Origin of the sequence: Streptomyces sp. NPDC059373 (genome assembly GCF_042751495.1) — a bacterium.
Taxonomy (GTDB): domain Bacteria; phylum Actinomycetota; class Actinomycetes; order Streptomycetales; family Streptomycetaceae; genus Actinacidiphila.
The window spans coordinates 1-54,091 of sequence record NZ_JBHYXC010000044.1 but is presented as its reverse complement, the minus strand read 5'-3'; the positions used below and the strand labels follow the sequence as shown (position 1 = coordinate 54,091).

The 54,091-nt window shown below is 71.1% G+C and carries 3 protein-coding genes; all 3 read right to left on the bottom strand.

Annotation, left to right across the window (positions count from 1 at the left end; translation table 11 throughout):
- Positions 1-13,685, bottom strand: a 13,685-nt coding sequence (locus tag ACFXJ5_RS35120) for an amino acid adenylation domain-containing protein (RefSeq protein WP_384640478.1), incomplete at its 3' end; no start/stop codon positions are given.
- 5 nt (positions 13,686-13,690) lie between these two features.
- A complete protein-coding gene (locus ACFXJ5_RS35115) occupies positions 13,691-37,024 on the bottom strand; it encodes a non-ribosomal peptide synthase/polyketide synthase (protein WP_384640476.1) in 23,334 nt (7,777 codons plus the stop codon).
- The gene (locus ACFXJ5_RS35110) at positions 37,021-54,042 is read right to left on the bottom strand and encodes an amino acid adenylation domain-containing protein (RefSeq protein WP_384640474.1); all 17,022 of its coding nucleotides are present in this window, start codon (positions 54,040-54,042) and stop codon (positions 37,021-37,023) included. Before ACFXJ5_RS35110 ends, ACFXJ5_RS35115 begins: the two co-directional genes overlap by 4 nt.
- Positions 54,043-54,091: the final 49 nt, after the last annotated feature.

Here is a 54,091-nt window from a genome sequence, read left to right as displayed (position 1 = left end):
TGGGCGTAGGCCGACAGATCGGTCTCCCGGACCCGGGCCAGCAACTCCGCAAACGTCGGGTCACCACTGACATCCGTCCGCAACACCAGAGTGTTGATGAAGAACCCGGCCAGGTCCTCCAGGGCGCTGTCAGGACGGCCCGCAATAGCGGTACCCACCGGGATGTCGGTGCCCGCGCCGAGCCGGGCCAGCAACATCGCCAGCGCCGCGTGAACCACCATGAACATCGTCGCCGAACCCTGCTGGGCCGCCTCGACCAGCCCGGCGTGGGCGGCGGGCTCGATCTCCACCCGGACCGAGGCACCTCGGTACGACGAGACCGCGGGCCTCGTCCGGTCCACCGGGAGGAGCAGTTCCTCGGGCAGCCCGGCCAGTGCTTCGCGCCAGTAGCCGACCTGGGCGCTGACCAGGCTGTCCGGGTCGTCCAGTTCGCCGAGTTCCTCGCGCTGCCAGAGCGCGTAGTCGGCGTACTGCACCGGCAACGGCGACCAGCCGACCTCCGCGCCGTGCAGGCGGGCCTCGTAAGCGACGCGCAGGTCTCGGGCCAGGACGCCCATCGACCAGCCGTCGACCGCGATGTGATGTGCCACCAGCACCAGTACGTGTTCGGTCTCCGACAGGACCAGCAGCTCGGTCCGCCACGGCAGATCGCGCGTCAGGTCAAAGCTCCGGCCCGCCACCTCGGCCAAGGCCGAGGGCAGGTCCGCCGGGGTGACGTGCCGGACGTGGAGGGCGGTCCGGCCGGCGGCGCCGTCCAGGACCTGCTGCCGGGGAACGCCCCCGGTCGCGGGAAACGTCGTACGCAGCGTCTCGTGCCGGTCTGCCACATCATGCAGAGCCGCCTCCAGCGCCACCACATTCAGCTCACCCGACAGCCGCAGCGCCAACGGCACGTTGTAACCCGCACCCGCCCCGGCCTCCTCCATCCGGTTCAGGAACCACATCCGCTGCTGACCGAACGACAACGGCAACACCTCAGGCCGCTCCCGCACCACCACACCAGCACGGACCCGACCGCCCTGACCGCTCTCCACCAACCGGGCCAACCCAGCTACCGTCGGCGCACCGAACAGTTCCCGGATGTTGATCTCGACGTCCAGCTCGGACCGGATCTGGGCGATCACCCGCATCGCGAGCAACGAGTCACCACCGAGCTCGAAGAACGAACCGTCGGCGCTCACCCGCTCCAGGCCCAGCACCTCGGCGAAGAGCCCGCACAGCGCCTCTTCCACCAGCGTCGCCGGCGCGCGGCCCTTGCCGCCACCGAGTTCCGGTGCGGGCAGCGCGGCCCGGTCAAGCTTCCCGTTGACGGTGACGGGCAGGGACTCCAGCACAACCACGGCCGAAGGAACCATGTAGTCCGGGAGCTTGTCCGCCGCGAACTCCCGCAGCGCGTCCAGGGCGTCCAGCGCCTCTGCGCCGAACTCCTCACCGGCCGGGACCACGTAGGCGACCAGCCGCTTCACGCCCGGTTGATCCTCACGGGCCACCACCGCGACCTGGCCGACGCTCTCGTGGCCGGCAAGCACCGTCTCGACCTCACCGGGTTCGATCCGGAACCCACGGATCTTCACCTGATCGTCGGCCCGGCCGGCGAAGGCCAGTTGCCCGTCCCTCGACCAGCGCGCCAGGTCACCCGTCCGGTACATCCGCTCCCCGGAGCCACCGAACGGGCACGGCACGAACCGCTCGCCCGTCAGCCCCGCCCGACCCGCGTAGCCACGGGCGAGCCCGGCACCGGCGACGTACAGGTCACCCGTGACTCCCGGTGCGACCGGGCGAAGGAACTCGTCGAGCACGAACACCCTGCTGTTCCATACCGGGCCGCCGATCGGCACGGTGGTCCGGCCCGGCTCGGGCGTCAGCGCGCCGGTCATCGTCGCGCAGATCGTCGTCTCGGTCGGCCCGTAGGCGTTGACCAGGTTCAGCCGTTCCGACCATTCGTCCACCAGGGACGGCGGGCAGGCCTCGCCCGCCACGACGACGGTCCGGACGGACGCGGGCAGGTGTCCGGCACTGGCCAGCACCGACGGCGGCAGTGTCACGTGCGTGACCTCGTAGTCGCCGAGGACTTCCTCCAGTGGCCGGTAGGGCGGCATCCGGTCCGCGGGTGCCGTGACAAGGGCGGCCCCGGACGTCAGCGCCATCACCAGTTCCCACACCGAGGCGTCGAAGCCCAGGGCCGCGAACTGCAGCACCCGCGACCCCGGACCCACCCCGAACCGTTCGATCTGGCAGCCGGACAGGCTGGCGAGACCCGCGTGGGTGACGACCACGCCCTTGGGCGTACCGGTCGACCCGGACGTGTAGATCACGTAGGCCGGGTTCTCAGGGCGCAGCGAAACCACCGGCGCGCTCACCGGACGATCCGCGATCTCCACCACCGTCGCGGGGTCGTCCCACACCACCCGCTCGACCCCGTCGGCGAGCAGCCCCTCGGTCCCGCTCGTGCACAGCACCAGGGCGGGCGCGGCGTCGGTGAGCACGAACCGGATGCGCTCGGACGGGTAGTTCGGGTCCACCGGGATGTAGGCCGCCCCGGCCTTCAGCACGCCGAGCAGGACCACGACCAGGTCGGCCGAGCGCTCCATCAGCACGCCGATCCGGTCCTCCGGGCCTATGCCCCGGCCGATCAGCCAGTGCGCCACACGGTTGGCACGCTGCTCCAGCTCCGCGTAGTCGTAGGACCGCTCGCCGATCACGGCCGGCTCGCCGGGGGTCCGCGCGACCTGTGCCTCAAACAGCTCCGGCAGGGTCGCGGCGGCCACCGGCCGGGCGGAGTCGTTCCATGCCGCCAGCACCGTCTGCCGCTCGGTCTCGTCGAGTACGTCGACGTGGCTGATCCGAACCTCCGGGTCCGCCGCAACCTGGTCCAGGACGCGGGCCAGCCGGACCGCCAGGGCCACGACGGTCGGCTCGTCGAACAGGTCGGTCGCGTACTGAAGGCTGCCGAGGATCCCGGCGGGGGTTCCCTGCTCGTCGCGTTGTTCGGAGAGGTTGACCGACAGGTCGAACCTGGCGGCCACGTTCTCGTCGACGGGCATCGGCTCGATGCTCAGGCCCGGTACGTCCCACGGGGTCTCCGTCTGGGTCCGGGGGAGGTTCTGCAGGACCAGCATGATCTGGAACAGCGGGTGCCGGGACAGCGAGCGCACCGGATTGAGCTCCTCCACCAGCCGCTCGAACGGCACGTCCTGGTGAGCGTAGGCGGACAGGTCCGTCTCCCGTACCCGGGCGAGAAGCTCGGCGAACGTCGGGTCGCCACCCGTGTCGGTGCGCAGGACAAGGGTGTTGATGAAGAAGCCGGCCAGCTCGTCGAGCGAGCTGTCGCCGCGGCCGGCGATCGCGGTGCCGATGGGTATGTCGGCGCCCGCGCCGAGCCGGCTCAGCAGCAGGGCCAGTGCCGCCTGGACGACCATGAACATGGTGGCCGAACTCCGCTCGGCAAGGTCCACCAGCCCGGCATGCGCTCCGGCGTCCACCTGGAGCCGGACCGACCGGCCCCGGAAGGAGGAGACCGCGGGCCGCGCCCGGTCCACCGGGAGCGCGAGTTCCTCGGTGAGGTCCGCCAGGGCGTTACGCCAGTAGCCGAGCTGACCGCTGATCAGGCTGTCGGGGTCGTCCGGGTCGCCGAGGACCTCGCGCTGCCAGAGTGCGTAGTCGGCGTACTGCACCGGTAGCGGCGTCCAGCCCGGGGCCTCTCCCGCGTGGCGGGCCTTGTAGGCGGCCCACAGGTCGCGGGCGAGGACGCCCATGGACCAGCCGTCCACCGCGATGTGATGCGCCACCAGAACCAGCACGTGTTCGGAGGGCGAGAGCGCCAGGAGCTCGACGCGCCACGGAAGGTCGGCGGACAGGTCGAACCCCTCGTCACCGGCGGCGGCCATCAGGCGCGGCAGCTCGGCGCGGGTCACCTCGCGGAGCCTCACGGCCGGACGGGACCCCGGGCCGTCCAGGATGCGCTGCTGGGGCACGCCGCCGGTCTCCGTGAAGACCGTACGGAGCGTCTCCTGCCGGTCGGCGACGTCGCCGAGCGCCGCTTCGAAAGCCACGACGTCCAGCTCACCGGTCAGCAGCACGGACAGGGACACGTTGTAGGCGGCGCCGACACCGGCCTCTTCGAGCCGGTTGAGGAACCACATCCGCTGCTGACCGAACGACAGCGGCAGCACCTCGGGCCGCTCCCGCACGACGATCCCGGCCCTGACGACGCCCTTGTCGTTCTCCACCAGCCGGGCCATTCCGGCGACGGTCGGCGCACCGAACAGCTCCCGGATACTGACCTCGGCGTTCAGCTCGGACCTGATCTTGGCGATCAGGCGCATGGCAAGGAGCGAGTCACCCCCCAACTCGAAGAACGAGCCGTCAGCGCTCACCCCCTCCAGCCCGAGCACCTCGCCGAACAGCGCGCCCAGCGCCTCCTCCACCGGCGTCGCCGGAGCCCGCCCCTCGCCGCCGCCGAACTCGGGGGCGGGCAGCGCCGCCCGATCCAGCTTCCCGTTCACCGTCACCGGCAGGGACCCGAGCGCGACCACGGCGGCCGGAACCAGGTACTCCGGCAGCTTGCCCGCGACATGCTCCCGCAGCAGCTCCGCGTCGAGGACGCCGTCAGCCGGGACGACGTAGGCGACCAGCCGCTTGGTCCCCGGCTGGTCCTCACGGACGATCACCGCGACCTGACCCACACTCTCGTGCGCGGCCAACACCGACTCGACCTCACCCGGCTCGATCCGGAAACCACGGATCTTCACCTGATCGTCAGCCCGCCCGGCGAAGAACAGCTGACCGTCCTCCGACCAACGCGCCAAGTCCCCGGTCCGATACATCCGGCCCCCGTACGGGCAGGCCACGAAACGCTCCGCCGTCAGACCAGGCCTGCCGTCATAACCCCGCGCAAGCCCCGATCCCGCGACATACAACTCCCCGATCACACCCGGCGCCACCGGACGCAGGAACTCATCCAGTACGTACGTCCGCGCGTTGTCCATCGGCGACCCGATCGGCACACTCGCCGGAACGACGTCACCAGCGGCGTACGGGATCTGCGTCGTGAACGCCGTCGTCTCGGTCGGACCGTACGTCGTACGGACGACCAGATCCGGGTGGGCGTCCAGCAACGCCCGGATCGCCGAAGCCGAGACCACGTCACCACCGGTCGACACCTCACGCACACCCGCAAAAATTTCCGGGGACTCCTCCGCCAGCACCCGGAACAGCCCAGCCGTGGCGTGCACATTGGTGATCCCGTGCTCGGCAATCAACCGACCGCGTCCGGCCGCGTCGACATCACCCGACGGCAACACGACCAGCCGACCACCACGCGTCAGCGGCACCCACAGCTCATACGTCGACGCGTCGAAAGCATGGTTCGCCTGGAACAACACCCGCTCGACCACGTCATCACGCCAACTACGGTCCGCGACAAAACTCGCAATGTTGCCATGCGTCACCGCCACGCCCTTGGGCGTACCGCTCGACCCCGACGTGTACATCACGTACGCGAGGCTGTCCGGAGAGAGGTCGGAGAGGTCGGCCAACGGCCCGGCCGCTTCGGCTTCGAACAGGTCGGCCACAGCGGTCGTCGCAACACCCTCGAGCTCACGGTCGGCGAGCACCAGTGAAACCCCGGCCTCATCCACCACCGCACGCAGCCGCTCCACCGGATGATCGGCATCCAACGGCACATACACCGCACCGGCCTTCACCACACCCAGCAACACCGCGACCAGATCAACCGACCGCTCCATCACGACACCGACGCGGCACTCCACACCCACACCCAGACCCACCAGCGCATGCGCCACCCGGTCCGAGCGCCCAGCCAACTCCGCATACGTCAGCGCCACATCACCACCCACCACCGCCACCGCACCCGGAGTCCGCACCACCTGAGCACCGAACAACCCCGGCAGTGTCCGCACGGGAAGCGGCCGGTCGGTGTCATTCCACCCCTCCACGACCTGTCGCTCCTCAACGGCATCCAGCACGTCGAGCCGGGAGACCCGAACCTGCGGGTCTGCGGCCACCTGCTCCAGGACCTGCCGGAGACGGTCTGCCAGGGCGTTGACGGTGTGCTGGTCGAACAGGTCGGCGGCGTACTGGATGGTGCCGCGGAGACCTGCGGGGACGCCCAGTTCGTCGCGGAGTTCGTTCAACCCGACGGACAGGTCGAAGCGGCTCACGACCGTCTCGTCCGCCGGCATCGGCCGCACGCGCAAACCGGGGAGCTCCCACGGGGCTTCCGTCTGGGCGTCGTTCTGCACCGCCAGCATGATCTGGAACAGCGGGTGCCGGGACAGCGAGCGGGCGGGGTTGAGGTCTTCCACGAGACGCTCGAACGGGACGTCCTGGTGGGCGTAGGCCGACAGGTCGGTCTCCCGGACCCGGGCCAGCAGTTCCGCGAACGTCGGGTCGCCGCTGACGTCGGTTCGCAGCACCAGGGTGTTGATGAAGAACCCGGCCAGGTCCTCCAGGGCGCTGTCAGGACGGCCCGCAATAGCGGTACCCACCGGGATGTCGGTGCCCGCGCCGAGCCGGGCCAGCAGCATCGCCAGCGCCGCCTGGACCACCATGAACATCGTCGCCGAACCCTGCTGGGCGGCTTCCACCAGTCCGGCGTGCGCGTCGGCGCCGACGTCGACCGGGACCTGCCCGCCGACGAACGAGGACACCGCGGGCCGCGTGCGGTCCATCGGCAGGACGAGCTCTTCGGGCAGCCCGGCCAGTGCCTCGCGCCAGTAGCCGACCTGGGCGCTGACCAGGCTGTCCGGGTCTGACAGCTCGCCGAGCACCTCGCGCTGCCAGAGCGCGTAGTCGGCGTACTGCACGGCCAACGGCGACCAGCCGACCTCCGCGCCCTGGAGACGGGCTCTGAAAGCATCCTGTACGTCCCGCGCCAGGACGCCCATCGACCAGCCGTCGACCGCGATGTGATGCGCCACCAGCACCAGTACGTGTTCGGTCTCCGACAGGACCAGCAACTCGGTCCGCCACGGCAGATCGCACGTCAGATCGAAGATCCTGCGCGCCACCTCGGCCAGAGTGGCGGGGAGATCGTCGTGTGCGATCTCGCGGATCCGCAGGGCGGTCCGGCCGGCGGCGCCGTCCAGGACCTGTTGCCGGGGAACGCCCCCGGTCGCGGGAAACGTCGTACGCAGCGTCTCATGCCGGTCCGCCACATCATGGAGAGCCGCCTCCAGCGCCACCACATTCAGCTCACCCGACAGCCGCAGCGCCAACGGCACGTTGTAACCCGCACCCGCCCCGGCCTCCTCCATCCGGTTCAGGAACCACATCCGCTGCTGACCGAACGACAACGGCAACACCTCAGGCCGCGCCGCCACCACCACACCAGCCCGGACCCGACCCCCCTGGCCGCTCTCCACCAGCCGGGCCAACCCGGCCACCGACGGCGCACCGAACAGCGCGGAGATGCTGATCTCCGCGTCGAGGGCCGAGCGGATCTGCGCGATCAGGCGCATCGCGAGCAGCGAGTCGCCGCCGAGGTCGAAGAAGGAGTCCTCCGCGCCCACCCGTTCCAGGCCGAGCAGCCGGCCGAACAGGCCGCACAGCGCTTCTTCCAGTGGTGTCGCCGGACCCCGGCTCACCACGTCGCCCAGTTCCGGTGCGGGCAGCGCGGCCCGGTCAAGCTTCCCGTTGACGGTGACGGGCAGGGACTCCAGCACAACCACGGCCGAAGGAACCATGTAGTCCGGGAGCTTGTCCGCCGCGAACTCCCGCAGAACCTCCCCGTCGACCTCCTGCTCAGCCGGGACGACATACGCCACCAGCCGCTTGGTCCCCGGCTGATCCTCCCGGACCACCACCGCGACCTGACCCACGCTCTCGTGCGCGGCCAACACCGACTCGACCTCACCGGGCTCGATCCGGAAACCACGGATCTTCACCTGATCATCCGCACGGCCCGCGAACAGCAACTGCCCGTCCTTCGACCAACGCGCCAGGTCACCCGTCCGGTACATCCGCTCCCCGGAGCCACCGAACGGGCATGCCACGAACCGCTCCGCCGTCAGCCCCGCCCGGCCCGCATAGCCACGGGCGAGCCCGGCACCGGCGACGTACAACTCCCCGACCACGCCGGGCGGCAGCGGACGCAGGAACTCGTCCAGCACGAACACCCGGCTGTTGTCCATCGGGTGCCCGATCGGCACGCTCGCCGGGACCGTGTCACCGGCGGTGTAGGAGATCTGTGTGGTGAAGGCCGTCGTCTCGGTCGGCCCATAGGTCGTACGGACCACGAGCCCCGGATGTGCCTCCAGCAACGCTGCGATCGCCGACGCCGACACCAGGTCGCCGCCGGTCGACACCTCGCGCACACCCGCGAAGGCCTCCGGTGACTCCTCCGCGAGCACCCGGAACAGACCGGCTGTCGCGTGCACGTTCGTCACCCCGTGCTCGGCGATCAACCGCCCGCGCTCGGCGAGGGTGACGTCACCCGGACGCAGGACGACGAGGCTGCCGCCCCGCACCAGGGGGACCCACAGCTCGTACGTCGAGGCGTCGAAGGCGTGGTTGGCCTGCAGGAGCACCCGCTCGGCCACCTCGTCACGCCAGGAGCGGTCCAGGACGAAGGCGACCACATTGGCGTGGGTCACCGCGACGCCCTTCGGGACACCGGTGGATCCCGAGGTGTACATCACGTACGCGAGGTTCTCCGGGGACGCCAGGTCCTGCGGATCCTGCTGGTCCTGCTGGTCCTGCTGGTCCTGCTGGTCCTGCCGTGCCTGCTGGGCCTCCGCGCCGGCCGGCGCCAGCAGGCCGTTCACCATGAACGCGCCGAGCTCGTCCATCGGACGGTCGGCAAGGACCACCGACAGCCCGGCCTCCTCGGCCACCGCGCGCAACCGCTCGACGGGATGGCCGGCGTCGAGCGGCACGTAGGCCGCCCCCGCCTTGACCACACCGAGCAGCACGGCGACCAGGTCGGCCGAGCGGTCCATCACCACGCCGACCCGTTCCTCCGGGCCCACGCCACGGCCGATCAGCCAGTGCGCGACGCGGTTCGCCCGCTCGTTCAACTCCGCGTAGGTCAGGGTGATGTCGTCGCTGACGACGGCGATCGCGTTGGGGGTCTCTTCGACCCACTTCCGGAACAACGCCGGCAGCGTCGTGCCGGGGATCGCCCGGCCGGTGTCGTTCCAGCCGTCGATGACGGCGTGCTCTTCCGTGCCGTCGAGTACGTCGAGCCGGCTGATCCGCAACTGGGGGTCGGCGGCCACCTGTTCCAGCACCCGTACCAGCCGACCGGCCAGCGCCTCGGCCGTGGCCTCGTCGAACAGGTCGGTCGCGTACTGCAGTTCGCCGCCCATACCGGCGGGAGCTCCCTGGTCGTCGCGGTGTTCGGCGAGGCTGACGGTCAGGTCGACGCGGGCCGCGACCGTCTCGCCGACCGGCATGGGCTCGACCCGCAGACCGGGCATCTCCCATCCGCTGCGGGCCCGGGGGATGTTCTGCAGGACCAGCATGATCTGGAAGAGCGGGTTCCGGGACAGCGAGCGCACCGGATTGAGCTCCTCCACCAGCCGCTCGAACGGCAGATCCTGGTGGGTGTAGGCGGCGAGGTCGGTCTCACGGACGCGGGCCAGCAGCTCGGCGAATGTGGGGTCGCCGCCGGCGTTCGTACGCAGGACCAGGGTGTTCACGAAGAACCCGGCCAGGTCCTCGAGGGCGCTGTCCCCTCGTCCGGCGACCGTGGTGCCCAGGGGGATGTCGGTGCCCGCGCCGAGCCGGGCCAGCAGCATCGCCAGCGCCGCCTGGACCACCATGAACATGGTCGCCGAGCCCTGCTGTGCCACATGCACCAGCTCGGCGTGCGTGTGCGCGCCGAGCCGTACCGGGAGCGAACCGCCCTGGAACGAGGAGGTGGCGGCCCGGGGCCGGTCCGCCGGGAGCGGCAGCTCCTCCGGGAGGTCGGCCAGTGCCTGCCGCCAGTAGCCGAGCTGGGCGCTGATCAGGCTGTCCGGGTCCGACAGTTCGCCGAGCACCTCGCGCTGCCAGAGCGCGTAGTCGGCGTACTGGACGGGCAGCGGCGACCAGCCCACCGCCGATCCCGCGCACCGTGCCGCGTACGCGGTCTGCAGGTCCCGGGCCAGAACCCCCATGGACCAGCCGTCGACCGCGATGTGATGCGCGACCAGCAGCATCGCGTGCTCGGTGGACGACAGGGCCAGCAGATCGATCCGCCACGGCAGGTCCGCCGCCAGGTCGAACCCCCGGGCGATGCCCTGGTCCACCACGCCGGGCAGGCTCTCGGCGGTGACGTCGCGGACCCGTACGGACGGATGCCCGGCCGGACCGTGCAGGATCTCCTGCCGGGGAACGCCCTCGGCCTCCGAGTAGACGGTACGCAGCGACTCGTGCCGGTCGGCGACGTCGGCGAGCGCCGCCTCCAGCGCGGGCAGGTTCAGTTCACCGGTCAGTCTCAGGGCCAGGGACACGTTGTAGCCGGCGCCCGATCCCTGTTCCTCGAGCCGGTTGAGGAACCACATCCGCTGCTGACCGTACGACAGTGGCAGCACCTCGGGGCGTTCCCGTGCGACGAGCCCGGCCCGGACATCGCCCTGATGGTGCGTCACAAGCCGGGCCATCGCGGCGGCGGACGGTGCGCCGAACAGCTCGCGGACGGTGACCTCGGCGTTCAGCACCGCCCGGATCCGGGCGATCAGGCGCATCGCGAGCAGCGAGTCACCACCGTGGTCGAAGAACGAGTCCTCGGCGCCGACCCAGTCCAGGCCCAGCACTTCGCCGAACAGCCCGCAGAGCACCTCCTCGAGCGGCGTCGCGGGCCCGCGCCCTACCGAGCCGCCGAGGTCCGGGGCGGGCAGCGCGGCCCGGTCCAGCTTTCCGTTGACGGTCACCGGGAGCGCTTCGACGATGACCACGGCGGCGGGGACCATGTAGTCCGGCAGCTTGTCCGCGACATGGTCGAGCAGGGCGTTGCCGTCCACGACCGCGGCAGCGCTTTCCGCGACCACGTAGGCGACCAGCCGCTTCACGCCCGGCTGGTCCTCGCGGACGACCACCGCGACCTGGGCGACGCTCTCGTGGACGGCGAGCACCGCCTCGATCTCGCCCGGCTCGATCCGGAATCCACGGATCTTGACCTGGTCGTCGGCCCGGCCGGCGAAGATCAGCTGCCCGTCGGACGACCAGCGCGCCAGGTCGCCGGTCCGGTACATACGCTCCCCCGGGCCGGGGAACGGGCACGCGACGAAACGTTCCGACGTCAGGCCGGCCCGGCCGTCGTAGCCTCGGGCGAGGCCGGTCCCCGCGACGTACAGCTCTCCGGTCATGCCCGGTGCCGCCGGGCGCAGGAACTCGTCGAGCACGTACGTCCGGGCGTTGTCCATCGGAGCGCCGATGGGGACACTCGCCGGCACGGTGTCGCCGGCGGCGTACGGGATCTGCGTCGTGAAGGCGGTCGTCTCCGTCGGTCCGTAGGTCGAGCGGACGGTCAGCTCCGGGTGTGCGGCCAGCAGCGCCCGGATCGCCGGAGCGGAGACCACGTCACCGCCCGTGGACACCTCACGCACACCCGCGAAGATCTCCGGCGACTCCTCCGCCAGCACCCCGAACAGACCAGCCGTGGCATGGACGTTCGTCACCCCGTGTTCGGCGATCAGCCGGCCCCGTTCGGCGGCGTCGACATCGCCGGACCGCATGACGACCAGCCGGCCGCCGCGCGTGAGCGGCACCCAGATCTCATAGGTCGAGGCGTCGAACGCGTGGTTGGCCTGAACCAGCACCCGTTCGACCACGTCGTCGCGCCAGACGCGGTCGGCGACGAAGCTCGCCACGTTCCGGTGCGTCACGGCCACGCCCTTGGGCGTACCGGTGGACCCCGACGTGTACATCACGTAGGCCAGCGCCTCCGGCGACACGTCAGCCGAGTGGGCTCCGTCCAGCGCCGCGACCTCGTCGGCAACCGCCGGGTCGTCCCAGCTCACGGCCCCGGCGACCCGGTCCGCGTACGCGGTCGTGGTCAGCACCAGCGAGGGCTTCGCGTCGGCCAGCATGAAGCCGATCCGCTCGGCGGGATAGTCCGGGTCCACCGGCACATAGGCCGCACCCGCCTTCACCACGCCCAGAAGCACCACGATCAGCTCGGCCGAGCGGTCCATCATCACGCCGACCCGGCTCTCCGGGCCCACGCCCCGGTCCGCCAGCCAGCGCGCCACCCGGTCGGCCCGGGCGCCCAGCTCGGCATACGTCAGCGTCGCATCCGGGCCGGCCACCGCGACGGCGTCCGGCGTCCGTGCGGCCTGGGCCTGGAACAGCTCGGGCAGAGTGCGGGCGGACAGCGGCTGAGCGGTGTCGTTCCACTCCAGGAGGACGGTGTTCCGCTCAGGGGAGTCCAGAAGATCGAGCCGGCCGACCGGCAGCGCGGGGTCGGCGGCGATCTGCTCCAGAAGCCGCACCATGCGGTCCCCGAGCGCCTGGATGGTGGCCGCGTCGAACAGATCGGACCGGTAGTCGAAGCGCAGTTCGAGCCGGTCGCCGGGGACGACGCCCAGGATGAGCGGGTAGTGGGCGTTGTCCGAGCTGTCCCATCCGGTGATCTGCAGTCCGCCGGACGGCACGAGATCGCCCTCGGCGGGCACCGGGTAGTTCTGGTAGACCAGAAGGGAGTCGAAGGTCGCGCCCGCACCCGCGATCCGCTGGATCTCCGCAAGCCCCAGATGCTGGTGGTCGAAGAGTTCGGCCTGCTGGACCTGAAGGTCGGTCAGCAGCTCGGCGACCGTACGGTACGGATCGAGACGCACCCGCACCGGGACCGTGTTGATGAACAGACCCAGCATCTGCTCGACTCCGGGCAGATCGGCCGGACGACCGGCCACGACGGCGCCGAAGACGACATCACTACGGCCGGTCAGCATCCCGACCAGCACGCCCCACACGCCCTGCACCACCGTGTTCAACGTCAGGCCGTGCCCACGCGCGATCTCGCGTAACGCCTCCGTGAGCCGGGCGTCGGTCCGCACGGTCGCGTGCTCGGGCAGGGCCAGGTCGGTACCAGGATCGACCGGACGCACCAGCGTCGGTTCGACAGTCCCGGCCAGGGCTTCGCGCCAGGCTTCGCGTGCCGCGTCCTTGTCCTGACGGCCCAACCAGGCCAGATACTCCCGGTACGGCGTCACCGGCGGCAGTACGGAGACGTCACCACCGGCCGCGTACACCTCCGACAGCTCACCGAACAGAACCGGCAGCGACCAGCCGTCCATCAATATGTGATGCATCGTCAGAACCAGCTGGAAGCGCGACTCGTCCAGCCTCAACAGCAACAACCGCAGCAGCGGCGGAACCGCCAGATCGAACCGGCGCTCGTGCTCGACCTCCATGAGCCGCGCGGCCTCCGCCTCGGCCTCCGCAGCGGCCAGCCCGGAGAGGTCGACCTCATGCCAGGGCAGGGTCACCCCGTGGAGCACCACCTGCACGACCTGCTGCATTCCGGCGGGCTGCTGGAAGCTCGCACGCAGGCTGGCGTGCCGGTCCAGCAGGGCCTGCCAGGACCTGCGCAGCACCCCGGCGTCCAGCGGTGCGGCCAGAACGGTGACGAGCTGTTCCACGTAGACGTCGCGGGCCTGCTCGTCGTACTGGGCGTGGAACAGCAGCCCTTCCTGAAGCGGCGTCAGCGGCCACACATCTTCGATACGCACCTGGGTCACTGCGTTCACTCCTCTTCGCCGGAGAGCTTGATCTGAAGCGCATCGATCTGGTTCTGGGCCAGCGCAACGAGCGGGAAGTCCGAGGGTGTTTGCCGGTCACCGTCCGTGTCGGGGACGTGGGAGGCCAGTCCGGTGAGCATCGCGACCCAGCCGTCAACCAGGTCGCGGAGCGCCGCCTCCTCGAAGGGGCCGACCGGGCAGACCAGGGACACCGTGAGTTCGGGACCCCCGGGCAGGTCCCGGACCAGGCCCCCGGCCTCCAGCAGGTGGGAGGCGGGCGTGTCGGCGTCGGCCGTCCCGCCCAGGACCGTGTCGCCCACCGGCTGCCAGGCTCCCCCGGCCGCGGGGGCTCCTGGGGTCGTCGGGGCGGCGCCGAAGCGGCCCAGGTAGTTGAACCCGATCTGGGGGGCCGGCAATCCGGCCAGGGCCTCGGCCGTCTTCGGGTTCAGATGGCGCAGCAGCCCGAAGCCGAGCCCGTCGCCGGGCACCGCGCGCAACTGCTCCCTGACCCGCCTGATCAGGCGGCCCGCCGCCGGACCGCCGGAGCGGATCCGCGCGTATTCGGCGGTGCCCGGGTCCAGCCGCACCGGATGGGAGCCGGTGAACCAGCCGACGGTGCGGGTGAGGTCCATGTCCTCGGTGAGCGGGGTGCGGCCGTGGCTCTCGATCTCGATCAGGACGCCGCCCGCGAGGTTACGGCCCTGCCGGCGTCGCCACTCGCCGACCGCGGCGACCAGCCCGGCCAGGAGCACGTCGTCGATGCCGGCGTCGTAGGCCGCCGGAACCCGGGTCAGCAGCTCCGTCGTCACCGCGGTCGGGACCGTGAGCTCCACCCGGCGCACACCCCGGGCGACGGTGTCCACGGCCGGATCGAGCGCCCTCTTCCCGAGCAACGGGTTCGGGCCGCCGAGCAGTTGGGTCCAGGCCGGAAGTTCGGCCGTCCGCTCGGCGCTGAGTGCCTGGTGCTCAAGCGTCGAGGCCCAGCGCCGGTACGACGTCCCGCTTTCGAGGAGCAGATTGTGTCCTTCCCGCAGAGCCGTGTACGCAGCCGCCAGGTCCGGTACGAGCAGCCGCCACGAGACGCCGTCGACCACGAGGTGATGGGCCACCAGCAACAACCGCCCCGGGACGCCGGGTCCGGCGTCGAACCACACGAGCTGGACCATCGCCCCGGCCTGCGGGTCCAGCCGGTCCACCGCGCGGCGCCCTTCGTCCCGGATCAGCTCGGCCAGGCCGTCGGCGGTGAGACCCGCCGTATCGACCCGGACCACACGGTCCCCGGCCGCCGAGCCCGCCTCCGGCACGACCAGGTGGGCGGCGCCGTCGGAGAGGTCGAGCCGGGCACGCAGGATGTGGTGGTGGTCCAGCAGCGCCTGGACGGCCGCCACCAGGTGGGGCAGGTCCAGCCCGGCAGGGGTCTCGACGAGCATCGACTGGGAAAGCACCCCGGTCAGCGCGTTCGGGCCCGCCCGCTCGACCATGTCGAGCATGACCGGGGTCAGCGGGGCCCGTCCGACGCCCGTGTCCACTTCCGCCGGCTCGGTCCCGACATCTCCCTCGGCGCCGGCGATCAAGGCGACCATGGCGAGCCCCGCCGGGGTCTTGTGCTCGAACACCTGCCGGGCCGTGATCACCACCCCGGCGCGTCGGGCCCGGGCCACGACCAGCATCGACATGATCGAGTCACCGCCCAGCGCGAAGAACGAGTCCTCCGCGCCCACCCACTCCAGCCCCAGCACCTCACCGAACAGGCCACACAGCAGTTCCTCGACCGGGGTCTCCGGCCCACGACCCTCCGAGCCGCCGAACTCAGGGGCAGGCAGCGCGGCCCGATCCAGCTTGCCGTTCACCGTCACCGGCAGGGACTCCAGCGCCATGACCGCAGCAGGCACCATATAGTCCGGCACCTTGCCCGCCACGTACTCCCGCAGCAGCTCCCCGTCCACATCCCCAGTAGCCGCGACGACGTAGGCGACCAGCCGCTTGGCCCCCGGCTGGTCCTCACGGACGATCACCGCGACCTGACCCACACTCTCGTGCGCGGCCAACACCGCCTCGACCTCACCCGGCTCAATCCGGAACCCCCGGATCTTCACCTGATCATCCGCCCGGCCCGCGAACAGCAACTGACCGTCCTGCGACCAACGCGCCAGATCACCCGTCCGATACATCCGGCCCCCGAACGGGCAGGCCACGAAACGCTCCGCCGTCAGACCCGCCCGACCGTCATAACCCCGCGCAAGACCGGAACCCGCGACGAACAACTCACCAATCACACCCGGCGCCACCGGACGCAAAAACTCATCCAGCACATACGCCCGCGAGTTGTCCATCGGATGCCCGATCGGCACGCTCGCCGGAACGACGTCACCGGAGGCGTACGGGATCTGCGTCGTGAACGCCGTCGTCTCGGTCGGACCGTACGTCGTACGGACGACCAGATCCGGGTGTGCGTCCAGCAGCGCCCGGATCGCCGAAGCCGAGACCACGTCACCACCGGTCGACACCTCACGCACACCCGCGAAGATCTCCGCGGACTCCTCCGCCAGCACCCGGAACAGCCCAGCCGTCGCATGCACATTGGTGACCTGGTGCTCAGCAATCAACCGACCGCGCGCCGCCGCATCCTTCTCACCGTGCGGCAGCACAACCAACCGGCCACCGCGCGTCAGTGGCACCCACAGCTCGTACGTCGAGGCGTCGAAGGCATGGTTGGCCTGCAGCAGCACCCGCTCCACGACATCGTCACGCCAACTACGGTCCGCGACGAAGCTCGCAATGTTGCCATGCGTCACGGCCACGCCCTTGGGCCTGCCGGTCGACCCCGACGTGTACATCACATACGCGAGGCTGTCCGGAGAGAGGTCGGAGAGGTCGGCCAACGGCCCGGCCGCTTCGGCTTCGAACAGGTCGGCCACGGCGGTCGTCGCAACACCCTCGAGCTCACGGTCGGCGAGCACCAGTGAAACCCCGGACTCATCCACCACGGCACGCAGCCGCTCCACCGGATGATCGGCATCCAACGGCACATACGCCGCACCCGCCTTCACCACACCCAGCAACACCGCAACGAGATCAACCGACCGCTCCATCACCACACCGACGCGGCTTTCGAGCCCCACACCCAGACCCACCAGCGCATGCGCCACCCGGTCCGAGCGCTCAGCCAACTCCGCATACGTCAGCGCCACATCACCACCCACCACCGCCACCGCACCCGGAGTCCGCACCACCTGAGCACCGAACAACCCCGGCAGTGTCAGGGCGGGAACCGGCCGGTCGGTGTCATTCCAGCCCTCGACGACCGACCGCTCCTCGGCGGCGTCCAGGACTTCGAGCCGGCTGATCCGCTGCCTCGGATCGGTGGCCACCTGCTCCAGCACCCGCACCAGTCGGTCGGCGAGGGCTCTGGCCGTGGAGCCGTCGAACAGGTCGGTGGCGTACTGGAGGCCACCGCCGAGGCCGGCGGGGTCGCCCTGCTCGTCGCGGTGTTCGGTGAGGTTGATGGACAGGTCGAAGCGGGAGGGGAGCGCCGCGTCGGGAAGTGTCTCGGACCGCTGCTGGTGAATGGTCAGGCCGGGCAGATCCCACTCCGCGGCGGGCATATTCTGCAGGACGAGCATGATCTGGAAGAGCGGGTGCCGGGCGAGCGAGCGCTCGGTGCCGATGTCGTCCACCAGCCGCTCGAACGGCACGTCCTGGTGGGCGTAGGCGGCAAGGTCGGTCTCACGAACCCGGGCCAGCAGCTCCGCGAAGGTCGGGTCGCCGCTCGCATCGGTGCGCAGCACCAGCGTGTTGACGAAGAACCCGGCCAGGTCCTCCAGAGCCGAGTCGCCGCGGCCGGCGATCGCGGTGCCGACGGGCAGGTCGGTGCCCGCGCCGAGCCGGGCGAGCAGCATCGCCAGCGCCGCCTGGACGACCATGAACATCGTCGCCGACCCCTGCCGTGCGACCTCCAGCAGCGCGGCGTGGACTTCCGGGTCGAGCTGGATGGGGACGGATCCGCCCTGGAAGGAGGGGGTCGCGGGCCGGGGCCGGTCGGCCGGAAGCGTGAGCTCTTCGGGCGCTCCGGCCAGTGCTTCACGCCAGTGGGCGAGTTGGGCGCTGATCAGGCTGTCGGGGTCCGCGGGGTCGCCGAGCACCTCGCGCTGCCAGATCGCGTAGTCGGCGTACTGCACGGGCAGCGGCGTCCAGACCGGAACCGTGCCTGCGCGGCGTGCCCCGTAGGCATGCCGGAGGTCGCGGGCGATGATGCCCATCGACCAGCCGTCGACCGCGATGTGATGCGCCACCAGCATCAGCACGAACTCGGCGTCGGAGGGGGCCGAGGCCGGCTCGGTGCCGGACAGGACCAGCAACTCCGTCCGCCACGGCAGGCCGCGCGACAGGTCGAAGCCCTTCGCCGCGACCTCTGCCAGGGCGTCGACCAGGTGTTCCGGGGAGACCTCCCGGACCTGGAGGGGCGGCGCACCGTCGACAAGCTGCTGCCTGGGGCTGCCGTCGGTCGAGGGGTACACGGTGCGGAGGGTCTCGTGCCGGGCGGCCACATCGCCGAGGGCCGCCTCAAGGGCCTCGACGTCCAGCTCACCGGAGAGCCGCAGCGCCAGGGGAACGTTGTAGGCCGCCTCCGCTCCGGCCTCGTCGAGCTGGTTGAGGAACCACATCCGCTGCTGGCCGTACGACAGCGGCAGGACCTCGGGCCGCTCCTGTGCGACGAGGCCGGTCCGTACGTCGCCCCGGTTGCTCTCCACCAGCCGGGCCAGCCCGGCGACGGTCGGCGCGCCGAAGAGCTCCCGGACGTTGATCTCGGTGTCGAGTACCGAACGGACCCGGACGACCAGCCGCATCGCCAGCAGCGAGTCACCGCCGAGTTCGAAGAACGACTCCTCCGCGCCGACCAGTTCCAGGCCCAGCACCTCACCGAACAGCCCGCACAGCACCTCCTCCACCGCGGTGGCGGGGCCGCGGCCCTGCGAGCCGCCGAACTCGGGGGCGGGCAGCGCGGCCCGGTCCAGCTTCCCGTTCACCGTCACCGGCAGGGACTCGATGGCGACCACGGCTGCGGGCACCATGTACTCCGGCAGAGTGCGCCCGACGAACTCCCGCAGGACTTCGCCGTCAGCGCCCCCCTCCGCCGGAACGACGTAGGCGACCAGGCGCTTCACCCCCGGCTGGTCCTCACGGACCACCACCGCGACCTGACCAACGTTCTCGTGCCCGGCCAGCACCGCCTCGATCTCGCCGGGCTCGATCCGGAACCCCCGGATCTTCACCTGGTCGTCCACGCGACCCGCATAGAGCAGCTCGCCGTTCGGGGTCCACCGCGCCACGTCGCCGGTCCGGTACATCCGCGAACCGGCCGGGCCGAACGGTTCCGCCAGGAACCGCTCCGCCGTCAGGGCGGACCGGTTCGAGTAACCGCGCGCCAGACCCTCGCCCGCGATGTAAAGCTCACCCGCGATGCCCACCGGCACGGGACGCAGCACGTCATCGAGCACGTACACCCGTGTGTTCGCCATCGGCCGGCCGATCGGCACCGAGTCCGGCACGTCCTGCGCCGCCCGCATCGGGAAGGTCGTGGCGAAGGTCGTGGTCTCCGTCGGGCCGTAGCCGTCCTGGACCTTCGTCCGCGGGCACGCCTCCAGCACCCGGCGTACCGCCGTGGCCGGAACGGCCTCGCCGCCCGTCCACACCTCGCGCACCCCGGCGAAGCTCGCGGGCGCCTCCTCGGCAAGCAGCCGGAACAGGCCCGCCGTCAGCCACAGCGCGGTCACCCGTTGCCCGACGATGACCCGCTCCATGGCGCGCACATCGAGCTCGCCGGGCGCCACCACCACGGTGCCCCCGGACAGCAGCGGCACCCACAACTCGTACGTCGACGCGTCGAACGTGTACGGCGAGTGCAGCAGCACCCGCTCCTGGCTGCCACTGCCCTCCCAGCACGGGTCCAGGGCCAGACTCACCACATCGCGCTGGGTGACCGCCACGCCCTTGGGCAGGCCCGTCGACCCGGAGGTGAACATCACATAGGCCAGCTGATCCCCGTGCCCGGCCACCCCCACGTCACCGGACGGCTCCTCCGCCAAGGAGACATCGCCGTCGACCACGACCACGGCGCGGACTCCGTCTTCCAGCACGGAACCCCGCAGCGCGCTGTCGGTCAGCAGCACCGACGCCGCCGTGTCCTCCACGATCCACCGCAGCCGATCCGCCGGAGCGTCCACGTCCAGCGGCACGTACGTCCCGCCGGCCTTGAGCACCGCCAGAATCGACACCACCAGATCGAGCGACCGCCGCTGCAGCACGGCGACCGCCTGCTCACGCGTCACGCCCAAGGCCACCAGCCGGTGCGCCAGCCGGTTCGCCCGAGCGTTCAGCTCCGCGTAGGTGACCTCGGTGTCCCCGGAGACGAGCGCGACCGCGTCCGGGGTACGGCGGACCCGCTCCTCGAAGAGCTCCGGCACCGTCGCGTGCGGGACCGGCCTCGTGGTGTCGTTCCACTCGACCACCGTCCGGGCGTACTCGGCCTCGTCCAGGACGTCGATCTGTCCCACCCGCGTCCGCGGATCGGCCGCCATCTGCGCCAGGACCCTCTGAACGCGTTCCACCAGGGTGCGGACGGCGGCCTCGTCGAACAGGTCGGGCCGGTAGTCGAGCCGTAGTTCGAGCTCGTCGGCCGGGGAAGCGAGCAGGGTGAGCGGGTAGTGGGCCGCTTCCTCGCCCCCGCCTCCGACGATCGGCAGACCGCCCAGCTGACGGCGGGCCTCCGGGTCGTGCGGATAGTTCTCGTAGACCACGAGGGTGTCGAAGGTCGCACCCGCACCCGCGATCCGCTGGATCTCCGTCAACCCCACGTGCTGGTGCGCGATCAGCTCGGCCTGCTCGACCTGAAGATCGGCCAGCAGCGCCAGCACCGTCCGCCGTGGGTCGAGACGCACCCTGACCGGGACGGTGTTGATGAACAGCCCGAGCATCCGCTCGACGCCCGGCAGTTCCGCCGGCCGGCCGGCGACCGTCGCGCCGAAGACCACGTCGGTCCGGCCCGCCAGCATCCCGACCAGGACGGCCCAGGCGCCCTGGACCACCGTGTTCATGGTCAGCCCGTGCGCCCGCGCCATCTCCCGCAGCGCGGTGGTGTGCGGTTCGTCGAGCCGTACGATCACGTGGCGGGGCTGAACCGACTCGGCGCCGCGTTCGATCGGGGCGACAAGGGTCGCCTCGGACGCGCCGGCCAGCACCGACCGCCACGCCTCCGACGCGATCTGCCCGTCCTGGCGGTCCAGCCAGGCGAGGTAGTCCCGGTACGGGGTCACCGCCGGCAGGCCGTTCGCGTCGCCGCCGGCCGCGTAGACCTGCGTGAGCTCGTCGAACAGAATGGGCATCGACCAGCCGTCCATGACGATGTGATGCATGGTCATGACCATCCGGTACCGGTCATCGCCCTGCTTCAGCAGCAGGACCCGCAGCAGCGGCGTAACCGCCGGATCGAACCGTGCCAGGTCCTCCTCCGCGAGCCGGAGAGCCTCGGCCTCCCTGTCCACCTCGGACAGGCCCGAGAGGTCCACCTCACGCCAGGGCAGCACGACACCTTCGGTGACCACCTGGACCGGGTTCTCCATGCCGGCGAGCTGCCGGAACCCGGTCCGCAGGCTCGCGTGCCGGTCCAGCAGCGCCTGCCACGACGCCCGCAGAACGCCGGTGTCCAGATGGCCTTCCAGGTCGAGGAACCGCTGACCCACGTATGCGTCGCGGGTGTCCTCGTCGTACCGGGCGTGGAACAGCAGCCCTTCCTGCAACGGCGACAGCGGCCACACATCCACCAGACCCGGGACAGCCTGCTCCAGCTCCTCCACCTCGTCCTGGCCGAGAACGACCAGCGGGAAGTCGGACGGGGTGTGGCCACCGCTGCCGGACCCGGCGGCGTGGACGGCCAGACCGGTGAGCATCGCGACCCAGCCGGAGGTCAGCTCCCGCAGCGCCTCCTCGTCGAAGAGACCGGCGGGGCACCCCAGGGTGACCCTCAGTTCGGGTCCGTCGGGAAGGTCGCGGACCAGGCCACCGGCTTCGAGCGCGTGCATCAGCACCATCCGCTCGTCGGCCGCCCCGCCGAGGACCGTGCCGGCGTCCGGCCGCCAACTCCCCCCTGCCGTCTCGTCGGCGGGAGTGAAGCGGCCGAGGTAGTTGAAGCCGATCCGGGCCGAGGGGAGCCCCTCGAAGGCGGCAGCCGTCTCCGGGTTCAGATACCGCAGCAAGCCGTAACCCAGCCCGTCGCCGGGGACCGCCCGCACCTGCTCCTTGACCCGCTTGAGCAGACGGCCTGCCTCCGGGCCACCGGCGCGCACCTGCGCGTGATCAACGCCGCCCGCGTCCAACCGCATCGGATAGGAGCTGGTGAACCAGCCGACCGTACGCGTCAGATCCATGTCATCGGAGAGCGGCACACGACCGTGCCCCTCCACGTCCACCAGCAGACCGCCCGGGACGGTACGGCCCCGGGCACGCCCCCACTCCTCCACGGCGGCGACCAGACCGGCCAGCAGCACATCGTCGATACCGGCGCGGAAAGCGGCCGGAACCCGTGTCAGGAGTTCCGAGGTCACCGCCACCGGCAGCTGGAGCTCCACCTGCCGCGTCCCACCGGCGACGGTGTCCACGGCCGGATCCAGCGCTCGCCCGCCCAGCTGCGGATCCGGGCCTTCCAGTAACCGGGTCCAGACCGGCAGCTCGGCCATCCGCCCGGCGTTCACCGCTTCCTCGGTCAGGGCCTGCGCCCATCCCCGGAACGACGTACCGACCGGGTCGAGGACCGCGTCCCGGCCGGAGTCGTACGCCGCCGCCAGATCCGGAACGAGCACCCGCCACGACACACCGTCGATCGCCAGGTGGTGCGCCACCACCAGCAGCCGCCCGGCCACGTCGGCCCCGGCGTCGAACCACACCACCCGCACCATCCGGCCGGCCACCGGATCGAGCCGCTCCACCGCGCTGCGCTCCGCGTCGCGGACGAGCTGGGGCAGGTTCCCGGCGGCGGCGTCCACGCGCTGTACGGCCACCGGCTCGGAGGCCGTTTCCGGCACGACCAGCGAGTCCGGCTCGCCGTCGGCGAGCTCCAACCGGGCCCGCAGCACGTCATGGTGGTCCAGCACCTTCTGAACCGCCGCCTCCAGGCGCGGCAGCTCCAGCCCGGCCGGTACCTCGATCAGCATCGACTGGGAGAACGCCCCGGTGAGCGCAGCGGCGCCGGCCCGCTCGACCAGTTCGCGCATCACCGGCGTCAAAGGCACCAGCCCCACGCCGACCGTCCGTGCCGCAGCCGGGGCTGCGGGGTCCACCAGCACCCCGGCGACCCGCGCCAGCCCGGCCGGGGACCTGTGTTCGAACACCTGCCGAGCGGTGATCACCACGCCCGCGCGACGAGCCCGGGAGACGACCAGCATCGACATGATCGAGTCACCGCCCAGCGCGAAGAACGAGTCCTCGGCACCGACCCACTCCAGCCCCAGCACCTCACCGAACAGCCCGCACAGCACCTCCTCCACGGCAGTCGCGGGCCCACGGCTCGCCGAGCCGCCGAACTCCGGGGCAGGCAGCGCGGCCCGGTCCAGCTTTCCGTTGACGGTGACGGGCAGGGACTCCAGCCGCACGATCGCGGCGGGCACCATGTACTCCGGCAGGATCTGCGCCGAGAACTCCCGCAGCGACGCCGCGTCCACGTCCACGCCCACGTCTCCGTCTTCGTCTCCGTCTCCGTCGACGGGAACGACATACGCCACCAGGCGCTTCACGCCCGGCTGGTCCTCACGGACCACCACCGCGACCTGCCCGACGCTCTCGTGCCCGGCGAGTACGTTCTCGATCTCACCCGGCTCGATCCGGAACCCCCGGATCTTCACCTGGTCGTCCACCCGGCCCGCGTACAGCAGCTCGCCGTCCGGCGTCCACCGCGCCAGGTCACCGGTGCGGTACATCCGGTCGGACCCCGGGAACGGGCAGGCGACAAAGCGCTCCGACGTCAGCTCGGGCCGGCCCGCATAGCCCCGGGCCAGCTGAACGCCCGCCAGATAGAGCTCCCCCGTCACGCCCGGAGGAACAGGGCGCAGGAACTCGTCCAGCACATAGGTCTGGGTGTTCCAGACGGGACGGCCGATCGGTACCGACCCGTACGTCGTGCCGTCCGTGCCGTCCCAGGACGTGACCTCCACAGCGGCTTCCGTCGGCCCGTAGAGGTTGTGCAGCCGCACACCGATCCGCTCGCGGAACTCCTCCACCAGGTCGACCGTCAGCGCCTCGCCACTGCAGAAGACCCGCCGCAGACCGGCACAGTCACCCGGGCGGACCTCCTGCAGGAACACGCCCAGCATCGACGGCACGAAGTGCACCACCGTCACCGCGTGGCGGGCCAGCACGTCCACCAGATAGGCGGGTTCGCGATGCCCTCCGGGCTTGGCCATCACCAGGCCGGCGCCCACGATGAGCGGCCAGAACAGCTCCCACACCGACACGTCGAAGCCGGTCGGCGTCTTCTGCAGCACCCGGTCGTCGCTCGTCAGCCGGTACGTGTCCTGCATCCACAACAGCTTGTTCGCGATGGACCGGTGGCTCACCACCACGCCCTTGGGACGGCCCGTCGACCCCGACGTGTAGATCACGTATGCCGCGGAACCCGGCGTCACCGTCAGATCCAGCGGGGCCCCGGAACACGACGCGACCTCCGCAGCCGTCTCCGGCGCGTCCCACACCGCCCAGCCCGACGATCCGGCCTGTTCACCAGCGGTCGAGCCCGTGCACATCACCACCGTGGGCGCGGCATCGGCCAGCACGTACGCGATCCGGTCGGCCGGGTAGTCCGGATCCACCGGGACGTAGGCGGCGCCGGCTTTCAGCACCCCCCACAGCACGGCCATCAGGTCCACCGAGCGCTCCATCAGCACGGCCACCCGGCTCTCCGGCCCGACGCCCCGGCCGGTCAGCCAGCGCGCCACCCGGTTCGACCGCTCGTCCAGCTCCGCGTACGTCACCGAGGACTCTTCGTCGATGACGGCGAGCGCGTACGGGACCCGCTCGGCCTGCGACCGGAACAGCTCCGGCAGGGTCGTGTCCGGGAGCACCCGGCGGGTGTCGTTCCACTCCTCCACGACGTGCTGCCGCTCGGTCCTGTCCAGGACCTCGAGCTCGCCGACCTTCACCTGCGGGTCGCGGGCCACCTGTTCCAGTACCCGTACGAGCCGCCGGGCCAGGGTCCGGGCGGTGCTCTCGTCGAAGAGGTCGGCGGCGTACTGGAAACCACCCTCGATACCGGCGGGCGAACCCTGCTCGTCACGGAGTTCGGCCAGCCCGACCGACAGATCGAAACGGGCCGAGAAGGCCTCGTCGGCCAGGATCGGCCGGACGTCCAGGCCCTGGAGTTCCCACGGAGTGTCCGCCCCCGGGGTGTTGTCGATCGTCAGCATGATCTGGAACAGCGGGTGCCGGGACAGGGAGCGCGCCGGGCTGAGGTCGTCCACCAGCCGCTCGAACGGCACATCCTGGTGCGCGAACGCGGCCAGGTCGGCCTCCCGGACCCGGCCCAGCAGTTCCGAGAACGTCGGGTCACCGGCGGCGTCGGTGCGCAGCACCAGCGTGTTGACGAAGAATCCCGCCAAGTCGTCCAAGGCCGAGTCGGCGCGGCCTGCGACGGCCGTGCCGATCGGGATGTCGGTGCCCGCGCCGAGCCGGGTCAGGAGCATGGCCAGCGCGGCCTGGACGACCATGAACATCGTCGCCGAGCCCTGCTGGGCCGCGGCCGAAAGCCCGGCGTGGGCCTCGGGTCCGACAGCCATCGGAACCCACCCGCCCTGAAACGACCCGACGGCCGGCCGGGTCCGGTCCACCGGGAGCGACAGCTCCTCGGGCAGATCCGCCAGCGCCTCCCGCCAGTAGCCGAGCTGGGCGCTCAACAGGCTGTCCGGGTCGTCGAGTTCGCCGAGTACCTCGCGCTGCCAGAGCGCGTAGTCGGCGTACTGGACGGGCAGCGGCGACCGGTCCGCCACCGAACCGGTGCGCCGTGCCTCGTACGCGGCCCGGAGATCCCGTGCCAGGACACCCATCGACCAGCCGTCCACGGCGATGTGATGCGACACCAGGATCAGTACGAACTCCGGCTCCCGTCCTGTCTCGGCAGGCAGGGTCAGCAGCTCGGTGCGCCACGGGCGGTCCCGGGTCAGGTCGAACGGCTGTTTCGCCAGCTCCGCCATCACGTCGGCCAGGTCTGTCCGGGTGACGTCCCGTACCCGCAGGGCCGGACGGCCGGCCGGACCGTCGACGATCTGCTGCCGGGGCACGCCGTCGGTCTCCGGGAACACCGTCCGGAGCGTCTCGTGCCGGTCGGCGACATCGCCGAGGGCCGCCTCCAGCGCGGCCACATCCAGCTCACCGGAGAGCCGCAGCGCCAGCGGCATGTTGTAGGCCGCGGCCGCTCCCGACTCCTCGAGCCGGTTGAGGAACCACATCCGCTGCTGACCGTACGACAGCGGCAGCACCTCGGGCCGCTCCCGCACGGCGATTCCCGCCCGTACCGCACGTCCCGCGGTATCCTCCACCAGCCGGGCCAGCCCCGCGACGGTCGGCGCGGCGAACAGCTCGCGGATGCCGACCTCGGTGTCCAGAGCCGAGCGGATCGACGCGATCAGGCGCATCGCCAGCAGGGAGTCGCCACCCAGGTCGAAGAACGAGTCCTCGGCCCCGGCCCGCTCCAGGCCGAGCACCTCGGCGAACAGCCCGCAGAGGGTCTCCTCCAACGGCGTCTCCGGGCCCCGGCCCGCGCCGTCGCCCAGGTCCGGGGCGGGGAGCGCGGCCCGGTCCAGCTTGCCGTTCGCGGTCATCGGCAGGGACGCCAGCACCACGACGGCCGCCGGCACCATGTAGTCGGGCAGGGTCCGCGCGGCGAACTCCCGCAGCACGGTGCCGTCGGCGCTCTCCGCGGCCGGGACGACGTACGCGACCAGGCGCTTCACGCCCGGCTGGTCCTCACGGGGGACCACCGCGACCTGGCGTACGCTCTCGTGCCCGGCGAGCACCGCCTCGATCTCACCCGGCTCGATCCGGAAACCGCGGATCTTCACCTGGTCGTCGGCCCGCCCGGCGAACACCAGCTGACCGTCGGACAACCAGCGCGCCAGGTCGCCGGTCCGGTACATCCGGCCCCCGTACGGGGAGGCGACGAACCGCTCCGCCGTCAGATCCGCCCTGCCGCTGTAGCCACGCGCGAGCCCGGAACCCGCCACATACAGCTCGCCGACCACCCCGGGGGCGACCGGGCAGAGCAGCTCGTCCAGCACGAACACCCGGCTGTTCCACACCGGACCACCGATCGGAACCACGCCCGGCACGACGCCCGGAGCGCAGGGCAGCGCCTCGGTCATCGTCGCGCACACCGTCGTCTCGGTCGGTCCGTAGGCGTTGAACAGCCGCCGGGACGACGCCCATTGCGCCACCAGGGCCGGCGGGCAGGCCTCGCCCGCCACCACGACCGTCCCCAGCGAGTCCGGCAGCCGGTCGACGCCCGCCAGCACCGACGGCGGCAGCGTCACATGCGTCACCCCGAAGTCGTCGAGCAGATCCTCCACCCGGCCGAACGGCGGCATCCGGTCAGCGGGGGCCACCACGAGTGCGGCCCCGGCCAGCAGGGCCATGCACACCTCGGACACCGCCGCGTCGAAGCCCAGCGCGGCGAACTGCAGCACCCGCGATTCCGGCCCGACCCCGAACCGCTCGATCTGGGCCCCCGACAGGCTGCCCAGACCCGCGTGCGACACCACCACACCCTTCGGCGTCCCCGTCGAACCCGACGTGTAGATCACGTACGCCGGATGCGCCGGACGCAGCGGCGTCCGCCGGTCGGCGTCGGCCGGCGCGGTCGTCCGGGCGGCCGCGATCGCGGCCAGGGTCGCCGGGTCGTCCCACAGCATCCGCTCGCCCCCGGCCGGGAGCACCCTCGCGGCCGACCCGGTGCACACGACCAGCGCCGGGTCGGCGTCGGCCAGCATGAAGGCAATCCGCTCCGCCGGATGGTTCGGGTCCAGCGGTACGTAGGCCGCGCCCGCCTTCGTCACACCGAGCAGGGCGACGATCTGCTCGACTGAACGCTCCATCAGAACGCCGACCCGGCTCTCGGGCCCGACGCCGCGACCGATCAGGACGTGCGCCACGCGGTTGGCGCGTTCGGCCAGCTCCGCGTACGTCAGGATGACGTCGGCGCCGACCACCGCGACGGCGTCCGGAGTCCGGACCGCCTGGGCGTCGAAGGCCTCCGGCAGGGTGACGTCGGGCAGCGGCCGGGCGGAGTCGTTCCATTCCTGGAGCACCGCGCGCCGCTCTCCGGCATCGAGCACGTCGAGACGGCTGAGCGGGATCTCCGGGTCGGCGGCCACCTGTGCCAGGACGCGTTGCAGCCGCTGGACGAGGGCGTGTGCCGTCCCCGGGTCGAACAGGTCCTTCGCGTACTGGAGGTCACCGATGATGCCGGCCGGGGCTCCGTGCTCGTCGCGGTGCTCGGCAAGACTGATCGACAGGTCGAACCGGGCGGGCAGCACCTCGTCGGGCAGCGTCTGCCCGTCCATCGGACGCACGGCCAGGCCGGGCAGCTCCCAGTCCGTGGCGGGGACGTTCTGCAGCACCAGCATGGTCTGGAACAGCGGGTGCCGGGTGAGCGACCTGGCCGGGTTGAGTTCGTCCACCAGCCGCTCGAACGGCACGTCCTGATGGGCGTAGGCGCCCAGGTCGGTCTCCCGGACCCGGGCCAGGAGCTCGGCGAACGTCGGGTCACCGTCCACGTCCGTCCGCAGAACCAGGGTGTTCACGAAGAACCCCGCAAGATCCTCCAGCGCACTGTCACCGCGGCCCGCGACGACCGTGCCGATCGGAACGTCGGTACCGGCGCCGAGCCGGGCCAGCAGCATCGCCAGCGCCGCCTGGACCACCATGAACATCGTCGCCGAACCCTGCCGGGCGACGCCCGTCAGACCGGTATGGGTCTCCCCGTCCACCTCGACCGCGACCGAGCCGCCCTGGAACGAGGCGACCGCGGGCCGCGCCCGGTCCGCCGGCAGCGGGACCTCCTCCGGCAGTCCCGCCAAGTTCTCGCGCCAGTAGTCCAGTTGGGCGGTGATCAAGCTGTCCGGGTCGCCGAGCTCACCGAGGACCTCGCGCTGCCAGAGCGCGTAGTCGGCGTACTGGACGGGCAGCGGCGACCAGCCGGGGGCGCCGCCCTCGCACCGAGCCGCGTAGGCCAGCCGCAGGTCCCGGGCCACGATTCCCATCGACCAGCCGTCGACGGCGATGTGATGGGCCACCACCAGCAGCACGGACTCGGACTCGGACAGGACCAGCAGCTCGGCTCGCCACGGCAGGTCGTGGGCCAGATCGAAGCCCCGTCCGGCCTCCGCGACCAGGACGGCGGCCAGCTCGGCCGGGTCGAGCCGGCGGGTGCGCAGGACCGGCCGCCCCGCCGCACCGTCCAGGATGTGCTGGCGGGGAGTCCCGTCCGTCGCCGGGAAGACCGTACGAAGGGTCTCGTGCCGGTCGGCCAGGTCGCCGAGCGCTCCTTCCAGCGCGGCGGCGTCCAGCTCGCCGGACAGCCGGAGCGCCAACGACATGTTGTACGCGGCGCCCACTCCCGCCTCTTCGAGCTGGTTGAGGAACCACATCCGCTGCTGGCCGAACGACAGCGGCACCGTCTCCGGCCGCTCCCGCACGACGATCCCGGCGCCGACGCCTGCCTGGTCGCGTCCGACGAGCCGCGCCAGCCCGGCGACGGTCGGAGTACCGAACAGCTCGCGGATACTGGTCTCCGCGTTCAGCTCTGACCTGATTTTGGCGATCAGTCGCATCGCCAGCAGCGAGTCACCGCCCAGGTCGAAAAACGAGTCCTCGGCACCGACCCATTCCACGCCCAGCACGTCGGCGAACAGCCTGCACAAGACCTCTTCCAGCGCTGACTCAGGGCCCCGCCCGGCCAAGCCGCCGAACTCGGGGGCGGGCAGCGCCGCCCGGTCCAGCTTCCCGTTCACCGTCACCGGCAGGGACTCCAGCTGCACGATCGCGGCGGGCACCATGTACTCCGGCAGCTTGCCCGCCACACGCTCCCGCAGCAGCTCCGCGTCGAGGACGCCGTCAGCCGGGACGACGTAGGCGACCAGCCGCTTGGTCCCCGGCTGGTCCTCACGCACGATCACCGCGACCTGACCCACACTCTCGTGCGCGGCCAACACCGACTCGACCTCACCCGGCTCGATCCGGAAACCACGGATCTTCACCTGATCGTCAGCCCGCCCGGCGAAGAACAGCTGACCGTCCTCCGACCAACGCGCCAGATCGCCCGTCCGGTACATCCGGCCCCCGTACGGGCAGGCGACGAAACGTTCCGCCGTCAGACCAGGCCGACCGTCATAACCCCGGGCAAGCCCCGATCCCGCGACATACAGCTCCCCAACCACGCCCGTCGGCACCGGGCGCAGGAACTCATCCAGCACATACGTCCGAGCGTTGTCCATCGGCGACCCGATCGGCACACTCGCCGGAACAACATCACCAGCGACGTACGGAACCTGCGTCGTGAACGCCGTCGTCTCCGTCGGACCATACGTCGACCGGACGACCAGATCCGGATGAGCCTCCAGCAGCGCCCGGATCGCCGACGCCGAGACCACGTCACCACCGGTCGACACCTCACGCACACCCGCAAAAATTTCCGGGGACTCCTCCGCCAGCACCCGGAACAGCCCAGCCGTGGCGTGCACATTGGTGATCCCGTGCTCGGCAATCAACCGCCCGCGTTCGGCCGCGTCGACATCACCCGACGGCAACACGACCAGCCGACCACCACGCGTCAGCGGCACCCACAGCTCATACGTCGACGCATCGAAAGCATGGTTCGCCTGGAACAACACCCGCTCGAGCACGTCATCACGCCAACTACGGTCCGCGACAAAACTCGCAATGTTGCCATGCGTCACCGCCACGCCCTTGGGCGTACCGCTCGACCCGGACGTGTACATCACGTACGCGAGGCTGTCCGGCGACACCACGACCCCCGGATCCACCGCCTCAGCCCCGAACAACCCCGCCACCGGGACCGTCACCAGACCATCCAACTCACGGTCAGCCAACACGAGGCCGACGCCGGCCTCGGCCACCACCGCACGCAACCGCTCCACCGGATGATCGGCGTCCAACGGCACATACGCCGCACCCGCCCTCACCACACCCAGCAACACCGCGACCAGATCAACCGACCGGTCCATCACCACACCGACGCGGCACTCCACACCCACACCCAGGCCCACCAGCGCATGCGCCACCCGGTCCGAGCGCTCAGCCAACTCCGCATACGACAGCGCCACATCACCACCCACCACCGCCACCGCACCCGGAGTCCGCACCACCTGAGCACCGAACAACCCCGGCAGTGTCAGGGCGGGAACCGGCCGGTCAGTGTCATTCCACTCCTCAACGACCAACCGCCGCTCGCCCTCACCGAGGACATCGAGCCGGGAGACCCGAACCTGCGGGTCGGTCGCCACCTGCTCCAGGATCCGCCGTACCCGTTCTGCCAGCGCCCGGACGGCGGCCTCGTCGAATACGTCAGGCCTGTAGTCGAACTGCAGCTCAAGCTCATCGAGCGGAGAGACGACCAGGGTGAGCGGGTAGTGGGCCGCCTCCTCGCCCCCGCCTCCGACGATCCGCAGACCACCCAGATCCGCGGCGGTAGCGGGGTCGTGCGGATAGTTCTCGTAGACCACGAGGGTGTCGAAGGTCGCGCCCGCCCCGGCGATGCGCTGGATCTCGGTCAGTCCCAGGTGCTGATGGGCAATCAACTCGGCTTGCTGAGCCTGGAGATGGCTCAGCATGTCCGCGAACGTCCGGCGAGGATCGAGACGGACCCTTACCGGGACCGTGTTCATGAGCAGCCCGAGCATCTGCTCCACGCCCGGCAGTTCGGCCGGACGGCCCGCGACGGTGGCGCCGAACACCACGTCGCTCCGGCCTGCGAGCATGCCGACCAGCACACCCCACACGCCCTGGACCACGGTGTTCAGCGTCAACCCCTGCTCGCGGGCCATGTCGCGCAGTGCCAGGGTGAACGGCTCGTCGAGCCTGACGATGACGTGGCGGGGCTGGACGGACTCGGCGTCCCGCTCCATCGGGGCGACGACAGTCGGCTCGGTGACCTCCGCCAGCATCTCCCGCCAGGCGGACCGGGCAGCCTCCTTGTCCTGCCGGGCCAGCCAGGCCAGATACTCTGCGTACTGAGTCACGGGGGGCAGCCCGCCGGCGTCGCCACCGGCCGTGTAGATCTGTGACAGCTCACCGAACAGGATGGGCAGCGACCAGCCGTCCATGACGATGTGATGCATCGTCACCGCCAGGCGGTACCGCTCTCCCCCCTGCTTCAGCAGCAACAGACGCAGCAGCGGCGGAGCCGCGAGATCGAACCGTGCGCGTTCTTCCTCCGCGAGCCGCAGCGCTTCGGCCTCGGCATCGACGTCGGACAGACCGGAGAGGTCAACCTGACGCCACGGCAGCTCCGCGTCCTGCACAACCACTTGGACAAGGCGGTGGAATCCGGCCCGCAGACTCGCGTGCCGGTCCAGCAGCGCCTGCCAGGAACCACGGAACAGCTGCGCGTCCAGCGCTCCCTGGATGTCGAGGAACCGCTGTCCCACGTACGCGTCGTGGGCGTCCTCGTCGTACCGGGCGTGGAACAACAGCCCTTCCTGCAACGGCGACAGCGGCCACACGTCGACAAGACCCGGGACCGCCGCCTCGATCTCCTCCACCTCGTCCTGGCCGAGAGTGACCAGCGGGAAGTCGGACGGCGTGTGCCCACCGCTTCCGGACCCGGCGGCATTGATGGCCAGACCCGTCAGCGTCGCCACCCAGCGGGCGGCGATCTCGTCCAGCGCGGCGTCGTCCAGCAACCCGGCCGGGCAGGCCAGCGACACCGTCAGCTCGGGCCCGTCGGGAAAGTCACGGACCAGGCCACCGGCGTCGAGCTCATGCGACAGGACTGTCCGCTCGTCGGCCGTGCCACCGAGGGCCAGGTCGCCGTCCGGCTGCCAGTTCCCCCTTGCCGCAGCGGAGAAGCGGCCGAGGTAGTTGAAGCCGATCCGGGCCGAGGGCAGCCCCTCGAAGGCCGCGGCGGTCTCCGGGTTCAGATAACGCAACATCCCATAGCCGAGCCCATCACCCGGGACGGCCCGCACCTGCTCCTTGACCCGCTTGAGCAGACGACCGGCCTCCGGACCACCCGCACGGACCTGGGCGTGATCGGCACCGCCCGCGTCCAGTCGTACCGGGTACGAGCTGGTGAACCACCCGAGCGTGCCCGTCAGATCCATGTCGTCGGAGAGCGGCACACGCCCGTGCCCCTCGAGATCCACGAGCAGGCCGCCCGGGACCTCACGCCACTCCTCCACAGCCGCGACGAGACCGGCCAGCAGTACGTCGTCGATCCCCGCGTGGAAGGCAGCCGGAACCCGCGTCAGCAGCTCCGACGTCACCGTCGCCGGTACCCGGAACTCGACCCGCCGCGTGCCACCGGCCACGGTGTCCACGGCAGGATCCAGCGCCCGCCCACCCAGCAGTGGGGCAGGGCCTTCCAACATGCGGGTCCAGACCGGCAACTCGGCCACCCGCTCGCCACTCATCGCCTCGCCGGCCAGAGCCTGCGCCCAACCCCGGAACGACGTGCCGACGGGCTCAAGACCCGAGTCCGGAGCCGAGTCCGGACCCGAGGTGTACGCCGCCGCCAGATCCGGGACGAGCACCCGCCACGACACACCGTCAACCGCCAAGTGATGCACCAGCACCAGTAGCCGTCCGGGCACGTCGACTCCGGCGTCGAACCACACCACCCGCATCATCCGGCCGGCCACCGGATCGAGGCCCTTCGCCTCTTCCTCCGCGCAGGCCCGGATCACCTCGGCCCACTGCTCGGCCGGCTGCTGCGCCGCGTCCACCCGCCGCACGACCGGCTTCCCGGAGCCCTTCTCGGGCACCACCAGCGAGTCCGGCTCGCCGTCAGCCAACTCCAGGCGGGCACGGAGGACTTCGTGGTGATCCATGACCGCCCGGACCGCCGCCTCCAGACGGGGCAGCTCCAGTCCGGCCGGTACCTCAACCAGCATGGACTGCGAGAACGCCCCGGTCAGCGCCGCCGAACCCGCCCGCTCGACCAGCTCACGCATGACAGGCGTCAAGGGCACTCGCCCCACGCTCGCCGTCCGTCCCTCCCCCGGGCCCACCGTGGGCGTCGCGGCGACCCTGGCCAGCGCGGCCGGGGTCCGATGCTCGAACACCTGCCGCGCGGTGATGACCACCCCGGCCCGCCGAGCCCGCGAAACCACCAGCATCGACGTGATCGAATCACCACCCAGCGCGAAGAACGAGTCCTCCGCACCGACCCACTCCAGCCCCAGCACCTCACCGAACAGCCCGCACAACACCCCCTCCACCGCACTCTCCGGACCACGACCCACCGAACCACCGAACTCCGGCGCAGGCAGCGCCCCCCGATCCAGCTTCCCGTTCACCGTGACGGGCAGGGAGCCGAGTGCGACCACGGCGGCGGGCACCATGTAGTCCGGCAGCTTGCCCGCGACAAACTCCCGCAACAGCCTCGCGTCCACATCTCCCGTTGCCGGGACGACGTAGGCGACCAGCCGCTTGGTCCCCGGCTGGTCCTCACGGACGATCACCGCGACCTGGCCCACGCTCTCGTGCGCAGCCAACACCGTTTCGACCTCACCGGGTTCGATCCGGAAGCCGCGGATCTTCACCTGATCATCCACACGACCCGCGAAGAACAGCTGGCCGTCCTCCGACCAACGCGCCAGATCACCCGTCCGGTACATCCGGCCCCCGTACGGGCAGGCCACGAAACGCTCCGCCGTCAGACCAGGCCGACCGTCATAACCCCGGGCAAGCCCCGATCCCGCGACATACAACTCCCCAACCACGCCCGTTGGCACCGGGCGCAGGAACTCATCCAGCACGTACGTCCGCGCGTTGTCCATCGGCGACCCGATCGGCACGCTCGCCGGAACCACATCACCGGCGACGTACGGGATCTGCGTCGTGAACGCCGTCGTCTCCGTCGGACCATACGTCGACCGGACCGTCAACTCCGGATGAGCCTCCAGCAGCGCCCGGATCGCCGACGCCGAGACCACGTCACCACCGGTCGACACCTCACGCACACCCGCGAAAATCTCCGGGGACTCCTCCGCCAGCACCCGGAACAGCCCAGCCGTCGCATGCACATTGGTGACCTGGTGCTCAGCAATCAACCGACCGCGCGCCGCCGCATCCTTCTCACCAGGCGGCAACACAACCAACTGACCGCCCCGCGTCAGCGGCACCCACAGCTCATACGTCGACGCATCGAAAGCATGGTTCGCCTGGAACAACACCCGCTCGACCACGTCGTCACGCCAACTACGGTCCGCGACAAAACTCGCAATGTTGCCATGCGTCACCGCCACGCCCTTGGGCCTGCCGGTCGACCCGGACGTGTACATCACGTACGCGAGGCTGTCCGGCGACGGAGCCAGCCCCGGATCCACCGCCTCAGCCCCGAACAACCCCGCCACCGGGACCGTCACCAGACCATCCAACTCACGATCAGCCAACACCAGGCCTACGCCGGCCTCGGCCACCACCGCACGCAGCCGCTCCACCGGATGATCGGCGTCCAACGGCACGTACGCCGCACCGGCCTTCATCACACCCAGCAACACCGCAACGAGATCAACCGACCGCTCCATCGCCACACCAACGCGGCTTTCGAGCCCCACGCCCAGGCCAGCCAGCGCATGCGCCACCCGATTGGCCCGCTCATCCAACTCCGCGTACGACAGCGAGACCTCACCACCCACCACCGCCACCGCATCCGGAGTCCGCACCACCTGAGCACCGAACAACCCCGGCAACATCACCCCAGGAACCGGCTGAGCGGTGTCATTCCACCCCTCCACGACCACCCGCCGGTCGTCCTCACCGAGCACGTCGAGCCGGCCGACCGGCAGTCCCGGATCGGCGGCGATCTGCTCCAGGAGCCGGACCAGCTGGTTCCCCAGGGCGGTTACGGTCGCCGCGTCGAACAGGCGGGGCTGGTAGTCGAAGCGGAGTTCCAGGTTGTCCAGAGGGGCCACGGCGAGGGCCAGGGGGTAGTGGGCGGCGTCCTCGCTCGCCGCGCCGTCGATCTTCAGGCCGCTGAGCTGAAGGGGCCCGTCGGGGTTGCGCGGATAGTTCTGGTACACCAGGAGCGTGTCGAAGGTCGCCCCGGCGCCGGCGAGACGCTGAATTTCCGTCAGCCCCAGGTGCTGGTGCGGGATCAGCCCTGCCTGCTGGACCTGAAGCTCTGCCAGCAGCTCGGCGACGGTACGGTACGGATCGAGACTCACCCGCACCGGCACCGTGTTGATGAACAGCCCGAGCATCTGCTCCACGCCGGGAAGATCAGCCGGACGGCCCGCCACCACGGCGCCGAAGACCACCTCACTGCGGCCTGTCAGCATCCCGACCAGCACACCCCAGGCACCCTGCACCACCGTGTTCAGCGTCAGCCCGTGCCCACGCGCGGTCTCCCGCAGGGCGGCCGTCAGCCGGGCGCCGGCACGTACGGTCGCATGTCCTGGGACGGACGGGTTCGCACCGGGGTCGACCGGACGTACCAGTGTGGGTTCACCGACCCCGGCCAGGGCTTCGCGCCAGGCTTCGCGTGCCGCGTCCTTGTCCTGACGGCCCAGCCAGGCCAGATACTCCCGGTACGACGTCACCGGCGGCAGCACCGCGACATCGCCGCCCGCCGCGTACACCTCGGACAACTCACCGAACAGGACCGGCAGCGACCAGCCGTCCATCAGTATGTGATGCATCGTCAGAATGAGCTGGAAGCGCGACTCGTCCAGCCGAAGCAGCAGCAACCGCAGCAGCGGCGGGACCGCCAGATCGAACCTGGTCTTCTCGGCGACGGTGAGCCGCTCCGCCTCGGCCTGCCGGGCGACCGGGTCCAGCCCGGACAGGTCCACCTCACGCCAGGGCAGTTTCACTCCAGAGGCGATCAGTTGGACGGGGTCGCCCGTGCCTCGACGCTGGAAGCTCGCCCGGAGCGTCGCGTGCCGGTCGAGCAGTGTCTGCCAGGAGGTGCGTAAGAGATCGATGTCCAGTGCGCCGCGGAGTTCCATCGCGCCCTGGAGCACGTAGACGTCGTGGGCGTCCTCGTCGTACCCCGCGTGGAACAGCAGACCTTCCTGAAGCGGCGACAGCGGCCACACATCTTCGATACGCACCTGGGTCACTGCGATCCCCCTTCGTCTGCAAGCCTGATCTGGAACTCGTCGATCTCGTCCTGGGCAAGTGCGACCAGGGCGAAGTCCGAGGGCGTGTGACCGCTGGTGCGGGGAGCACCGTCCTGGTCGTCGGTGTGAGCCGCCAGTCCCGTGAGCATCGCGACCCAGCCGGTGGCCAGCTCGTGAAGGGCGGCCCGGTCGAGCAGCCCTGTCGGGCAGGCCAGGGTCAGGGTCAGTTCGGGACCTTCCGGAAGGTCCCGGACCAGCCCGCCGGTTTCGAGGGCATGGGAAGCGGCCATCCGGGCGTCCGCCGTGCCCCCCAAAACGACGTCTCCGACAGGCTGCCAGCTCGCCTTTCCCATGTCATGGCCGTCCAACTGCCCAGCCGAGGAGGCGAAGCGGCCGAGGTAGTTGAAGCCGATCTGCGGGGTCGGCACCCCGGACAGGGCCGGGGCCGTCTCCGGGTTCAGGTAGCGCAGCAGCCCGAACCCGAGCCCGTCGCCGGGCACCGCCCGCAGTTGCTCCTTGACCTGCTTGATCAGGACGCCCGCGGCGGCTCCGCCGGAGCGGATCGTCGCGTACTCCGTGGTGCCCGGGTGGAGGCGTACCGGGTAGGAGCCGGTGAACCAGCCGACGGTTCGGGTCAGGTCCAGATCGTCCGACTGCGGATCCTCGGTCAGTGGCACGCGGCCGTGGCCCTCGACGTCCACGAGCATCCCGGCCTCGGTTTCACGGCCCCGCCCCTGCTGCCATTCGGCCACCGCAGCGACCAGACCGGCCAGCAGTACGTCGTCGACACCCGCGTAGTACGCCGCCGGAACCCGGGTCAGCAGGTCCGCCGTCACGGGGACGGGCACCGGCAGGGAGACCGCGTGCACCCCGGCGGCCACGGTGTCCGCAGTGGGGTCGAGCGCCCGTTTCCCTATGAGCGGGTCGGGGCCGTCCAGCAGCCGGGTCCAGTGCGGCAGTTCGGCCACTCGGCCGGCACCGGCCGCCTGCCTCTCCAGGGCCTGTGCCCACCTCCGGAAGGACGTCTCGACCGGGTCGAGCGCGACGTCCCGTCCTGCCTCCAGGGCCTCGTAGGCGGCCGCCAGATCGGGGAGGAGCACCCGCCAGGACACACCGTCGACGACCAGGTGATGCGCCACCAGCAGCAGCCGTCCGGGAACGTCGGGGCCCGCGTCGAACCACACCAGCTGGACCATCAATCCGGCCGACGGGTCGAGCCGGTCCACCGCGCGCCGGAACTCGCCCGGCACGTCCGGCGTCGCGGCGCGCAGCACGCAGTCCTCGGCCGACGGTCCGGAACCCTTCTCCGGCACCACCAGCGAGTCCGGCCGGCCGTCGACGAGCTCGAGACGGGCGCGCAGGACGTCGTGATGATCCAGCAGTGCCCGCACCGCCGCCGTGAGCCGGGAGAGATCCAGCCCGGCGGGCACCTCCACGAGCATCGACTGGGTCAACGATCCGGTCAGGGCGGTCGGGCCCGCCCGCTCGACCAGCTCACGCATCACCGGGGTCAGCGGAACCGGGCCCACGCCCACATCCGGTTCCCGGAGTACAGAGACGGGGCCGGCGGTGGTCGTGCCGGCGACTCGGGCGAGGGCTGCCGGGGACTTGTGCTCGAACACCTGCCGGGCGGTGATCACCACTCCGGCCCGCCGGGCTCGCGAGACGACCAGCATCGACATGATCGAATCGCCGCCGAGTTCGAAGAACGAGTCCTCCGCACCGACCCACTCCAGGCCGAGGGCCTCGCTGAACAGGTCGCAGAGCACCTCCTCGACCGGAGTGGCCGGGCCCCGGCCGGCCGGGCGGGCACTGAGCTCCGGGGCGGGCAGCGCGGCACGGTCGAGCTTGCCGTTCACCGAGACGGGCAGCGAGTCGAGCGCCACGACGGCGGCCGGGACCATGTGCTCCGGCATCAGCCCTGCGACGTGGTCGCGCAGTGCCGCCGCGTCGATGCCGGTGTTCGGGTCGGCCGGCACCACATAGGCGATCAGGCGCTTGACGGCGCGGGCACGGCCGTCCTGCTGGTCGGCTCGGGCTGTCACGGCGACCTGGCCGACGCTCTCGTGGGCGGCCAGCACCGCCTCGATCTCACCCGGCTCGATCCGGAATCCGCGGATCTTCACCTGGTCGTCGACCCGGCCCGCGAACCGCAGCTCGCCCTCGGGGGTCCACCGCGCCAGGTCACCGGTCCGGTACATCCGTTCCCCGGAATCCGGGAAGGGGCAGGCGACGAACCGCTGCGAGGTAAGATCCGGCCGCCGGACGTAACCACGCGCCAGCCCGGTCCCGGCCACGTACAGTTCCCCGGTCACGCCGGGGGGTACCGGGCGCAGGTGCTGGTCCAGGACGTACACGCGTACGTTGGCGATCGGGCCGCCGAGCGACACGACGTCAGGGAGCGCGGCGGGCGCCGTCCAGCAGGTGACGTCCACCGTGGCCTCGGTCGGGCCGTACTCGTTGTAGAACGCCCGTCCCGGGGCCCAGCGCCGCACCACCTCCGGGCTGCACTCCTCGCCGGCGGTGACGACATGCTCGATGTCGCGCAGCACCGCCTCCGTCCGCGCGTCGTCCCCGACGAGCGTCTCCAGGACGCTCGGGGTGAAAGTGACGGCGTTGACGGCCAGAGTCTCCAGCTCCAGCAGGATGTCGCCGTCCCGCCGGGCCACGCACAGGGTCGCCCCGCCGGCCAGTGTCGGGTAGATCTCCGACACGGACGTGTCGAACGACACCGAGGCGAACTGCAGGACCCGGTCGCCCGGCCCCCAGCCGTAGGCGCCGACCCGCCAGTTCACGTAGTTGACGAATCCGCGGTGTGCGACCGCGACACCCTTGGGTGTTCCGGTCGAGCCGGAGGTGTAGATCACATATGCCGGGTGGGCGGGCCGCAGCGGCGCGACGCGGTCGGCGTCGGTCGGCGCGGTCGTCGGACGGGCCGCCAGGTCGGCCACCACGTCCGGGGCGTCCCAGACGAGCCGTTCGAACCCGGAGACGGCCCCCGTGGTCCTGCCGGTGCACACCAGCAGCGCCGGGCGCGCGTCGGCCACCATGAAGCCGATCCGCTCGGCCGGGTAGCCGGGGTCGATCGGCACATAGGCCGCGCCCGACTTCAGTACGCCGAGCAGCACCGCGAGCAGATCGACGGTCCGGTCCATGAGTACGCCGACGAGGTCCTCCGGGCCGATTCCCCGGCTGATGAGCCGGTGGGCGACCTGGTTGGCCCGCGCCTCCAGCTCCGCGTAGGTCAGGGCGGCGTCCTCGGTGACGACCGCCGCCAGATCGGGGGTCCGCGCGGCCTGCGCCTCGAACAGGTCGGTGACCAGCGTGGCCGGCACGGGACCGGTGGTGTCGTTCCACTCCTCCAGGACCTGCTGCCGTTCGGCCGGTTCCAGTACGTCGAGGTCGCCGACCCGGAGTCCCGGGTCCACGGCGATCTGTTCCAGGAGCCGGACCAGCCGGGCCGTCAGGGCTTCGGCCGTCGGCCCGTCGAACAGGTCGGGCCGGTACTCCAGCCGCAGTTCCAGTCCGTCGCCGGGGGCCGCCACAAGGGTGAGCGGATAGTGAGCGGCCTCCTCGCCCCCGCCTCCGACGATCGGCAGTCCTCCGGGCTGCCCGGCCGTGTCGGGGCCGCTCGGATAGTTCTCGTAGACCACGAGGGTGTCGAAGGTGGCGCCCGCACCGGCGATCCGCTGGATTTCCGTGAGCCCCAGGTGCTGGTGGGCGATCAGTCCGGCCTGTTGGATCTGAAGATCCGTCAGCAGCTCCGCGATCGTCCGGTACGGATCGAGACGCACCCGCACGGGCACCGTGTTGATGAAGAGCCCGAGCATCCGCTCGACGCCCGGCAGCTCGGCCGGCCGGCCCGCGACCGTCGTACCGAACACCGCATCGGTGCGGCCTGACAGAACTCCGACCAGGACCGCCCACGCACCCTGGACCAGGGTGTTCAGCGTCAACCCGTGCCTGCGGGCGGTCGCTTGCAAGGTCCGGGTGAGTTCTTGGCCGGTGCGGGTGACGACGTGCCCGACCGGCTCGCCGCTGTCACCGTCGGCAGGCGCCACGAGCGTGGGATCGTCGGCGCCGGCGAGCAGTTCGCGCCAGGCGGAGCGGGCGGCTTCCTTGTCCTGGCGGTCCAGCCAGGACAGATAGTCCCGGTACGGCGTCACCGGCGGCAGGGCACTCGCATCGCCGCCGGCCGCGTACACCTGGGACAGCTCACCGAACAGGATGGGCAGCGACCAGCCGTCCATGACGATGTGGTGCGAGGTCACCAGCAGCCGATGACGCGAGTCGCCCAGCTTCACCAGCAACAACCGCAACGCCGGCGGAACCGCCAGCTCGAACCGGCTCGCCTGCTCCTCCTCGGCGAGCCGCTTCGCCTCCGCCTCGGCCTCCGTCTCGGACAGGCCCGAGAGGTCGGCTTCGCGCCAGGGAAGCTCCACGTCCCGGACGACCACCTGGACCGGGTTCTCCATCCCGGCAAGCTGCCGGAACCCGGTCCGCAGGCTCGCGTGCCGGTCCAGCAGCGCCTGCCACGACGCCCGAAGAACGCCGGTGTCCAACTCCCCTTCGAGGTCGAGGAACCGCTGACCCACATACGCGTCGTAGGCGTCCTCGTCGTACCGGGCGTGGAACAACAGCCCTTCCTGCAACGGCGACAGCGGCCACACATCCACCAGACCCGGGACAGCCTGCTCCAGCTCCTCCACCTCGTCCTGGCCGAGAACGACCAGCGGGAAGTCCGATGGGGTGTGCCCACCACTGCCGGACCCGGCGGCGTGGACGGCCAGACCGGTGAGCATCGCCACCCAGCCCGCGCCGATCTCGTCCAGCGCAGCGTCGTCCAGCAACCCGGCCGGGCAGGTCAGCGACACCGTCAGCTCGGGCCCGTCGGGAAGATCGCGGACCAGGCCACCGGCGTCGAGCTCATGCGACAGAACCATGTGCTCGTCGGCCGTCCCACCCATGACGGTGTCGGCGTCGGGCTGCCAGTTCCCGCGCACGGTGTCGTTGCCCGGAGCGAAGCGGCCGAGGTAGTTGAAGCCGATCCGGGCCGAGGGGAGCCCCTCGAAGGCGGCAGCCGTCTCCGGGTTCAGATACCGCAGCAAGCCGTAACCCAGCCCGTCGCCGGGGACCGCCCGCACCTGCTCCTTGACCCGCTTGAGCAGACGGCCCGCGTCGGGGGCGCCGGCACGGATCCGCTCGGGGTCCACCGGCCCGGGATCGAGCCTGACCGGATACGAGCTGGTGAACCAGCCGACCGTACGCGTCAAGTCCATGTCGTCGGAGAGCGGCACACGACCGTGCCCCTCCACGTTCACCAGCAGGCCGCCCGGGATCTCACGCCACTCGTCCAGGGCCGCGACCAGACCGGCCAGCAGCACGTCATCGATCCCTGCGTGGAAAGCAGCCGGAACCCGCGTCAGCAGCTCCGACGTCACCGTCGCCGGTAGCCGGAACTCGACCCGCCGCGTCCCACCGGCCACGGTGTCCACGGCAGGATCCAGCGCCCGCCCACCCAGCAGTGGGGCGGGGCCTTCCAACATGCGGGTCCAGACCGGCAACTCGGCCATCCGACCGGCACTCAGCGCCTCCTCGGCGAGGGCCTGCGCCCATCGCCGGAACGACGTGCCCGCCGCGTCCAGGCCGGACGTGTACGCGGTCGCGAGATCCGGTACGAGCACCCGCCACGACACACCGTCGACCACCAGATGATGTGCCACCACCAGCAACCAGCCCGGCGCGCCGGGTCCGGCGTCGAACCACACCACCCGCACCATCCGGCCGGCCAACGGATCGAGCTGCCGGGCCTCCTCTTCGACGCACGCCCGCACCGCGTCGGCCCGCCGCTCCTCGGCCAGGCCGGCCACGTCCACCTTCCGTACGCACGGCAGCCCGGAGCCCTTCGCGGGCACCACCAGAGAGTCCGGCTCGCCCTCGACCAACTCCAAGCGGGCACGGAGGACATCATGGTGATCCAGTACTTTCTGAACCGCCGCCTCCAGGCGCGACAGCTCCAGGCCTGCCGGGACCTCGATCAGCATCGTCTGGGAGAACGCGCCGGTCAGGACCGTCGGGCCGGCCCGCTCGGCCAGCTCGCGCATCAACGGGGTCAGTGGCACGGTGCCGGTCGCCCGCTCGTCCACGCGGTCCGTGGTCGTCGGCGTCGCTGCGACCCTGGCCAGCGCGGCCGGGGTCCGATGCTCGAACACCTGCCGCGCGGTGATGACCACCCCGGCCCGCCGAGCCCGCGAAACCACCAGCATCGACATGATCGAATCACCACCCAGCGCGAAGAACGAGTCCTCCGCACCGACCCACTCCAGCCCCAGCACCTCACCGAACAGCCCGCACAACACCCCCTCCACCGCACTCTCCGGACCACGACCCACCGAACCACCGAACTCCGGCGCAGGCAGCGCCCCCCGATCCAGCTTCCCGTTCACCGTGACGGGCAGGGACTCCAGTTGCACGATCGCGGCGGGCACCATGTACTCCGGCAGCCTGTCCGCCGCGTAGTCCCGGAGCAGCCCCGCGTCCACGTCGCCGTCAGCGTCGGCCGGGACGACGTAGGCGACCAGCCGCTTGGTCCCCGGCTGGTCCTCACGGACGATCACCACGACCTGACCCACGCTCTCGTGCGCGGCCAGCACCGCCGCGATCTCACCAGGTTCGATCCGGAACCCCCGGATCTTCACCTGGTCGTCAGCGCGCCCCGCATAGAGCAGCTCGCCCTCCGGCGTCCACCGCGCCAGATCACCGGTCCGGTACATCCGATCCGATCCCGGGAACGGGCAGGCCACAAACCGTTCCGATGTCAGCGCGGCCCGGCCCGCATACCCCCGGGCCAGCTGATCGCCGGCAAGATACAGCTCACCCGTCACGCCCGGCGGCAGCGGACGCAGGAACTCGTCCAGCACATACGTCTGGGTGTTCCACACCGGACGGCCGATCGGCACCACTCCCGACGGTGCGGTCACCGAGCAGTCCCAGAACGTCACATCCACGGCGACTTCGGTCGGCCCGTACAGGTTGAACAGCCCGGCACCCAGCAGCGCGTGGAACTCCTCGACCGCGTCTGCGGGCAGCGCTTCACCGCTGCAGATCACCCGGCGCAGACCGGCGCAGTCGCCCGGCCGAACCTCTTGGAGGAAGGCGTTGAGCATCGACGGTACGAAGTGCGTCACCGTCACGCCACGCCGCTCCACCACATCCACCAGATACGCCGGATCACGGTGCCCACCCGGCCGCGCCACCACCAGGCCCGCACCCACGATCAACGGCCAGAACAACTCCCACACCGACACGTCGAACCCCGTCGGCGTCTTCTGCAACACCCGGTCATCCCCCGACAGCGGGAACGTGTCCTGCATCCACAACAACCGGTTCACAATCGCCCCATGCGAGACGACCACACCCTTCGGACGCCCCGTCGACCCCGACGTATAAATCACATACGCCGGATGACCCGACCCCACCGACACATCCAGCGGGGCCCCGGAACACGACGCGACCTCCGCGACCGTCGCCTCGTCATCCCACACCACCCACGAAGACCCACCCGCCACACGCCCCGAGCACACCACCACCTCAGGCGCCGCGTCCGCCAACACATACGCGATCCGATCCACCGGATACTCCGGATCCACCGGAACGTACGAAGCCCCCGCCTTCAACACACCCCACAGCACGGCCATCAGGTCCACCGACCGCTCCATCAGCACGGCCACCCGGCTCTCCGGCCCCACCCCCCGACCCGTCAGCCAACGCGCCACCCGATTCGACCGCTCATCCAACTCCGCATACGACATCGACAACCCCGCGTCATCGATCACCGCAGGCGCACCTGGCGTCCGGGCCGCCTGGGCCACGAACAACTCCGGCAACGTGGCCGCGGGGATCGGCTCAGCGGTGTCGTTCCACTCCCCCACGACCGCGCGGCGCTCCGCGGCGTCAAGCAGCTCCAGCTGACCGAGCCGCTGCCCGGGGTTGTCCGCCACCTGCTCCAGGAGCCGTAGCAGGCGTCCCGACAGGGCCCGGACGGTCTCCTCGTCCAGCACGTCCGGCCGGTAGTCGAGCCGCAGTTGCAGCCGGTCGCCGGGGATGACGCCGAGGAACAGCGGATAGTGGGCCGCGTCCTCGCCGTTGAGACCGCCCACCGTCACACCGTCGAACCGCAGGGGTCCGTCCGGGTGCCGCGGATAGTTCTCGTACGCCAGCAGGGCGTCGAAGGTCGCGCCGGCACCGGCGATGCGCTGGATCTCGGTCAGTCCCAGGTGCTGATGGGCGATCAGCTCGGCCTGCCGCACCTGAAGGTCGGCCAGTAGATCCGCGACCGTCCATCGAGGATCGAGACGTACCCGCACCGGGACGGTGTTCATGAGCAGTCCCAGCATCTGCTCGACGCCCGGCAGCTCGGCCGGGCGACCGGCGACCGTCGCGCCGAACACCACATCGGTCCGGCCCGCGAGCATCCCGACCAGTACCCCCCAGACGCCCTGGATCACCGTGTTCAGCGTGAACCCGTTCGCCTGCGCCATCTCGCGGAGCGCCTCGGTCAGCTCCGGGCCGGCCGAAGACATGATCGTCCGGGGTGACATCGGTTCCCCGCCCCGGTCGACCGGTCCGACGAGGGTGGGCTCGGACGTCCCCGCCAGAGCCGCCCGCCATGCCTCCCGCGCGACGTCCTTGTCCTGACGGCCCAGCCATGCCAGATAGTCCCGGTACGGCGTGACCGGCGGCAGACCGCCGGCGTCGCCCCCGGCCGCGTAGATCTCCGACAACTCGCCGAACAGGACCGGCAAGGACCAGCCGTCCAGAACGATGTGATGCAATGTCACGAAGAGTCGGTGGCGCGCTCCGTCCAGCTTCACCAGCAGCAACCGGAGCATCGGCGGAACCGCCAGATCGAACCGGGACTGTTCCTCCTTCGCCAGCCGGAGGACCTCGGTCTCGGCGTCCTCCTCGGACTGACCGAACTGACCGGACAGGTCCACCTCCCGCCAGGGCAGCACCACCTCGGGGACGACCACCTGTACGGGGCTCTCCATCCCGGCCGGCTGCCGGAAGCCGGTCCGCAGGCTCGCGTGCCGGTCCAGCAGCGCCTGCCACGACGCCCGCAGAACGTCGGTGTCCAGACGGCCTTCCAGGTCGACGAAGGTCTGCTCGACGTAGACGTCGCGTATCTGCTCGTCGTACCGGGCGTGGAACAGCAGGCCCTCCTGCAAGGGCGACAACGGCCATACGTCGACGAGGCCGGGGACGTCCGCCTCCAACTCCTCGACGTCGCCCTGCCCGAGAGCGGCCAGGGGGAAGTCGGACGGAGTGTGACCGCCGCTTCCCGGCTCGGACGCGTGGGCAGCCAGCCCGGTGAGCATCGCCGCCCAACCGGACGCGAGTTCCCGCAGCGCCTCCTCCTCGAACAGGCCGACCGGGCAGACCAGGGAAACGGTCAGCTCGGGCCCGTCCGGCAGATCGGCCACCAGGCCACCGGCTTCCAGCGCGTGGGACGCCGCCATGCGGGGGTCCGTGCTCGCCGCGAGGCCCGTACCGCCGACGGGCCGCCAGCTGCCCCCGGTGGTGTCGTCGGTGTGTGTGAACCGGCCGAGATAGTTGAAGCCGATCTGTGCGGAGGGCAGCCCCTCGAAGGCCGGAGCGGTCTCCGGGTTGAGATGACGCAACATCCCGTACCCGAGCCCGTCACCCGGGACGGCCCGGACCTGCTCTTTGACCCGCTTGAGCAGGCGACCCGCCTCCGGACCACCGGCCCGTACCTGTGCGTGGTCCGCGCTTCCCGCGTCCAGTCGTACCGGGTAGGAGCTGGTGAACCAGCCGACCGTGCCGGTCAGATCCATGTCGTCGGAGAGCGGCACGCGGCCGTGCCCCTCCACGTCCACCAGCAGTCCGCCGGGGGCGGTGCGGCCCCGGGCACGCCGCCACTCCTCCACGGCAGCGACCAGACCGGCCAGCAGCACGTCGTCGATGCCGGAGTGGAAAGCGGCGGGCACCCGCGTCAGCAGTGCCGACGTCACGGACACCGGTAGTTGGAACTCGACCTTCCGCATCCCGCCGCCCTGGGTGTCGACGGCCGGGTCGAGGGCACGGTCGGCGATCGGCGCGGCGGGCCCGTCCAGCAATCGGGTCCAGCCTGGCAGTTCCGCCACTCTTCCGGCAGTCACCGCCTGTTCGGCCAGGACCCGGGCCCACCGCTGGAACGACGTCCCCGCCGCCGGCTCACCGCTATCCACTGCCGAGTACGCGGCGGCCAGATCCGGCACGAGCGTCCGCCACGACACGACGTCGACCACCAGGTGATGGGCGACCAGCAGCAACCGCCCCGGGACTTCCGGTCCGGCGTCGAACCACACCACCCGCACCATCACCCCGGCCCGCGGATCGAGATGTCCCACCGCGCGCTCCGCCTCGGCCGTCACGTCGTCCGCCTCGGCGCGCACCACACAGTCCGCGGCCGTCAACCCGGTGCCCGGCTCCGGGATCACCAGCCGGCCCGCGCCCTCGGCGTATTCCAGCCGCGAGCGCAGAAGAGCGTGCCGGTCGAGCAGCGAGCCCACCGCCGCGGTCAGCCGTCCCAGGTCCAGCCCGGCCGGGACCTCGATCAGCATCGACTGGGAGAAGGTCCCGGTCAGCGCCACCGAGCCGGCCCGTCCGGCCAGTTCGAGCATCGCCGGGGTCAGGGGCACCGGCCCGACACTGGTCGTCCGGAGCTCCGCCGGTTCCGCGGTGACCGTCCCGGCCACCCGCGCCAGCCCCGCCGGGGACTTGTGCTCGAACACCTGCCGGGCCGTGATCACCACCCCGGCGCGTCGGGCCCGGGCCACGACCAGCATCGACATGATCGAGTCACCGCCCAGCGCGAAGAACGAGTCCTCCGCGCCCACCCACTCCAGCCCCAGCACCTCACCGAACAGCGCGCACAGGACCGCCTCCACCGGCGTCGCCGGGCCCCGCCCCTCGCCGCCGCCGAACTCAGGGGCAGGCAGCGCGGCCCGGTCGAGCTTGCCGTTCACCGTCACCGGCAGGGACTCCAGCGCCATGACCGCCGCAGGCACCATATAGTCCGGCACCTTGCCCGCCACGTACTCCCGCAGCAGCTCCCCGTCCACATCCCCGGTAGCCGCGACGACATACGCGACCAACCGCTTGGCCCCCGGCTGATCCTCACGCACCACCACCGCGACCTGACCCACACTCTCGTGCGCGGCCAACACCGCCTCGACCTCACCCGGCTCAATCCGGAACCCCCGGATCTTCACCTGATCATCCGCCCGGCCCGCGAACAGCAACTGACCGTCCTTCGACCAACGCGCCAGATCACCCGTCCGATACATCCGGCCCCCGAACGGGCAGGCCACGAAACGCTCCGCCGTCAGCCCCGCCCGACCGTCATAACCCCGCGCAAGCCCCGATCCCGCGACATACAACTCACCGATCACACCCGGCGCCACCGGACGCAGGAAGGCGTCGAGTACGTACGCCCGGCTGTTGTCCATCGGGTACCCGATCGGGACGCCGTCAGGGACGGAGTCCGCAGCCGTGTAGGCGATTTGGGTCGTGAACGCCGTCGCCTCGGTAGGCCCGTACGTCGACCTGACGGTCAGCCCAGGATGTGCCTGCAGCAGCGCCCGGATCGCCGACGCGGACACCACGTCGCCGCCGGTCGACACCTCCCGTACGCCGCCGAAGATCTGCGGGGCCTCCTCGGCCAACACGCCGAACAGCCCTGCCGTCGCATGCACGTTGGTGACCCCGTGCGAGGCGATCACGCGGCCGCGCTCGGCCGCGTCCACTTCGCCCGGCGGCACGACGACCAGCCTGCCGCCTCGCACCAGCGGCACCCAGATCTCGTACGTCGAGGCGTCGAAGGCGTGGTTGGCCTGCAACAGCACCCGCTCGGCAAGGCCGCCGTCCCAACTGCGGTCCAGGATGAAGCTCACGACGTTCCGGTGGGTCACCGCGACGCCCTTGGGCACACCCGTCGACCCGGACGTGTACATCACGTACGCGAGGGCCGCCGGGGAGAGGGGCACGTCGGGGTCGGTCGGGGGCGTTCCGTCCGCCAGGACGTCGGCCACGGGGACAGCGCCGAGCTCGTCCATGGTCCGGTTGGCAAGCACCAGCGACACAGCGGCCTCGGCCACCATCGACCGCAGCCGCTCCGCCGGATGCCCCGCGTCCAACGGCACATAGGCCGCGCCCGCCTTCAGGACGCCCAGCAGGACGGCGATCAGCTCGGCCGACCGGTCCATCACCACGCCGACCCGGCTCTCGGGCCCGACCCCCTGGCCGGTCAGCCAGTGCGCGATCCGGTTGGCTCGCTCGTTCAGTTCGGCGTACGTCCAGGAGAGGGCGTCGCCGGTCACCGCGACGGCGTCCGGGGTCCGCGCCGCCTGGGCCTGGAAGAGCTCGGGCAGCGTCAGGGCCGGGATCGGCCGGCGGGTGTCGTTCCACTCGTCGACCACCCGCCGCTGCTCGGCGTCGTCGAGGAGGTCGAGCCGGCCGAGCCTCACCTGCGGGTCGGCCGCCACCTGCTCCAGCACCCGTACGAGCCGGCCTGCGACTGCCCGGGCCGTCGGCTCATCGAACAGATCGGTCGGGTAGGAGAGGTCTCCTTCAATGCCGTCCGGGGCGCCCTGCCCGTCGCGGCGCTCGATGAGGGTCACGGACAGGTCGAACCGAGCGGGCAGCGACTCGGCCTCCTGCGCCCGTACGGTCAGGCCGGGCAACTCCCAAGCGGGGGCCGGCAGGTTCTGCAGAAGCAGCATGACCTGGAAGAGCGGGTGCCGGGCGAGGGACCGGGCCGGGTTGAGGTCCTCCACCAGCCTCTCGAACGGCAGATCCTGGTGGGCGTAGGCCGACAGGTCGGTCTCCCGGACCCGGGCCAGCAGTTCCGCGAACGTCGGGTCGCCGCCGACGTCGGTCCGCAGGACCAGGGTGTTCACGAAGAACCCCGCGAGATCCTCCAGGGCGGAGTCGCCGCGTCCCGCGATCGTCGTGCCGATCGGAATGTCGGTGCCCGCGCCGAGCCGGGCCAGCAGCATCCCCAGCGCCGCCTGGACCACCATGAAGAGGGTCGCCGAGCCCCGCCGGGCGGCGTCCGCGAGCGCGGCGTGGGTGGCCGCGTCCACCCGGACCGGAACCGACCCTCCCTTGAACGACGGCACCGCGGGCCGGACCCGGTCCAGCGGAAGCGTCAGCTCCTCGGGCAGTTCCGCCAACGCCGCCCGCCAGTGGCCGAGCTGGGCGCTGATGACGCTGTCCGGATCGTCCGGGGCGCCGAGCATGTCGTGCTGCCAGAGCGCGTAGTCGGCGTACTGGACCGGCAGCGCCGACCACCCGGCGGGGGCACCGCGCCGACGTGCTGCGTAGGCGGCCCGCAGGTCACGGGCGAGGACGCCCATCGACCAGCCGTCCACCGCGATGTGATGCGCCACCAGCACCAGCGCGCACTCCGTGTCCGACAGAACCAGCAACTCGGTCCGCCACGGCAGGTCATGCGCCAGGTCGAAGCGCCGGCCGGCCGCCTTGGCGAGCGCGGCGGGCACCTCGTGCTCGGCGAGCTCGCGCAGGTGCAGCTTCGGACGGCCTTCTGAGCCGTGCAGGATGTGCTGCCGGGGAACCCCTCCCGTCTCCGGGTAGACGGTGCGCAGTGTCTCGTGCCGGTCCGCGACGTCGGCAAGGGCGGCCTCCAGCGCGATCACGTCGACTTCCCCGGACATCCGCAGGACCAGCGGCACGTTGTAGGCCGCGCCCGCTCCGGCCTCCTCCAGGCTGTTCAGGAACCACATCCGCTGCTGGCCGAACGACAGCGGGAGGGGGTCGGGACGTTCCCGTACGACCACCCCGCCCCGGGCCACGCCCTGGTCGTCCGCCACCAGCCGCGCGACTCCCGCCGCCGAGGGGGCGCCGAAGAGCTGCCGGATGGTGATCTCGGCGCCGAGGGCCTTCCGGATCGACGCGATCAGCCGCATCGCGAGCAGCGAGTCGCCGCCCAGCTCGAAGAACGAGTCCTCCGCGCCCACGCGTTCCAGGTCCAGGAGTTCACCGAACAGCCCGCACAGCACCTCTTCCAGCGGCGTCGCCGGCCCCCGGCCCACCGCATCGCCCAGGGCCGGTGCCGGCAGTGCGGCCCGGTCCAGCTTCCCGTTCACCGTCACCGGCAGGGACTCCAACACCACGACGGCGGAAGGCACCATGTACTCCGGCAGCGCCCTCGCGGCGTACTCGCGCAACGCGCTGCCGTCCACGTCGCGGTCGGCCGGGACGACGTAGGCGACCAGCCGCTTGACCCCGGGCTGGTCCTCCCGGGCGATCACCGCGACCTGGCCGACGCTCTCGTACCCGGCGAGCACCACCTCGATCTCACCCAGCTCGATCCGGAACCCCCGGATCTTCACCTGGTCGTCGACCCGGCCGACGAACCTCAGCTCGCCCTCCGGCGACCAGCGCGCCAGGTCACCGGTCCGGTACATCCGCTCCCCGGAATCCGAGAAGGGGCAGGCGACGAACCGCTCCGACGTCAGTCCCGGGCGCCGGACGTAGCCGCGTGCCAGCCCGGCCCCTGCGGCGTACAGATCGCCGACCACTCCCGGGGGGACCGGCCGCAGAAACTCGTCCAGCACGTACACCCGGGTGTTGGTGACCGGACCGCCCAGCGACACCGCGTCCGGCACCGTGGCCGGAGCCGCCCACGAGGTGACCACGACGGTGGCCTCCGTCGGCCCGTACTCGTTGTGGAACGAACGCCCCGGGGCCCAGCGCCGGACCAGCTCGGACCCGTATTCCTCGCCGCCGAGCACGACGTGCTCGATGTTCCCCAGCACTGTCGCCGCCCGCTCGTCGTCGCCGATCAGCGACTCCAGAACGCTCGGAGTGAACGTCACGGCGTTGACGGCCAGCTTCTCCAGCTCCGCCAGGGCGTCGCCATCACGCCGGGCGACGCACAGCGTCGCGCCCCCCGCCAACGCGGGGAAGATCTCCGCGACGGACACGTCGAAGGACACCGAGGCGAACTGCAGGACCCGATCGCCCGGGCCCCAGGCATAGTTCGCCACGCGCCACGACACGAAGTTGGTCAGACCCCGGTGGGTGACCGCGACACCCTTCGGCGTCCCGGTCGACCCGGAGGTGTAGATCACGTACGCCGAATGAGCCGGACGCAGCGGCACGACCCGGTCGGCGTCGCTCGGGGCGTTCGTCCGGCGGGTCGCGATCTCCGCCACGGTCGACGAGTCGTCCCAGACCAGTCTGGGGAATCCCGTGGCGGCCTCCGCCGTCCGGCTGGTGCACACCACCAGCGCCGGGCTGGTGTCGGCCAGCATGAAGGCGATCCGATCAGCGGGATAGCCGGGGTCGATCGGCACATAGGCCGCACCGGACTTCAGCACGCCCAGCAGGACCGCGACCAGATCGGCCGACCGTTCCATCAGTACGCCGACCCGGTCCTCCGGCCCCACGCCCCGGCCGATCAACCAGTGCGCCACCCGGTTCGCCCGCGCCTCCAGCTCCGCGTACGTCAGCGCGACGTCACCGCCGACCACCGCGACGGCGTCCGGGGCCCGTACCACCTGGGCCTCGAACAGCTCGGGCAGCGTCAGAGCCGGAATCTCCCGGGCGGTGTCGTTCCACTCGACCAGGGCCCGGGACCGCTCGCCCTCGACCAGTACGTCGAGGTCGCTGAGCCGGACCGCCGGATCGGCCGCGACCTGCTCCAGAACCCGTACCAGCCGCTCGGCCAGGGCCCGGGCCGTCGGCTCGTCGAACAGATCGAGGGCGTACCGGAGGTCGCCGACAATTCCGGCGGGGGAATCCTGGCCGTCGCGATGCTCGGTGAGGCTGACCGACAGGTCGAGGCGCGCGGGGATCGCCTCATCGGGCAGTTCCCGGTCGTCCAGGGCCTGCACGGTCAGGCCCGGCAGCTCCCAGTCGGCGGCCGGAGCATTCTGCAGAACCAGCATGATCTGGAACAGCGGATGGCGGGCCAGGGAGCGGGCCGGATTGAGTTCCTCCACCAGTCGCTCGAACGGCAGATCCTGATGTGCGTAAGCCGCCAGGTCGGTCTCCCGGACCCGGGCCAGCAACTCCGCGAACGTCGGGTCACCACCGGCGTCCGTCCGCAGCACCAGCGTGTTCACGAAGAACCCGGCCAGGTCCTCCACCGCGCTGTCGGCGCGGCCGGCGACCGCCGTGCCGACCGGGATGTCGGCTCCCGCGCCGAGCCGGGCCAGCAGCATCGCCAGTGCCGCCTGCACGACCATGAACATGGTCGCCGAGCCCTGACGCGCCACCTCTGCCAAGCCCGCGTGCGCCTCCGCACGGAGACCGACCGGAACCGATCCGCCCTGGAACGAAGCGACCGCAGGGCGCTTCCGGTCCGCCGGAAGAGTCAGCTGGTCCGGCAGTCCCGCCAACGCATCGCGCCAATAGGCGAGTTGGGTGTTGATCAGGCTGTCCGCGTCCCCGTCATCGCCGAGGACCTCGCGCTGCCAGAGCGCGTAGTCGGCGTACTGCACGGGCAGCGGCGACCACACCGGAACCGAACCCGCGCTGCGGGCCCCGTAAGCGACCCGCAGGTCCCGGGCCAGCACGCCCATCGACCAGCCGTCCACCGCGATGTGATGCGCGACCAGCATCAGCACGTGTTCCGTGTCGGACAGGACCAGCAGCTCGGTCCGCCACGGCAGCTCACACGCCACATCGAAACCCCTGGACGCGGCCTCGGCCAGAGCGCCGGCCAGTCCGGCCGGGGCGACCGCCTGGACATGGAGGGGCGGCGGACCGTCGACGATCTCCTGCCGCGGGCTGCCCTCCGTGGCGGGGAAGACGGTACGCAGGGCCTCGTGCCGGTCGGCGACATCACCGAGAGCCGCCTCCAGCGCCGCGACATCCAGCCTCCCCGAGAGCCGCAGCGCCAAAGGCACGTTGTACGCCGCCTCCGCCCCGGCCTCGCCGAGCTGGTTGAGGAACCACATCCTCTGCTGGCCGAATGACAGCGGCAACACCTCAGGCCGCTCCCGCACCACCACACCGGCCCGGACCACACCCCGCCCG